Source organism: Streptomyces sp. NPDC044033 (genome assembly GCF_056434425.1).
In genome coordinates this window covers 46,897-102,683 of record NZ_JBWKFF010000014.1, presented here as the reverse complement: position 1 = coordinate 102,683, position 55,787 = coordinate 46,897, and the positions used below count along the sequence as shown (strand labels likewise).

General features: G+C 71.1%; 53 protein-coding genes, 1 pseudogene and 1 CRISPR repeat array (1 of these 55 running past the window's edge). Of the genes and pseudogenes, 26 read left to right on the top strand and 28 right to left on the bottom strand.

Annotated elements, in window-relative coordinates:
- The 3 genes from AC07AB_RS24165 to era form a co-directional block, all read left to right on the top strand.
- Positions 1-134 carry the end of a cytidine deaminase gene (locus AC07AB_RS24165; RefSeq protein WP_478570289.1) on the top strand. It extends 220 nt beyond the left edge of the window, so 134 of the gene's 354 nt are visible here — the last part of the coding sequence; its start codon lies beyond the left edge, outside the window; its stop codon occupies positions 132-134.
- Positions 135-139: 5 nt separating this feature from the next.
- Positions 140-562, top strand: coding sequence for a hypothetical protein (locus AC07AB_RS24160; RefSeq protein WP_478570287.1), 423 nt, complete (start codon positions 140-142; stop codon positions 560-562).
- Positions 563-698: 136 nt separating this feature from the next.
- Positions 699-1,640, top strand: a complete 942-nt coding sequence (gene era / locus AC07AB_RS24155) for a GTPase Era (RefSeq protein ID WP_478570284.1) — start codon at positions 699-701, stop codon at positions 1,638-1,640.
- Positions 1,641-1,850: 210 nt separating this feature from the next.
- Here the strand turns inward: era and AC07AB_RS24150 are convergent, their stop codons facing one another.
- From AC07AB_RS24150 to AC07AB_RS24130, 5 genes are all read right to left on the bottom strand, one after another.
- On the bottom strand, positions 1,851-3,125 hold the full coding sequence (locus AC07AB_RS24150) for a DUF418 domain-containing protein (RefSeq protein ID WP_478570282.1): 1,275 nt from the start codon (positions 3,123-3,125) through the stop codon (positions 1,851-1,853).
- Between the two features lie 499 nt (positions 3,126-3,624).
- Entirely contained in the window at positions 3,625-4,857 is a 1,233-nt protein-coding gene (locus tag AC07AB_RS24145) for an MFS transporter (protein WP_478570280.1), read from the bottom strand.
- On the bottom strand, positions 4,854-6,173 hold the full coding sequence (locus tag AC07AB_RS24140; RefSeq protein WP_478570277.1) for a GH1 family beta-glucosidase: 1,320 nt from the start codon (positions 6,171-6,173) through the stop codon (positions 4,854-4,856). The genes AC07AB_RS24145 and AC07AB_RS24140 overlap by 4 nt, the downstream gene beginning before the upstream one ends.
- A gap of 199 nt (positions 6,174-6,372) precedes the next feature.
- Entirely contained in the window at positions 6,373-6,639 is a 267-nt protein-coding gene (locus tag AC07AB_RS24135) for a protealysin inhibitor emfourin (RefSeq protein WP_478570274.1), read from the bottom strand.
- Between the two features lie 29 nt (positions 6,640-6,668).
- Positions 6,669-7,724, bottom strand: coding sequence for a M4 family metallopeptidase (locus AC07AB_RS24130; RefSeq protein ID WP_478570271.1), 1,056 nt, complete (start codon positions 7,722-7,724; stop codon positions 6,669-6,671).
- Between the two features lie 369 nt (positions 7,725-8,093).
- Between AC07AB_RS24130 and leuA the strand changes: the two genes are divergently transcribed.
- Positions 8,094-9,866: a 2-isopropylmalate synthase gene (gene leuA / locus AC07AB_RS24125; protein ID WP_478570268.1), complete on the top strand. Its 1,773-nt coding sequence runs from the start codon at positions 8,094-8,096 to the stop codon at positions 9,864-9,866.
- Between the two features lie 189 nt (positions 9,867-10,055).
- Entirely contained in the window at positions 10,056-10,766 is a 711-nt protein-coding gene (locus tag AC07AB_RS24120) for a TerB family tellurite resistance protein (RefSeq protein ID WP_478570266.1), read from the top strand.
- 4 nt (positions 10,767-10,770) lie between these two features.
- On the opposite strand, the pseudogene AC07AB_RS24115 reads toward AC07AB_RS24120, so the two are convergent.
- Positions 10,771-11,115 (bottom strand): annotated as a pseudogene (locus AC07AB_RS24115) (TetR-like C-terminal domain-containing protein); the annotation flags it as partial.
- A 46-nt stretch (positions 11,116-11,161) separates the two neighbouring features.
- The gene (locus tag AC07AB_RS24110; protein WP_478570263.1) at positions 11,162-11,581 is read right to left on the bottom strand and encodes an ATP-binding protein; all 420 of its coding nucleotides are present in this window, start codon (positions 11,579-11,581) and stop codon (positions 11,162-11,164) included.
- Between the two features lie 167 nt (positions 11,582-11,748).
- Here AC07AB_RS24110 and AC07AB_RS24105 point away from each other — a divergent pair, with 167 nt between their 5' ends.
- Genes AC07AB_RS24105 through AC07AB_RS24090 form a run of 4 tightly spaced genes read left to right on the top strand, consistent with a single transcriptional unit; the run spans position 11,749 to position 14,480 of the window.
- On the top strand, positions 11,749-12,600 hold the full coding sequence (locus AC07AB_RS24105; protein ID WP_478570260.1) for a helix-turn-helix domain-containing protein: 852 nt from the start codon (positions 11,749-11,751) through the stop codon (positions 12,598-12,600).
- A gap of 10 nt (positions 12,601-12,610) precedes the next feature.
- Complete coding sequence (locus tag AC07AB_RS24100) at positions 12,611-12,814, top strand: DUF397 domain-containing protein (RefSeq protein ID WP_478570258.1); 204 nt, start codon at positions 12,611-12,613, stop codon at positions 12,812-12,814.
- Between the two features lie 45 nt (positions 12,815-12,859).
- Positions 12,860-13,606, top strand: coding sequence for a DNA repair protein RecO (gene recO, locus AC07AB_RS24095; protein ID WP_478570255.1), 747 nt, complete (start codon positions 12,860-12,862; stop codon positions 13,604-13,606).
- A gap of 34 nt (positions 13,607-13,640) precedes the next feature.
- Positions 13,641-14,480 carry an isoprenyl transferase gene (locus AC07AB_RS24090; RefSeq protein WP_478570252.1) on the top strand — a complete coding sequence of 280 codons (840 nt, stop codon included), beginning with the start codon at positions 13,641-13,643 and terminating at the stop codon, positions 14,478-14,480.
- Positions 14,481-14,520: 40 nt separating this feature from the next.
- On the opposite strand, the gene AC07AB_RS24085 is transcribed toward AC07AB_RS24090, so the two are convergent.
- The 4 genes from AC07AB_RS24085 to AC07AB_RS24070 form a co-directional block, all read right to left on the bottom strand.
- Positions 14,521-14,928: a Fur family transcriptional regulator gene (locus tag AC07AB_RS24085; protein WP_363135812.1), complete on the bottom strand. Its 408-nt coding sequence runs from the start codon at positions 14,926-14,928 to the stop codon at positions 14,521-14,523.
- A 155-nt stretch (positions 14,929-15,083) separates the two neighbouring features.
- Positions 15,084-15,977: a metal ABC transporter permease gene (locus AC07AB_RS24080; RefSeq protein WP_478570249.1), complete on the bottom strand. Its 894-nt coding sequence runs from the start codon at positions 15,975-15,977 to the stop codon at positions 15,084-15,086.
- Positions 15,977-16,756, bottom strand: coding sequence for a metal ABC transporter ATP-binding protein (locus AC07AB_RS24075; protein ID WP_478570247.1), 780 nt, complete (start codon positions 16,754-16,756; stop codon positions 15,977-15,979). The genes AC07AB_RS24080 and AC07AB_RS24075 overlap by 1 nt, the downstream gene beginning before the upstream one ends.
- A gap of 26 nt (positions 16,757-16,782) precedes the next feature.
- The gene (locus tag AC07AB_RS24070) at positions 16,783-17,793 is read right to left on the bottom strand and encodes a metal ABC transporter substrate-binding protein (RefSeq protein ID WP_478570244.1); all 1,011 of its coding nucleotides are present in this window, start codon (positions 17,791-17,793) and stop codon (positions 16,783-16,785) included.
- A gap of 210 nt (positions 17,794-18,003) precedes the next feature.
- On the opposite strand from AC07AB_RS24070, the gene AC07AB_RS24065 reads away from it, so the two are divergent.
- The gene (locus tag AC07AB_RS24065) at positions 18,004-19,386 is read left to right on the top strand and encodes a glycine--tRNA ligase (protein WP_478570242.1); all 1,383 of its coding nucleotides are present in this window, start codon (positions 18,004-18,006) and stop codon (positions 19,384-19,386) included.
- Positions 19,387-19,618: 232 nt separating this feature from the next.
- Here AC07AB_RS24065 and AC07AB_RS24060 read toward each other — a convergent pair whose 3' ends face one another.
- A complete protein-coding gene (locus tag AC07AB_RS24060; protein WP_478570240.1) occupies positions 19,619-20,131 on the bottom strand; it encodes a hypothetical protein in 513 nt (170 codons plus the stop codon).
- A gap of 169 nt (positions 20,132-20,300) precedes the next feature.
- On the opposite strand from AC07AB_RS24060, the gene AC07AB_RS24055 reads away from it, so the two are divergent.
- Together AC07AB_RS24055 and AC07AB_RS24050 are read left to right on the top strand one after the other, a co-directional pair.
- Positions 20,301-21,575 carry a sensor histidine kinase gene (locus tag AC07AB_RS24055; RefSeq protein ID WP_478570238.1) on the top strand — a complete coding sequence of 425 codons (1,275 nt, stop codon included), beginning with the start codon at positions 20,301-20,303 and terminating at the stop codon, positions 21,573-21,575.
- Positions 21,563-22,207, top strand: coding sequence for a response regulator transcription factor (locus AC07AB_RS24050; protein WP_478570236.1), 645 nt, complete (start codon positions 21,563-21,565; stop codon positions 22,205-22,207). Before AC07AB_RS24055 ends, AC07AB_RS24050 begins: the two co-directional genes overlap by 13 nt.
- A 167-nt stretch (positions 22,208-22,374) precedes the next feature.
- Here AC07AB_RS24050 and AC07AB_RS24045 read toward each other — a convergent pair whose 3' ends face one another.
- Positions 22,375-23,859, bottom strand: a complete 1,485-nt coding sequence (locus tag AC07AB_RS24045) for an MFS transporter (RefSeq protein WP_478570234.1) — start codon at positions 23,857-23,859, stop codon at positions 22,375-22,377.
- Positions 23,860-23,960: 101 nt separating this feature from the next.
- Here AC07AB_RS24045 and AC07AB_RS24040 point away from each other — a divergent pair, with 101 nt between their 5' ends.
- Positions 23,961-24,917 (top strand): helix-turn-helix transcriptional regulator, encoded by a 957-nt coding sequence (locus AC07AB_RS24040; protein WP_478570231.1) that lies wholly within the window; start codon positions 23,961-23,963, stop codon positions 24,915-24,917.
- Here the strand turns inward: AC07AB_RS24040 and AC07AB_RS24035 are convergent.
- Complete coding sequence (locus AC07AB_RS24035; RefSeq protein WP_478570229.1) at positions 24,866-26,350, bottom strand: MFS transporter; 1,485 nt, start codon at positions 26,348-26,350, stop codon at positions 24,866-24,868. The two genes, AC07AB_RS24040 and AC07AB_RS24035, sit on opposite strands and share 52 nt — an antisense overlap.
- A gap of 264 nt (positions 26,351-26,614) precedes the next feature.
- On the opposite strand from AC07AB_RS24035, the gene dusB reads away from it, so the two are divergent.
- The 3 genes from dusB to AC07AB_RS24020 all read left to right on the top strand — a co-directional run bounded on the left by dusB (position 26,615) and on the right by AC07AB_RS24020 (position 32,265).
- The gene (dusB, locus tag AC07AB_RS24030) at positions 26,615-27,760 is read left to right on the top strand and encodes a tRNA dihydrouridine synthase DusB (protein WP_478570226.1); all 1,146 of its coding nucleotides are present in this window, start codon (positions 26,615-26,617) and stop codon (positions 27,758-27,760) included.
- Positions 27,761-28,153: 393 nt separating this feature from the next.
- Positions 28,154-30,883 carry a pyruvate, phosphate dikinase gene (gene ppdK / locus AC07AB_RS24025; RefSeq protein WP_478570223.1) on the top strand — a complete coding sequence of 910 codons (2,730 nt, stop codon included), beginning with the start codon at positions 28,154-28,156 and terminating at the stop codon, positions 30,881-30,883.
- Between the two features lie 377 nt (positions 30,884-31,260).
- Positions 31,261-32,265 (top strand): ArsR/SmtB family transcription factor, encoded by a 1,005-nt coding sequence (locus tag AC07AB_RS24020; RefSeq protein WP_478570574.1) that lies wholly within the window; start codon positions 31,261-31,263, stop codon positions 32,263-32,265.
- Here the strand turns inward: AC07AB_RS24020 and AC07AB_RS24015 are convergent.
- From AC07AB_RS24015 to AC07AB_RS24000, 4 genes are all read right to left on the bottom strand, one after another.
- The gene (locus AC07AB_RS24015; protein ID WP_478570220.1) at positions 32,223-33,107 is read right to left on the bottom strand and encodes a carbohydrate ABC transporter permease; all 885 of its coding nucleotides are present in this window, start codon (positions 33,105-33,107) and stop codon (positions 32,223-32,225) included. The genes AC07AB_RS24020 and AC07AB_RS24015 overlap by 43 nt on opposite strands.
- Before the next feature lie 5 nt (positions 33,108-33,112).
- Positions 33,113-34,042, bottom strand: coding sequence for a carbohydrate ABC transporter permease (locus AC07AB_RS24010; RefSeq protein WP_478570571.1), 930 nt, complete (start codon positions 34,040-34,042; stop codon positions 33,113-33,115).
- Between the two features lie 102 nt (positions 34,043-34,144).
- Complete coding sequence (locus AC07AB_RS24005) at positions 34,145-35,422, bottom strand: ABC transporter substrate-binding protein (RefSeq protein WP_478570218.1); 1,278 nt, start codon at positions 35,420-35,422, stop codon at positions 34,145-34,147.
- Between the two features lie 677 nt (positions 35,423-36,099).
- The gene (locus AC07AB_RS24000) at positions 36,100-37,290 is read right to left on the bottom strand and encodes a helix-turn-helix domain-containing protein (protein WP_478570216.1); all 1,191 of its coding nucleotides are present in this window, start codon (positions 37,288-37,290) and stop codon (positions 36,100-36,102) included.
- 267 nt (positions 37,291-37,557) lie between these two features.
- On the opposite strand from AC07AB_RS24000, the gene AC07AB_RS23995 reads away from it, so the two are divergent.
- The gene (locus AC07AB_RS23995) at positions 37,558-38,028 is read left to right on the top strand and encodes a DUF7848 domain-containing protein (protein WP_478570213.1); all 471 of its coding nucleotides are present in this window, start codon (positions 37,558-37,560) and stop codon (positions 38,026-38,028) included.
- An 82-nt stretch (positions 38,029-38,110) separates the two neighbouring features.
- On the top strand, positions 38,111-38,578 hold the full coding sequence (locus AC07AB_RS23990; RefSeq protein WP_478570211.1) for a DUF6255 family natural product biosynthesis protein: 468 nt from the start codon (positions 38,111-38,113) through the stop codon (positions 38,576-38,578).
- Between the two features lie 495 nt (positions 38,579-39,073).
- Here the strand turns inward: AC07AB_RS23990 and AC07AB_RS23985 are convergent, their stop codons facing one another.
- Entirely contained in the window at positions 39,074-39,544 is a 471-nt protein-coding gene (locus AC07AB_RS23985; protein ID WP_478570209.1) for an NUDIX hydrolase, read from the bottom strand.
- 4 nt (positions 39,545-39,548) lie between these two features.
- The gene (locus AC07AB_RS23980) at positions 39,549-40,289 is read right to left on the bottom strand and encodes a helix-turn-helix domain-containing protein (protein ID WP_478570207.1); all 741 of its coding nucleotides are present in this window, start codon (positions 40,287-40,289) and stop codon (positions 39,549-39,551) included.
- A gap of 311 nt (positions 40,290-40,600) precedes the next feature.
- Between AC07AB_RS23980 and AC07AB_RS23975 the strand changes: the two genes are divergently transcribed.
- From AC07AB_RS23975 to AC07AB_RS23965, 3 genes are all read left to right on the top strand, one after another.
- Positions 40,601-40,816 (top strand): hypothetical protein, encoded by a 216-nt coding sequence (locus AC07AB_RS23975; protein WP_478570204.1) that lies wholly within the window; start codon positions 40,601-40,603, stop codon positions 40,814-40,816.
- A gap of 249 nt (positions 40,817-41,065) precedes the next feature.
- Complete coding sequence (locus tag AC07AB_RS23970) at positions 41,066-41,332, top strand: hypothetical protein (RefSeq protein WP_478570201.1); 267 nt, start codon at positions 41,066-41,068, stop codon at positions 41,330-41,332.
- 145 nt (positions 41,333-41,477) lie between these two features.
- Positions 41,478-41,933: direct repeats of the CRISPR family, unit length 29 nt; unit sequence GTGGTCCCCGCGCACGCGGGGGTGGCCCC.
- Between the two features lie 25 nt (positions 41,934-41,958).
- Positions 41,959-42,396 carry a pyridoxamine 5'-phosphate oxidase family protein gene (locus tag AC07AB_RS23965; RefSeq protein WP_478570199.1) on the top strand — a complete coding sequence of 146 codons (438 nt, stop codon included), beginning with the start codon at positions 41,959-41,961 and terminating at the stop codon, positions 42,394-42,396.
- Positions 42,397-42,464: 68 nt separating this feature from the next.
- Here AC07AB_RS23965 and AC07AB_RS23960 read toward each other — a convergent pair whose 3' ends face one another.
- Complete coding sequence (locus tag AC07AB_RS23960) at positions 42,465-44,321, bottom strand: APC family permease (protein ID WP_478570196.1); 1,857 nt, start codon at positions 44,319-44,321, stop codon at positions 42,465-42,467.
- 224 nt (positions 44,322-44,545) lie between these two features.
- Here AC07AB_RS23960 and AC07AB_RS23955 point away from each other — a divergent pair, with 224 nt between their 5' ends.
- On the top strand, positions 44,546-45,127 hold the full coding sequence (locus AC07AB_RS23955) for a hypothetical protein (RefSeq protein ID WP_478570193.1): 582 nt from the start codon (positions 44,546-44,548) through the stop codon (positions 45,125-45,127).
- 16 nt (positions 45,128-45,143) lie between these two features.
- On the opposite strand, the gene AC07AB_RS23950 is transcribed toward AC07AB_RS23955, so the two are convergent.
- From AC07AB_RS23950 to AC07AB_RS23920, 7 genes are all read right to left on the bottom strand, one after another.
- The gene (locus tag AC07AB_RS23950) at positions 45,144-46,082 is read right to left on the bottom strand and encodes an oxidoreductase (RefSeq protein ID WP_478570190.1); all 939 of its coding nucleotides are present in this window, start codon (positions 46,080-46,082) and stop codon (positions 45,144-45,146) included.
- Positions 46,083-46,154: 72 nt separating this feature from the next.
- Positions 46,155-47,387 (bottom strand): cytochrome P450 family protein, encoded by a 1,233-nt coding sequence (locus AC07AB_RS23945; protein ID WP_478570187.1) that lies wholly within the window; start codon positions 47,385-47,387, stop codon positions 46,155-46,157.
- Entirely contained in the window at positions 47,384-48,619 is a 1,236-nt protein-coding gene (locus tag AC07AB_RS23940; RefSeq protein ID WP_478570185.1) for a cytochrome P450, read from the bottom strand. The genes AC07AB_RS23945 and AC07AB_RS23940 overlap by 4 nt, the downstream gene beginning before the upstream one ends.
- Entirely contained in the window at positions 48,616-49,407 is a 792-nt protein-coding gene (locus tag AC07AB_RS23935) for a GTP-binding protein (RefSeq protein WP_478570183.1), read from the bottom strand. Before AC07AB_RS23935 ends, AC07AB_RS23940 begins: the two co-directional genes overlap by 4 nt.
- 28 nt (positions 49,408-49,435) lie before the next feature.
- Positions 49,436-49,795, bottom strand: a complete 360-nt coding sequence (locus tag AC07AB_RS23930; protein ID WP_478570180.1) for a DUF742 domain-containing protein — start codon at positions 49,793-49,795, stop codon at positions 49,436-49,438.
- Positions 49,792-50,238 carry a roadblock/LC7 domain-containing protein gene (locus tag AC07AB_RS23925; protein ID WP_478570178.1) on the bottom strand — a complete coding sequence of 149 codons (447 nt, stop codon included), beginning with the start codon at positions 50,236-50,238 and terminating at the stop codon, positions 49,792-49,794. The genes AC07AB_RS23930 and AC07AB_RS23925 overlap by 4 nt, the downstream gene beginning before the upstream one ends.
- Positions 50,238-51,521: an ATP-binding protein gene (locus tag AC07AB_RS23920; RefSeq protein WP_478570175.1), complete on the bottom strand. Its 1,284-nt coding sequence runs from the start codon at positions 51,519-51,521 to the stop codon at positions 50,238-50,240. The genes AC07AB_RS23925 and AC07AB_RS23920 overlap by 1 nt, the downstream gene beginning before the upstream one ends.
- A gap of 279 nt (positions 51,522-51,800) precedes the next feature.
- Here AC07AB_RS23920 and AC07AB_RS23915 point away from each other — a divergent pair, with 279 nt between their 5' ends.
- From AC07AB_RS23915 to AC07AB_RS23900, 4 genes are all read left to right on the top strand, one after another.
- The gene (locus AC07AB_RS23915; RefSeq protein ID WP_478570172.1) at positions 51,801-52,580 is read left to right on the top strand and encodes a sulfite exporter TauE/SafE family protein; all 780 of its coding nucleotides are present in this window, start codon (positions 51,801-51,803) and stop codon (positions 52,578-52,580) included.
- 364 nt (positions 52,581-52,944) lie between these two features.
- Positions 52,945-53,868 carry a trypsin-like serine peptidase gene (locus AC07AB_RS23910; protein WP_478570169.1) on the top strand — a complete coding sequence of 308 codons (924 nt, stop codon included), beginning with the start codon at positions 52,945-52,947 and terminating at the stop codon, positions 53,866-53,868.
- Between the two features lie 2 nt (positions 53,869-53,870).
- Positions 53,871-54,227 (top strand): divalent-cation tolerance protein CutA, encoded by a 357-nt coding sequence (cutA, locus tag AC07AB_RS23905; protein WP_478570166.1) that lies wholly within the window; start codon positions 53,871-53,873, stop codon positions 54,225-54,227.
- A 138-nt stretch (positions 54,228-54,365) separates the two neighbouring features.
- The gene (locus AC07AB_RS23900) at positions 54,366-55,346 is read left to right on the top strand and encodes an adenosine deaminase (RefSeq protein WP_478570164.1); all 981 of its coding nucleotides are present in this window, start codon (positions 54,366-54,368) and stop codon (positions 55,344-55,346) included.
- Positions 55,347-55,787: the final 441 nt, after the last annotated feature.

The window sequence follows — 55,787 nt, the reverse complement described above, 5'->3', positions numbered from 1 at the left end:
CGGCCGTGGTCACCGCCGCCGACGCCGTGCCCGACGCGGACCGCGCGGCCGTACGGGACCTCGGCGGCCCCGCCACGCCGGTCGTGCTCGCGGCCGTCGACGGCACGCCGCGGCTGACCGTACCGGCCGGGTGAGCGCCGTGGACTCGCGAGCGAAGGCCAACTGGTCGCTGATGGCGGGCTGGGGGCTCATCGTCTGCGGCACGATCCTGACCGTGGGCGTCTTCGTCGACCTGGCGCTGGGCGACGGCTTCGCCTGGTGGACGCTGGCCTGGATGGCTGTGCTGCTCCCCGAGGGCGTGCGCTACGTGGCCGCCGAGCGCGGCGCGGAGCGGATCGCCGCGCGCGTCCAGTCGCTGTTGCCCGTTCGGCTCGCGGTGGCCGCGGTGATCCTTTGGGCCGGGCTGATCACGGACTGGGCGCGCGGCCGTGACGCCGACTGGCTCATCCTCGCCGCCGCCGTCCTGGTCCTGGTGACCACGGCCGTCACGGCTTTCACGCACGTCACCGAGGTGGCCCGCCGCCGCAGGGCGCGCGCGGGGGGCGCGGACGCGCTCGGCTGAGCCGCTGCCGCCGCCCCGCACGCGCTGCTTCCGCCGCCTCACGGACAGTCGCCGCGTACGCACAGCGCAGTACCCCGGCCGCCCCCGCCTGCCGCGCTGGTCGGCGGCGGCCGGGGGATCGGGGAGAATATCCCCTATGGATAACGCCTCCGCCCCGACCCAGGCCCCCCATCGCGCGGGCTTCGCGTGCTTCGTCGGCCGCCCCAACGCGGGCAAGTCGACCCTGACCAACGCACTGGTGGGGACGAAGGTCGCGATTACCTCCAGCCGCCCGCAGACCACCCGGCACACCGTCCGCGGCATCGTGCACCGGCCCGACGCCCAGCTCGTCCTCGTCGACACCCCCGGTCTGCACAAGCCGCGCACGCTCCTCGGCGAGCGGCTCAACGACGTCGTGCGGACCACGTGGGCCGAGGTCGACGTGATCGGGTTCTGCCTGCCCGCCGACCAGAAGCTCGGCCCCGGGGACCGGTTCATCGTCGCCGAACTGGCCAAGATCAAGAAGACCCCGAAGGTCGCGATCGTCACCAAGACCGACCTCGTCGAGTCCAAGGCGCTCGCCGAGCAGCTGCTCGCCGTCGACCGGATCGGCCAGGAGCTCGGCATCGAGTGGGCGGAGATCATCCCGGTTTCGGCCGTGGGCGACCAGCAGGTGTCGCTCCTGTCCGACCTCCTCGTCCCGCTGCTCCCCGAGAGCCCGCCGCTCTACCCGGAGGGCGACCTCACCGACGAGCCCGAGCAGGTCATGGTCGCCGAGCTGATCCGGGAGGCCGCGCTGGAGGGCGTACGGGACGAGCTGCCGCACTCCATCGCCGTCGTGGTCGAGGAGATGATCCCGCGCGAGGACCGCCCCGAGAACAAGCCGCTGCTCGACATCCACGCCAACGTCTACATCGAGCGGCCCAGCCAGAAGGGCATCATCATCGGCCCCAAGGGCGCCCGCCTCAAGGACGTCGGCATGAGGTCGCGCAAGCACATCGAGGCGCTGCTCGGCACCCCGGTCTTCCTCGACCTGCATGTGAAGGTGGCCAAGGACTGGCAGCGGGACCCGAAGCAGCTGCGCAAGCTCGGCTTCTGAGCCGGGGGAGCCGACAGGCCGACCCGGCCCGGAGCCGACGTGATCGGCCTGGGCCCCGGGAAGGCCGGACAGTTCGCCGAGGCCGCCGCCGAACGCTTCGCGCCGCCGCCCGGCTTCGCCGCGTCCGTCGTGGCCGGCCTGCGGCGGCAGCCTGCCCGCCACCTCCTTCGGGCCGTGCGGCCTTCCGGCCCGCCGCGACGGCCGGCCCTTTCACCGATAGCTGGAAGCCACGCGGTGGCGTTTGTCTCTGCCCGGTACCGCGATGGTGACGGCTTGGTGCACCAGCCATTCCAGGGGGCCGCGGCGCAGCCATGTGCGCCACAGCAGGGACGCGGTGAGCGAGACCGCGACGAAGAGAGCGAAGGACAGAACGGAACGGCTGGTCGGCCCGCCTGCGCCCGCGCTGATCGGCGCGAGGTGCTGGAGCCAGAGGAAGTGACCGAAGTACCAGGTCAGAGCCATGCTGCCGAAGGCAGTCACGGGGCGGAGCAGCCGCTGCCCCAGCCGCTTGTCCATCAGGGTGAGGAGGCCGCCGAGCAGTGCGGTGATCGTGCCGAGCATGAAGGCGCTCTCGGCGGCGCTGAATTGCTTGTCGGCAGGGCCGGGGTGGCCCATCGTGACGAGCGACTCCCAGGGCGCCTTGGGCATGCTGGGAGGTGCGGACGACGCACCCCCGGGCGCAGCCGTCGCGGCGGCCGGCGGATTCTTGTACGCAGTGACCTTGTCCATGGCGCCCAGCGGATACATCGAGACCAGCGACAGCAGGAGTGCGGCCGCGGCCGTTCCCGCGCCGGCCACCGTCATCCGTCGCCGTATCGCGGCTTTGCGCAGGTCCAGCTTGCCCAGCGCGAGCCCGAGCACCAGGAACGGAAGCGCGGAGATGGTGTCCTGGCCGACGTTTCCCAGACCGAAGACGACTTCTTGGAGGGTGGGCAGCCATTCGCCCGGCGTGATGAGCAGGACGAATCCGCCCACCGACTCCTTCGGGACCAGGCCCGGCCCCATGCCGGGCACGAAGCCCCAACTCGCCCCCGCGTGATCGACGGCAATTTTGAGTGCCGGGCAGACCGCCGCCAGCACGCCGACGATGATCAGCAGGGTTCTGACCCGCAGCACTGACAACGGAAGCAGGAGCAGCAGCCACAGGGCGTAGTAGTGCAGGATCTGGACGTCCCACGCGCCGAGCTCGCCCAGCACCATCGCCAGTACGAACAGCATTCCCGCACGGACCGCTACCCGCTTCCAGGCGATGACCCGTTCCCGGCCGCGGCGTACCGACTTACCACCGGTCAGCAACGCGACCGTCACCCCTGCCAGCAGGAAGAAGATCTCCCGCGAGCGGCTGCTGAGCAGCCCCTGGACCCAGGCCAGTGTGGCATCGGCGGGTTTTCCGGCCGGCGCAGGGCTCCCCCAACCGGTCAGTCCGAAATGCAGCCAGACCATGCCGAGGATTGCGAACGCACGCAGTACGTCGAGCCCTGACATCCGCCCTTTCGAGGCCGTCCGGTCTGTCGCGTCCTCACCGTGGGCGTGCGCTTCTCGGGGACCGCGCGCCTGGGCCTCTGGGCCGACCATGAGATTTCCTGCCTTTCTTCATGGGGTGATCCGGTCATTGGCAAGACCGGGCCACACAGGGATGCCGGGTGTGGCTGACGGGCTCTGCCCGTTGGCGGCTTGAGAGGGTCGGCTGACGAGGCGGTGAGTGGCGCGAGTCATGCTGGTGCGTTCGGGAACGCTTTGAGCATCGGGCACCCGCAGACGCCGAGGGGGCCGGAGACCACGCCGGCGGGGGGAGGGACAGGCACGGCTGGTATGAGGTGATTCCCTTGTGCATGCCCCGCAGGCAATCACTCGCCGAGGCCGGTCAGCTGCGCGGTCATCATCCGGTCACACAGCGGTCAAACGACAGTCGCACAGGTGGCAGTGGTGCTCCGCCGGCCAACCGCTCCGTGAGAACCGGGCCGGCCGACCCGCCTCCGAGTGCTCAGTCCACCCCGCGGATGCGGTGCACCCCCGCCGCGCCCGCCAGCACCACCGCCGCCGCCAGGAAGTACAGCGTCCGGTAGCCGCCGAGGTGGGCGACGACCGGTGCGGCCAGGACGGGGGCGAGGACCTGGGGCAGGGAGTTGGCGATGTTGACCACGCCGAGGTCCTTGCCGCGGTCCGCGGCGGCCGGCAGCACGTCGGTGATCAGCGCGAAGTCGACCGAGGTGAACACCCCGAAGCCGACGCCCAGCAGGGCCGCCGCGACCAGTGCGCCGGGCCACGTCTGCCAGCAGGCCAGCAGCACGGCGGAGCCGGCGATGAGCACTCCGGACCAGGTCACGTACGGCTTGCGGCGGCCCGTACGGTCGGAGCGGACGCCCGCGGCCACGACCGTCGCGAGCAGCGCCGCGCTGTTGACGGCGGTGAGGATCAGCACGCCGTCCGCGGCGTCGCCCGCGTAGTGCACGACATCCCGCAGGTAGTACAGGAGATAGAGCAGGGCGATGGAGTTGCCCAGGTTGATCAGGAACCGGGTCAGCCACGCCCACGCCAGGTCCGGGTGGGCGCGCGGGCTGAGCCGGAACCCCGCGGCGAACTCCCGCAGGGCGAAAGGCGGGCGCAGCTCCCGGGGCAGCACCGGGTCGCGGTGGCGCAGCAGGTACGGGAGGGTGCCGAGGACGGTGCAGGCCGCGCAGGCCAGATAGCCGGCGGAGCCGCCGCCCGCGGCCGTCGCCAGCCCCGTGCCGGCCAGTACGCCGAGGATCTGGGCGGCCCCGAGCCAGCCGCCGACCGTGCCCCGCTGCCGGCGCGGCACCCGGTCCGGGACGGCGGCGGTGAGCGCGGCGAACGCGGCGTTCAGGGCGAGCTGGACCAGGCACCAGCCCGCGATCATGACGGCGAGAGTGGTGGCCGCGGAGAGCACGGCGAGCCCCAGGGCGCCGCCGAGCACGCCGACGGCGATCCAGGGAGTCCGGCGGCCGTAGCGCGAGGTGGTGCGGTCGGAGAGCGCGCCGAAGAGCGGGTTGGCGACGACCGAGACGGCCGCCCCGGCGCCAGTCACCCAGGCGAGTGCCGCCGCCTTGTGGCCGGGGGAGACCTCCGCGGCCTGGAGGGCGAGCAGCACCTGGATCGGCCCGAACCAGCCCGCCCAGACGGCCCCGTTGGCGAGCGAGAGCGAGGCCGTCCAGCCGCGGCCGACCTCGTGTACGGGCGCGGCGAGCGCGTCCGTCAACCGCTCGCCCGCGCGTTCGCCCGTATCGCGTCCCGCAGCCAGTGGTACGAGTCCTTGGGGGTACGGGCCTGGGTGGCGTAGTCGACATGGACGAGGCCGAAGCGCTGTTCGTACCCCTGCGCCCACTCGAAGTTGTCCAGCAGCGACCAGACGAAGTAGCCGCGGACGTCGACGCCCGCCTCCATCGCCCGGTGCAGCGCCCGCAGGTGGCCGTCCAGGTAGTCGATACGGGCCTGGTCGGCGATGCCGTCGTACGAGCAGCCGTTCTCGGTGATGTACACGGGCGGCAGGCGGTCGCCATAGCGGTCGCGGAAGGCGGTCAGCAGCTCGGTGAGCCCTTCGGGGACCACGGGCCAGCCGAAGGCGGTGCGCGGGCGGCCCTCGATCTCCTTGAGGGAGAAGGGGAGTTCGGCCGGGAGTGCGATGCCCGAGTAGTCGCGCTCGCCGTCCGCCGCGGGGTCGGGCGCGCCGACGAGGGTGGGCTGGTAGTAGTTGACGCCGTACCAGTCCAGCGGCTGGGAGATGATCCCCAGGTCCTCCTCGACCGGACCGGGCATGGCGTCGGCGATCCCCTGGTCGGGGTAGCGGCCGAGCAGGACCGGCTCGGCGAACAGCCGGTTCAGGAGCAGGTCGTAGAGGCCGGCGGCGTCGCGGTCGGCCGCCGCGTCGGAAGCGGCCCAGGTGGGGCCGTGCGAGTTGGCGATTCCGATGGAGCGGGCCCCGCGCGCCCGTAGCGCCTGTACGGCCAGGCCGTGCCCGAGCAGCTGGTGGTGGGCGGCGGGCAGCGCGTCGAAGAGCAGCTTCCTGCCGGGGGCGTGCTCGCCCAGCCCGTAGCCGAGCAGGGTGAGTTCGGCGGGCTCGTTGATGGTGATCCACATGTCGACGCGGTCCCCGAGCCGCTCGGCGACCGCGTCGGCGTACGCGGCGAAGCGGTGCGCGGTGTCCCGTACGAGCCAGCCGCCGCGCTCCTCCAGGGCCAGCGGCGTGTCCCAGTGGAAGAGCGTCGGCACGGGCCGTACGCCCGCCGCGCACAGCTCGTCGACGAGCCGGTCGTAGAAGTCCAGGCCGGCCTTGTTGACGGGGCCGCGGCCGTCGGGGTGCACCCGGGACCAGGCGATGGAGAAGCGGTACGCGCCGACGCCGAGCCCCGCCAGCAGGGCGACGTCCTCGCGGTAGCGGTGGTAGTGGTCGCAGGCGACCGAGGCGTCGCGGCCGTCCTTGATCCGGCCGGCCTCGGCGGCGAAGACGTCCCAGGTGGAGGGCGTCCGCCCGTCCTCGCGCAGCGCGCCCTCGATCTGGTGCGCGGAGGTGGACACGCCCCAGAGGAAGTCCCGCGGGAGGTCCGGAAGCGGCCGCGGAGAAGATGCTGACACCGGTGATGCCCCCTGCCGATCGGAGATCGCGATCGTCTTGGGCGCGCGGGCAGGTGTCAAGAGCCGAGGGCGGTTCTTCCTTCCGGGCTTCCCGCCGGTCTTGCCTCCGGTCTGCTCTCCGGCCGCTCCGGCGCGGCGGCCGCTAGGCGCCTTCCTTCAACACGCTCCGGATGAGCTCCCGTTGGTGCTCGGTGAGGTGCGGGTCCGCGCAGTGGGCCGTACGGCCGTCGACGGTGATCTCGTAGTGGAAACCGTCGGGCACGCCGCGCGAGGGGCCGTCGGAGGGCCCGCTCAGGGCCTGGTGGGCCAGGGCTTGCAAATGGTCCGCGTCGGGCCGGCCGGTGGTGTCCAGCTCGGCCCGGCGCTCGATGCCGGCGAATCCGCCGGTTCGGGTGATGGCAATCCGCATGGGGCCATCCTGTCCCGGATCGTCCGCCACTACGAGGCGGGGATCCCGACCTGGGACCACGCCTTGAGAACGGCCTGAATCTCGTCGCCGTCCCCGAAGAGGGTGCGAGTGCTCGCGGCGGTCAGCCGGGCGAAGTCCGCGAACTGGGCCTCGGTGGACAGCTCCCCGCCGGTCAGCGTGGCGTACCAGATCTTCCCGGCCTTCTCCCAGGCGTTGCCGCCGAGCGCCTGGGCCAGCAGGTAGAAGGCGTGGTTGGGGATGCCGGAGTTGATGTGCACCCCGCCGTTGTCGCGCGAGGTGTTGACGTAGTCGTCCATCGTCGCGGGCTGCGGGTCCTTGCCGAGCTTGTCGTCGTCGTACGCCGTGCCCGGGGCCTTCATGGAGCGCAGCGCGTCGCCCTGGACGTCCGGGCCCAGCAGCCCCGCGCCGATCAGCCAGTCGGCCTGGGAGGTGGACTGACCGAGCGCGTACTGCTTGATCAGCGAGCCGAAGACGTCCGAGATCGACTCGTTGAGCGCCCCGGACTGGCCCCAGTACTCCAGGTTGGCGGTGTGCTGGGTGACGCCGTGGGTCAGCTCGTGGCCGATGACGTCCACGGGGATGGTGAAGTCGAGGAACAGGTCCCCGTCGCCGTCGCCGAAGACCATGCGACTGCCGTCCCAGAAGGCGTTGTCGTACTTCTCGCCGTAATGGACGGTGGCGTTCAGCGGCAGCCCGGAGTCGTCGATGGAGTGCCGCCCGTACGCCTTGAGGTACAGGTCGAAGGTCGCGCCGAGCCCGGCGTGTGCGCGGTTGACGGTCGCGTCCTTCGAGGGCTTGTCGCTCTCGGAGTGCACCTTCCGGCCGGGCAGCGTCTCCTGCTGCTTGGCGTCGTAGATGGTGCGCTGCGGCTTGTCGGAGGCGGTGTCCGCCACGGCCGCCGCGGCGCGGACCGTGGTGATCCGGCGGCGGGTGCGCTGGAGGGCGTCGTGCTCGATGGTGCGCGCGGCCCGGTCGGCCCGCGTGGGGTCCTCGCCTCGTGCGAGCTTGTCGAGGACGTGGGGCGGCACGATGGTGCAGAAGACGGGATTGCGTGTGGCGTCCATGCGAGGAATGTGGCACTGGGTCATCAGATTGTCACTGCTTGGCGTCATGATTAGTGAAATCGAGTGGTTGGCCTCCCCTTGTCCGTCGGAGGGGGGTTGCTTGTGCTGCGTCGCCGGGGGGGCTGGGCGGGCCGTCCGGGCGGCCCCGGGCTTCCTGCGGCGAATACCCCGTCCCGCATACTGATACGGGACCGCCGGTTCCCGGACCCCTCGGTTAGGGTGCTGAGCATTATGCGTTTCGGGCTGCTTCTCCTTAGCTGCCGCGGCGAGGGCCTGTAGTCGTAGGCCGACCCCCTCCCCGCGGAGTTCGGTGTTGCGGTGAACCCACCCGTCGGCCGTCCCAGTGGACACACGAGGAGCCCTACGCAGATGTCTGTTTCCGACAACGCCATCGGCCGTCCGACGCCGATCACCGCCGCCACCGTCAAGCAGCGGCCCTCCGGCATGCCGGCGCACCGCTACGGCCGGTACGAGGCCGTCGAGATCCCCGACCGCACCTGGCCCGAGAACCGCATCACCGCGGCGCCGCGGTGGCTCTCGACGGACCTGCGGGACGGCAACCAGGCGCTGATCGACCCGATGTCCCCGGCCCGCAAGCGGGAGATGTTCGACCTGCTGGTCCGCATGGGCTACAAGGAGATCGAGGTGGGCTTCCCCTCCTCGGGCTCCACCGACTTCGACTTCGTCCGCTCGATCATCGAGGAGGGGGCGATCCCGGAGGACGTCACCATCTCCGTGCTGACGCAGGCCCGCGAGGAGCTGATCGAGCGGACCGTGGAGTCGCTGCGCGGCGCGCACCGGGCCACCGTCCACCTGTACAACGCCACCGCCCCCGTCTTCCGCCGGGTCGTCTTCCGGGGCTCCCGCGAGCAGGTCAAGCAGATCGCCGTGGACGGCACCCGGCTGGTCGTGGAGTACGCCGAGAAGATCCTGGGCGACGAGACGGCGTTCGGCTACCAGTACAGCCCCGAGATCTTCACCGACACCGAGCTGGACTTCGCGCTGGAGGTCTGCGAGGGCGTCATGGACGTCTGGCAGCCCGAGGCCGGCCGCGAGATCATCCTGAACCTGCCGGCCACCGTGGAGCGCTCGACGCCCTCCACGCACGCCGACCGCTTCGAGTGGATGTCGCGCAACCTGACGCGCCGCGAGCACGTATGCCTGTCCGTGCACCCGCACAACGACCGGGGGACCGCGGTCGCCGCGGCCGAGCTGGCGATCATGGCCGGGGCGGACCGCATCGAGGGCTGCCTGTTCGGGCAGGGCGAGCGGACCGGCAATGTGGACCTGGTCACGCTGGGCATGAACCTCTTCTCCCAGGGCGTCGACCCGCAGATCGACTTCTCGCAGATCGACGAGGTCCGCCGCACCGCCGAGTACTGCAACCAGATGGAGATCCACCCGCGCCACCCGTACGCGGGCGATCTGGTCTACACCGCCTTCTCCGGCTCCCACCAGGACGCCATCAAGAAGGGCTTCGAGGCGATGGACGCGCAGGCCGCGGAGCAGGGCAAGAGCGTGGGCGAGCTGGAGTGGGCGGTTCCGTACCTGCCCATCGACCCGAAGGACGTCGGCCGCTCGTACGAGGCCGTCATCCGCGTCAACTCGCAGTCCGGCAAGGGCGGCATCGCCTACGTCCTGAAGAACGACCACAAGCTGGACCTGCCGCGCCGGATGCAGATCGAGTTCTCCCGGATCATCCAGAACAAGACCGACGCCGAGGGCGGCGAGGTCACCCCGGCCGCGATCTGGACCACCTTCCAGGACGAGTACCTGCCCACCCCCGACAACAACCCCTGGGGCCGCATCACGCTGCGCGCCGCCCAGACGTCCACGACCAGCGAGGGCACCGACGCGCTGACGGTGGAGGCCGTGGTCGACGGCGCGGACACGGTGCTGACCGGCAGCGGCAACGGCCCGATCTCCGCGTTCTTCGACGCGCTGGCCGGCGCCGGCGTCGACGCCCGGCTGCTGGACTACCAGGAGCACACGATGAGCGAGGGGGCCAGCGCCCAGGCCGCGTCGTACATCGAGTGCGCCATCGACGGCCAGGTGCTGTGGGGAATCGGCATCGACCCCAACACCACCCGCGCCTCCCTGAAGGCCGTCGTCTCCGCGGTGAACCGGGCCTACCGCCGCTGACCTGCGGCCCGTCGTACGTACGCGGCGAGCGCACACCGCCCCGCACCCCTCCGAGCGGGGGTGCGGGGCGGTGTGTTCGGCCCGTTGCCGTGCTCCGGGTGCGTACGAGGTGCTGACGCGGCATCATCGATGTGGCTAACATCACGTCAACGCGGCGACGGTGCCGTGGCGTTATGGAGGTGCGGCGTGATGTACACGCAAGACCGACACGAGCGGAACCGTTGTCTTGTCGGCGTACGCACCGTATGGCGCACCGTCGGCGACGGCGAGTTCTTCTGCTCCGGCTGCGGCGGAGACCGCAACTACCACCGGCGCACCGGCAACCGCCGCCTCTTCGCCTTCGGCGTCCCGCTGCTGCCGCGCGGCCCCGTCGGCCCGGTCGCCGAGTGCACCGACTGCCACTCCCGGTACTCGCTGGACGCCCTGGACCACCCGACCACCACCCGCTTCTCGGCGATGCTGCGCGACGCCGTGCACACCGTCGCCCTGGCCGTGCTCGCCGCGGGCGGCACCGAGGCCCGCGGCGTCCGCCAGGCCGCCGTCGGCACGGTACGGGCCGCCGGGTACGTCGACTGCAACGAGGAGCAGCTGCTCACCCTGATCGAGGCGCTCGCCGCCGATACGGGCCGCCTCCCCGGCGCGTACACCGACGACCGCGACGGCTTCGACCCCTGCGGCACCGCCCTGGCCATCGAGCTCCACGAGGCCCTGGAGCCCCTCGCCCCGCACCTGGCCCCGGCCGGCCGGGAGTCGATCCTGCTCCAGGGCGCCAGGATCGCCCTGGCCGACGGCCCGTACCGGCCGGCGGAGCGGGAGGTGCTGTCGACGGTGGGGCGGGCGCTGCTGCTGCGGCCGGAGGACACGGACCGCTTGCTGGCGGCGGCTCGTACGCCGTCCTGACCGTTCATGTTCCCGTGACCAAGGGCATGAAGACCGTGTCGACGGTCTCCTCGATGTCCGGGGTCGGCATCGGCCGCAGGTTCATGAGTACGTCGTGCCGGAGCAGATCGTAGGGGAGCCGTGTGATGCGCGGGAGCTTCGCGCCGTCGATCTCGCCGCGCTCGGCGGCGCGGCGTGTCACGGACTCGATCAGCGACCACCGCTCGTCGATCAGGGACGTCCGCAGCTCGGCGGGGGTCGTCCCGGTCTCCTCGAAGAAGGCGGCGAGCTGCGCGGTCATGGCCGCCGCGAACATCGTGAACGCTCCGTTGAGCTGTTCCAGTAGCGCGACGGTGTCGTCGCGCAGGGACCCGGTGTCCGGGGCGGTGAGCTCGAACTGATCGCTGGCGGGCCTTTTACGCGGGGTCGCGCAACTCGAACCAGACCCGCTTCCCCGACGGCTGGAGCCCGCCTGTCCAGGTGATCCCCCAAGCGGATGCGAGTTCCTGTACGAGGAGGAGCCCGCGCCCCGACTCCTCATCGGGGCGCGCTGCGTGCAGCCGGGGGCGGCTGTCGGGATCGTCGTCGTGGACCGTCACGAGCACGCTGTCGCGGCCCACGGTGGTCTCGATGTGGATGGTGGGGGTGGCGGTATGGAGGTTGATGTTCGTAACGGCCCCCGACACCAGCAGCTTGGCCACATCCACCAGGTCGGGACGGTCGTTGGCGAAGAGAACGGCCGCCACGGTGTCACGGCAGAACTTCGGGCTGGTGGGGGAGTTGGGGGCGCTGAGTCCGTAGGACTTGGTGGGTTCGGCGATGAGTGTGGGGCTCATGTTCGGGTCTCCCTACGCTGCGTTGCGTAACCGACCGAATGCGGTGCGCTAGGGTGACTGTAGAGCATCGAGGGGAACTAGTTCGACGGATTGGCTGAACTAGTAACCCTCATGGACGTGTGGCAGGGTCGCACAGGACACTGTGTGGCGAAGTGAGGGGGAGGCGCATGCCAACCAGAGCGGCCCCGACCGCGAGGCAGCGACGCCTTGGCGCAGAACTGCGAAAGATGCGCGAACACGCCGGGATGAACGTGGCTTACGCCGCCGAGCAGTTGGGTGTGAACCGGACGCGGATCAGCAACATGGAAGCTGGCCGATTCGGCGTAAGCGAGGAGCGTGTGCGCTCCCTCGCCGCGATCTACTCATGTGGTGACCAGGCGTACGTCGATCAGCTCGTGGCCATCGCTGTGGAGCGCGGTCACGGATGGTGGGAGGACTACCGGGGGAAGCTGGCGGCCAACGCCCTTGACCTCGCCGAACTCGAACATCACGCGGCGGGACTGCGCCTGGTGCAGATCATGCACATTCCCGGGCTTCTCCAGACCGAGGACTACGCAAAGGCCGTGTTCCGCACCGCCGAGCCCGAGCCCACCCCGGTCCAGCTCCGGACCAGGCTGTCGCACCGGTTGAAGCGTCGGGACGTGCTGGACCGGGAAAGTCCACCGCAGTGCGTATTCCTCATCCATGAAGCCGCGCTCAGACTGCACTTCGGCGGACCGAAAGTGGCCCGACGGCAGTTGGAGTACGTGCTCGAAGCGTCGGAACGGGACAATGTGACCGTGCGCGTCATCCCGTTCTCCGTGGGCGGGTTTCCGAACGCGGGAAGTTCCACCACGTATGTCTCCGGGCCGGTGCCGCAGCTGGATACGGTGCAACTCGATGCGCCGACCGGTAGCGCGCTCCTGGACTCGGAGACGCATCTCGCCAACTACCGGCGAGTCCTGGACCGGACGGAAGAGGGGGCGATGACCCCCGAGAACACACGCGAATTCATGCACGTCATCGCACGTCAACTCTGAAGGTATGGGGATGTCCGAAATACAGTGGCAGAAGTCTTCCTACTCGGCTGATGCCGAAGGCAACGCCTGCGTGGAACTCGCTCGGAGCGCTGACGCGGTCCTCCTGCGGGAGAGCGACGAACCGGGAGCCATTGTCGCCACCACGCCCGCCCGCCTGCGAGCCCTCCTCCAGCACGTGAAAGCCGGAGCGCTCGGTCACCACCAAGGGCTCTGAGTCGGCCCGCGCACGGCGGGCCCCGGCGTGCGGGACAATGAGCGTATGAGTCTGTTCCGCGACGACGGCATTGTGCTGCGCACCCAGAAGCTCGGGGAAGCGGACCGGATCATCACGCTGCTCACGCGCGGGCACGGGCGGGTGCGGGCCGTGGCGCGGGGGGTGCGGCGGACGAAGTCGAAGTTCGGGGCGCGGCTGGAGCCGTTCTCCCACGTTGACGTGCAGTTCTTCGCCCGGGGCGGGGAGCTGCTCGGGCGGGGGCTGCCGCTGTGTACGCAGAGCGAGACCATCGCTCCGTACGGTGGGCCGATCGTCACCGACTACGCCCGTTACACCGCCGGCACGGCCATGCTGGAGACCGCCGAGCGGTTCACCGACCATGAGGGCGAGCCGGCGGTGCAGCAGTATCTGCTGCTCGTCGGGGGGCTGCGGACCCTGGCCGGGGGGGAGCACGAGCCGCATCTGATCCTCGACGCGTTTCTGCTGCGCTCGCTGGCCGTCAACGGTTACGCGCCCAGCTTCGAGGCGTGCGCGAAGTGTGGAATGCCCGGTCCCAACCGGTTCTTCTCGGTCGCCGCGGGGGGCGTGATCTGCGGGGAGTGCCGGGTGCCCGGAAGCGTCGTACCCTCCTCTGAGTCGATCGCGCTGCTCGGCGCGCTGCTGACGGGGGACTGGGGGACGGCCGACGCCTGCGAGGCGCGGCATGCCAGGGAGGGCAGCGGGCTGGTGGCGGCGTATCTGCACTGGCATCTGGAGCGGGGTCTGCGCTCGCTCCGGTATGTCGAGAAGTAGCAGCAGCAGCTCGAACCTAGGAGAAGTGGCACGCATGGCACGACGCGGGATTCTGGGCCGTTCCCGACGCGAATACCTGACGCCGGAACCGCACCCCTCCGGGGCCCGGCCGCCGAAGATCCCCGGTGAGCTGGTGCCGAACCACGTGGCGGTCGTCATGGACGGCAACGGCAGGTGGGCCAAGGAGCGCGGGCTGCCGCGTACGGAGGGCCACAAGGTCGGCGAGGGCGTCGTCCTCGACGTGCTCAAGGGCTGCCTGGAGATGGGCGTCAAGAACCTCTCCCTCTACGCCTTCTCCACCGAGAACTGGAAGCGCTCGCCCGAAGAGGTGCGCTTTCTGATGAACTTCAACCGCGATGTCATCCGCCGCCGCCGCGACGAGATGGACGAGATGGGCATCCGGGTGCGCTGGACCGGGCGGATGCCGAAGCTGTGGAAGTCCGTCGTCCAGGAGCTCCAGGTCGCACAGGAGCAGACGAAGGACAACGACGCCATGACGATGTACTTCTGCGTCAACTACGGCGGCCGGGCGGAGATCGCGGACGCGGCGGCGGCGATGGCCGCGGACGTCAAGGCGGGGCGGCTCGACCCGTCGAAGGTCAATGAGAAGACCTTCGCCAAGTACATGTACTACCCGGACATGCCGGACGTGGATCTCTTCGTGCGCCCCTCCGGCGAGCAGCGCACCTCGAACTACCTGATCTGGCAGAGCGCCTACGCCGAGATGGTCTTCCAGGACGTGCTCTGGCCCGACTTCGACCGCCGTGACCTGTGGCGCGCCTGCCTCGAATACGCGCAGCGCGACCGCCGGTTCGGCGCCGCGGAGCCCGTGGCGGAGGCGGACGACGCGGAGAAGCCGGCCTCGGCCGGCTGACCCGGCGCCCGTCCGGCGCCGGGTGCGAACGGTCCTGCGGCTACTGCTTCGAGCAGTCGTCGCAGGTGCCGAAGATCTCGACGGTGTGCGCGACGTCCACGAAGCCGTGCTCGGTGGCGATCGAGTCCGCCCACTTCTCGACGGCGGGGCCCTCGACCTCGACCGCCTTGCCGCAGACCCGGCACACCAGATGGTGATGGTGGCCGCTGGAGCAGCGGCGGTAGACCGCCTCGCCCTCGCTGGTGCGCAGCACGTCGACCTCGCCGGCGTCGGCGAGGGACTGGAGGGTGCGGTAGACGGTGGTCAGGCCGACCGAGTCGCCGCGGTGTTTGAGCATGTCGTGGAGTTCTTGCGCACTGCGGAACTCGTCCACCTGGTCGAGCGCCGCCGAGACGGCGGCTCGCTGCCTGGTGGACCGGCCGCGCACCGGTGGACCAGCGGTCACCACAGTTGCCTCCTCCTGCTCGCCTGCATGCCCGTCGTCACAAGTGACCCGGCCAATTGTGCCAGGTGCGGCAGCGCCCCGGGGGATATCCCCAGGGCGCTCGACAGGGTCCGGGGACCGGCGCGTCCCCCCTTGTGCCGTAATGGGCGGCGTACGGACTAGACCCGTACGTCGTCCGTCGGCGTGCGCGCCCCGGGCACCTCCAGCGTGCACCGCTCCTCGGCCGCCGAGGTGTGCTTCGCCCGTTTCCTCGCCAGCGGTGCGGCGAGCGCGGTGAAGACGACGAACAGCACGATCGCGATCAGCACGATGGTCGCGCCGGCCGGCACGTCCGCGTAGTACGAGGTGGCGGTGCCGCCGAGGGAGACCAGGACGCCGAGGGAGACGGCCATCGCGAAGGTGGTCGCGAAGCTGCGCGCGATCTGCTGGGCGGCGGCGACCGGGATCACCATCAGGGCGCTGACCAGCAGCAGGCCGACGGCGCGCATCGCGACGGTGACGGTGACCGCGGCGGTGACGGCGATCAGCAGGTTCAGCAGCCGCACCGGCAGCCCGGTGACGCGGGCGAACTCCTCGTCCTGGCAGACCGCGAACAGCTGCCGCCGCAGCCCGAGCGTGACCAGCACGACGAACGCGGCCAGTACGCACATCGTGGTGATGTCGGAGGGCGAGACCGTGACGATCGAGCCGAAGAGGTACGTCATGAGGTTGGCGTTGGAGCCGTTGGCGGAGAGGCTCATCAGCATCACGCCGCCCGCCATGCCCCCGTAGAAGAGCATCGCGAGCGCGAGGTCGCCGCGGGTCCTGCCGAACCAGCGGATCAGCTCCATCGCGACCGCGCCCGCCACCGAGACGGCGGTGGCCACCCACACCGGGCTGGTGTTGAGCAGGAAGCCGAGGCCGACGCCGGTCAGGGCGACATGGCCGATGCCGTCGCCCATCAGCGCCTGGCGGCGCTGCACGAGGTAGATGCCGATGGCGGGGGCGGTGACGCCGACCAGGAGGGCGGCGAGCAGCGCGCGCTGCATGAAGGCGAGGTCGAGGATTTCCATCAGGTCAGCAGCCCTGTCCGGATCGGTTCGGCAGCCGGGTCGGCGTGCGGGTGTACGTGGTCGTGGCCGGGGAGCGCGTGCTGGCCCACGGCCTCGGGCGGCGGGCCGTCGTGCACGACGCAGCCGTCGCGCAGTACGACGGCGCGGTCGATCAGCGGCTCCAGCGGGCCGAGTTCGTGCAGGACGAGCAGGACGGTGGTGCCGGCGGCGACCTGTTCGCGTACGGCGTCCGCGAGGACGGCCTGGCTGGCGAGGTCGACGCCGGCCATCGGCTCGTCCATGATCAGCAGCTCGGGCTCGGCGGCCAGCGCGCGGGCTATCAGCACCCGCTGGTGCTGTCCGCCGGAGAGCGCCGCCACCGGGTCCTTGATCCGGTCGGCCATGCCGACCAGCTCCAGGGCCCGTACGACGGCCTCCCGGTCGGCCCGGCGCGGCCGGCCCAGCTTGGTGCGGGCCAGCCGGCCGGCCGAGACGACCTCCCGTACGGTCGCGGGCACCCCGCTCGCGGCGGTGGTGCGCTGCGGTACGTACCCGATCCGCGCCCAGTCCTTGAAGGCGCGCTGCGGCGTGCCGAAGAGCTTCAGCTCTCCGGCGGAGAGCGGGACCTGGCCCACGACGGACCGTACGGCGGTGGACTTGCCGGAGCCGTTGGCGCCGAGCAGGGCCACCACCTCGCCGCGCCGCACGGTCAGGTCGACGCCGCGCAGCACGGGGCGCGAGCCCAGCGAGGCGGTGGCGCCGCGCAGCGAGATGACCGGTTCGAGCGGTTGCGGTTCCATGGTTTCCTCCGTCGCGTGGGCCTGGCTCACTTGGTGCCGAGCGCCTTCTGCAGGGCCTTGAGGTTGGACGTCATGACCTCGAAGTAGTCGTGGCCCTTGGACTTGTCCGTGATGCCTTCGAGCGGGTCGAGCACATCGGTCTTCAGCTTCAGGTCGCCGGCCAGCGTCTTGGCGGTGGCGGGGCTGGCGAGGGTCTCGAAGAAGACGGTGCTCACGTCGTGGTCCTTGGCGAGTTTATGCAGGTCCTTGACGCGGGCGGCGCTGGGCTCGGCCTCGGGGTCGATGCCGCCGATGGCCTCTTCGACGAGCCCGTACCGCTCGGCGAGGTAGCCGAAGGCGGCGTGGGTGGTGATGAAGGTGTCGGAGCCGCGGCTCTTCAGCCCGCTGCGGTACGACTCGTCGAGGGCACCGAGCTTCTTGACGAGGGCGTCGGTGTTCTTCTGGAAGTCGGCCTTGTGGTCGGGGTCGGCCTCGGCGAGGGTCTTGTTCACGCCCTTGGCGACCTCGGCGTACTTCACGGGGTCGAGCCAGATGTGCGGGTCGCCGGCGGCGCTGTGGCCGTGTTCATGGCCGTGCTCGTGCTCGTCGCCGCCGTCGTGGGAGGCGCCGTTGTCCTTGGTGGTGTGGTGGCGCCCGTCGACCTCGGTGCCGTGCTCTTCGAGGTGGGTGAGGGAGGCGGCGTCGGCGACGTGCTTCACGCCGGACTGCTTGACGGCGTCGTCGACGGCGGGCTGGAGGCCCTTGAGGTAGACGACCGCGCCGGATTCGCCGAGAGCGGCGGTCTGCTTCGGGGTGAGCTCCAGATCGTGCGGCTCGACGCCCGGCTTGGTCAGGTCCGTGACGCTGACGTGGTCCCCGCCGATCTGCCGGGCGAGGAATTCCAGCGGGTAGAACGACGCCGTGACGTTCAGTTTGCCGTCCTTGCTCTTGGCCGCGCCGTCCGAGGAGCAGGCGGAGAGCGCGAGGAGGCCGGCCGCGGCGACGGCGGCGACGGTGACAGTGGGTATTCGGGTGAAGCCGGTGCGGCGTACGTTCATGACACTCATTTTCAACAAAATTGGAAACGATTGTCAACAACGGAGAGTGTGAGCCAGGTCGCGGCAGGTGGTCGCGGAACCGATTTGATTAGGGGGGTGGAGCCGCCGGTAACCTGAAGCATTCGCCCGCCCGTCTCCCGACCACCACCCCCCAACGAGGCGCTACGCGCCGCCCCATCCGACATCCGTCGTCGCAATGAAGAGAGCACCGTGGCCGCCGACAAGATCGACACCATCGTCAGCCTGAGCAAGCGCCGTGGCTTCGTGTACCCGTGCAGTGAGATCTACGGCGGTCAGCGCGCCGCCTGGGATTACGGCCCCCTCGGCGTCGAGCTCAAGGAGAACATCAAGCGCCAGTGGTGGCGCTCCATGGTCACCTCGCGCGACGACGTCGTCGGTCTCGACTCGTCGGTGATCCTGGCCCGTGAGGTCTGGGAGGCCTCGGGCCACGTCGCCACGTTCACCGACCCGCTCACCGAGTGCACCTCCTGCCACAAGCGGTTCCGCGCGGACCACTTGGAGGAGGCGTACGAGGCCAAGCACGGCAAGTCGCCCGCCAACGGGCTGGCCGACATCAACTGCCCGCACTGCGGGAACAAGGGCAGCTTCACCGAGCCCAAGCAGTTCTCCGGCCTGCTGGCCACCCACCTCGGCCCGACCCAGGACTCCGGGGCCGTCACCTTCCTGCGCCCCGAGACCGCCCAGGGCATCTTCACCAACTTCGCGCAGGTGCAGCAGACTTCCCGCAAGAAGCCGCCGTTCGGCATCGCGCAGACCGGCAAGTCGTTCCGCAACGAGATCACGCCGGGCAACTTCATCTTCCGCACCCGCGAGTTCGAGCAGATGGAGATGGAGTTCTTCGTCAAGCCCGGCGAGGACGAGCAGTGGCACGAGTACTGGATGGAGCAGCGCTGGAGCTGGTACACCGGCCTCGGCCTGCGCGAGGAGAACATGCGGTGGTACGAGCACGCCGCCGAGAAGCTCTCCCACTACTCCAAGCGCACCGTTGACATCGAGTACCGCTTCAACTTCGGCGGCACCGAGTACTCCGAGCTCGAAGGCGTGGCCAACCGCACCGACTTCGACCTCAAGGCGCACTCCAAGGGCTCCGGCCAGGACCTGTCGTTCTTCGACCAGGAGGCCGGCGAGCGCTGGTTCCCGTACGTCATCGAGCCGGCGGCCGGCCTCAACCGCGCCATGCTCGCCTTCATGCTCGACGCGTACAACGAGGACGAGGCGCCCAACGCCAAGGGCGTCATGGAGAAGCGCACCGTGATGCGGCTCGACCCGCGCCTCGCGCCGGTCAAGGTCGCCGTCCTGCCGCTGTCGCGCAACCCGCAGCTCTCCCCGAAGGCCAAGGGGCTGGCGACGGACCTGCGCCGCAACTGGAACATCGAGTTCGACGACGCGGGCGCCATCGGCCGCCGCTACCGTCGCCAGGACGAGATCGGCACGCCGTTCTGCGTGACGGTCGACTTCGACACCCTGGACGACAACGCGGTGACGGTGCGCGAGCGCGACACCATGAAGCAGGAGCGGGTGTCGCTCGACCAGATCGAGGCGTACCTGGGGAGTCGGCTGCTCGGCTGCTAGTTCGCAGGCTGCTGCCCCTGCTGCCGGCTTGCGCCGGCGCCTCTGCCCTCAATCGCCGGGCGGGCTTGATGTGACGTGGCTCGGGCCGGTGGTTGCGGCCTTGGCCGCTTCGCCCTCAATCGCCGGGCGGGCTCTTCAGAGCCCGCCCGGCGATTGTTGTTGTCGGCCTCGCCCTATCAAGCCCGTCCGGCGATTGAGGACACCGCCCGGCGGTCCGGGGGAAGCGCGCCCCTTAAGCCCGTACGGCGTTCGAGGACTCCCGTACGGCGAGGACGACGCACAGCGCCGCCAGTGGCAGTTCCACGATCAGGGCCATGGCCAGGGCGGTGGCGAAGTCCGCGCCCGGTGCGGCCGTCATCACGTCGAACCACGCGTCCACCACCAGCAGCATCGCCGTGGCGCCGGCGGCCACGGACCGGTTGCGGTCGCGGCGTACGGCCAGCACGCCCGTACCGATGAGGGCGAGCGCCTCCAGCGCGTCGAGGCCCACCCAGGCCGCGGACCAGTGCGCGGCGGTCGTCGAGGTCGGGAGGCCGATGGCGAGCACGAAGAGCCAGGGGAGCAGCGCCAGACCGCACCCCACGAGGACGTAGCCGAGCCGGCGGGCGCGGCGGACGCGCGGATCGGGCTCCGCGGGGAACGCGGGTGCGTCGCCCCACAACTCGATGACCTCGGCGGGAGCGGCATCGGCATCGGCAGCGGCTTCCACCGACTCGGCGCGGGACCGCAGCTCAAGTACGTTCACGGGGACGGGCTCCTCATCGGCCGGTGGCTTCTGCACGGTCACCAGCCTCCACCGCCGGGGCGCCGCGGTCAGTAGCGTGGCTGTCCGTTCGGGGGTGGTGCCAGCTATACCCCCGGAACGGGCGGCAGTGACATGGTTCCGCCCTGGTCAGGGCGCTTACCGTGCTTGCATGCGCATCCCCACCGTCTGGCGGCGGCACTTCAAGGGCACTCGCGGTGCCACCGCGTTCGCCGTCGCGGGCATCCTGAACCAGTACGTCTTCGTATGCGTCATGGCCGTGCCGTGGCTCGTCTACGTGCCGTCCTCGATGGTGGACATCCTCCTGGCGGTCGCCCTCCCGCTGCCCTTCGTCGCGATCGCGTCACCCGCGCTCACCGCCGGACAGCGCAGCCGCTTCCGGCGCATGCGCGGCGTGGACATCCCGCGGCTGCCCCCGCGCGAGCGCGCCCCCGAAGGCGACGGGCGCGGGGCAGGGCGGCGGCGTGCTCTCTGGTGGCTGCGGTCCCGGGCGACCGCGCGGGAGCTGCGCTACCACCTGCTGCTGGGCCCGGCCGTCGCCTTCGGCGGACTGCTGACCCTCCTCACGGGCATCACGTCGGCGGTGGCCGCCACGATCTACCTCTGGATCTGGGCACTGCCGTTGCACTGGCGGCTCAGCTGGCACGGCTACTCGACGCATGCCGCGTACATCACCGCCATCGGCGTCGCCGCGCTCTACGGCTCGGCCTGGCTGACCGGCGCCCTCGCCCGGCTCGACACCCGCAACGCCATCGCCCTGCTCGGCCCCAGCCGGGAGGAGAAGCTCGCCCGCCGGGTCGAGGACCTCACCGAGAGCCGCGCGGGCGTCGTGGACGCGGCGGACGACGAACGCCGGCGCATCGAACGGGACCTGCACGACGGCGCGCAGCAGCGCCTCGTCTCCATGGCGGTCAACCTGGGCCTGGCCAGGGCCACGCTCGGCGACGAACTGTCCGACCAGGCCCGCGCGGTGATCGACGAAGCGCACCGGGAGGCGAAGGAGGCGATCGCCGAGCTGAGCGACCTCGTACGGGGGCTGCACCCGGCCGTGCTGGAGGACCGGGGCCTGGACGCCGCGCTCTCCGGCATCGCGGCGCGGGCCCCGCTGCCCGTACGGCTGACGGTGGACCTGCCCACGCGGCCCTCCGCCACGATCGAGGCGGTCGCCTACTTCGTCGTCTCCGAGGCGCTCGCCAATGTGGTCAAGCACGCCCAGGCGTCGGAGGCGGCGGTCACCGTCGAACGGTTCGGTGGGACACTGCTGGTGGTCATCGCCGACGACGGCGTGGGGGGCGCGGACCCGGCCGCGGGCACCGGGCTCGCCGGGCTCGCCAAGCGCGTCGCGTCGGTCGACGGCACGTTCTCTGTCAGCAGCCCCGCCGGGGGTCCGACCATCGTCACCGTGGAGCTGCCGTGCGCGCTGTGATCGCCGAGGATTCCGTCCTGCTCAGGATCGGCCTGGTGAAGGTCCTGGAAGCGGCCGGATTCGAGGTGGTCGCGGAGGTGGGGGACGCGGAGGGGCTGCTGGCGGCCGTGGAGGAGCACCGGCCGGACATCGCCGTCGTGGACGTCCGCATGCCGCCGGGCTTCACCGACGAGGGCGTACGGGCCGCCCTGGTCATCCGGCGGCAGTGGCCGGACGTGGCGGTGCTGCTGCTCTCGCAGTACGTCGAGGAGCGGTACGCCGCCGATCTGCTCTCCGCCAACACCAACGGCGTCGGCTACCTCCTCAAGCAACGGGTCGCCGACGTCGAGGAGTTCATCGACGCGCTGCGCCGCGTCGCGGCCGGCGGCACGGCCCTCGACCCGGAGGTGGTGTCGCAGCTGCTCGTACGCCGCCACAGCGACCCCTTGGACCGGCTCACCCGGCGCGAGCGCGAGGTCCTGGAGCTGATGGCGGGCGGGCGTTCCAACGCCGGGATCGCGGGACAGCTCGTGGTGAGCGAGAGCGCGGTCGCCAAGCACATCAACAGCATCCTCGCCAAGCTCGACCTCCCCAAGGCGGACGCGGACCACCGCCGGGTACTGGCGGTGCTCCGCTTCCTGGGCGTGGCCTGAGGGAGCCGGTCCGCGCCGGGTCGGTCCGGGTCGGTCCGGGCCGGGCGGGGGTCCAGCGCCGGGCCCCCGCCCGGACCGCGCCGCGCGCCTTGCCTGCGCCGCGCGCCGCGCGCCGCACCCGTCACCGCCCCGCCCGCCCCGCCCCGGCACCGGCGCCCGCCGAACCGTCATCGCACCGTCCGCGGCAGCCGCAGGCTCAGGGCGACCGTCACCGCCACCGCCACGAGTTGCGCGGCCAGCGTCACCACCAGCGCGTCGCGCATACCCATCGACGGGGCCAGGGACAGGAAGAGCGTGCCGAGCGTGGCCACGCCCAGGGCCATGAAGGACTGCTGCGTCGTGACGAGCACGCCGCCGCCGACCCCGGCCTGGGCGACCGGGACCTCGCTCAGCACGATCCGTATCGTCAGCGGCAGCAGCAGGCCCTGTCCCAGGCCGAGGACGGCCAGTGCCGGGGCGGGGCCCACGGCGCCGAGGCCGTCCCAGCCCCAGTAGAAGGTGGCCAGGAGCGATATCAGTCCCGTCGCCTGGACCAGGGCGCCCGCCGTCACCGCACGGCTGCCGAACCGGCCCACCAGCCGGGGGCCGACCAGCGTGCCGATGAAGAACGTCACGCACAGCGGCAACAGCGCCAGCCCCGCCGCCATCGGGCCGAGCCGCAGCCCGTCCTGCAGCGCCACCGCGATGACGAACATGAAGCCGCCCCAGCCGAGGGAGAACGGCACCAGCATCGAGAGCCCGCTGCGCATCGACTGGACCCGCAGCAGCGACGGCGGCACCAGCGGCGTGCGGCCCGAACGCTCCGCCCGGCGCTCGACGACGACGAACGCCGCCGCCGCGAACGGGAAGACGGCCAGCAGCACCCACGACCACACCGGCCACCCCGCCGCGCGGCCCTCCGTCAGCGGCAGCAGCAGCGAGACCAGCGTGAGCGACAGCAGCGCCGTGCCGGGGCCGTCCACCCGGGTCGGGTGCGCGGAGCGGGTCTCGGGGACCGTACGTACCGCGAGCAGCAGCGCGACGACCGCGACCGGCGCGTTGACCAGGAATATCGAGCGCCAGCCGGTCCCGGCGAGGTCGATGGAGACCAGCACTCCGCCGAGCACCTGGCCGACCGCGCTGGCCACCCCCGCCGTGCCGCTGTACATGCTCAGCGCCTTGCCGCGGCGCTGCCCGCTGGTGGTGGCCTGGATGGTCGCCAGCACCTGCGGCAGCATCAGCGCGGAGGCCGCGCCCTGCGCCACCCGGGCCGCCACCAGCGTCCAGGCGTCGGGCGCCAGACCGCACGCCACCGAGGTCACGCCGAACGCCACCGTGCCCCACAGGAACAGCCGCCGCCGGCCGATCATGTCGCCGAGCCGCCCGCCGAGCACCAGCAGCACGGCGTACGCGACGCCGTACCCGCCGACGACCATTTCCAGCATCGCGGGGCCCGCGTGCAGATCGCGGTCGATCGTGGGCAGCGCCACATTGACGATAAAGAAGTCGATCATCGGCAGCGCCGCGCCGATCAGCACGGTCACGAGGCCGAGCGTGGTCAGGGCGGGGGAGGCGGCGGCAGAAGGGTCGGCAGGGTGGGCAGGATCGGCAGGGACGGAGGGAGCGGAAGGAGCGGATGCGGGGGTCTTTGCCCGTGAGGTCGCGGTGGTCACCGGACGAGCATCGCCGGACTCTCAGCCAGGTACCAGTGTCTGCTTATCCTGGTACTGGCAGTACCTGGCAACCCCCTGCGCCCTCCGGCATCCTTGACCCCATGACCACCATGGCGCAAGAGTCCGGCCGCACGGCAAGGGGCGTGGCAGGGGCCGCGGCGCGGCCCACGACCGAGCCCACGACCCCCCGCGGCACCGGCGCCGACGTCCGCCGCAGCGAGCTCGCCGCCTTCCTCCGCAGCCGCCGCGAGCGAATAACCCCCGAGCAGGCCGGCCTCGCCCGCGGCCAGCGCCGCCGCACCCCCGGCCTGCGCCGGGAGGAGGTCGCCCACCTCGCCGCCGTCGGCGTCACCTGGTACACGTGGCTGGAGCAGGCCCGCGACATAAAGGTCTCGGCGCAGGTGCTGGACTCCCTGGCCCGCGCCCTGATGCTCGACCACAGCGAGCGCTTCCACCTCTTCGCCCTCGCCGGGACCGCCGACCCGCACCCCAACGCCGAGTGCGCGGGGGTCTCCGAGTCGCTTCGTACGATGCTCCGCCAGCTGGAGCCCTTCCCGGCCTGCGTGCAGAACAGCCGCTACGACATCCTCGCCCACAACCGCACGTACGGGCAGCTGATGTGCGACCTCGACGCGCTCCCGCAGGAGGACCGCAACTGCATGCTGCTGGCCTTCACCAACGCCGCCTGGTCGGCCAGCCTGGTCAACCGCGACGAGGTGGTCCGTTCGATGGCCGCCAAGTTCCGCGCCTCCATGGCCGAGCACCTCGCCGAGCCCGCCTGGAAGGCGATGCTCAAGCGGTTGCAGGACGAGTCGCCGGAGTTCCGCGACCTCTGGGCACGGCACGAGGTCGTACGGGCCACCACGCGCACCTGGATCTTCCGGCAGTCACGCGTCGGCCTGCTGCGCATGCAGTACACCGCCCTATGGACCGGCCCGAACTCCGGCCCCCGGCTGCTGACCTACACCCCCGGGGACGAGGAGACCCGCGAGCGGCTGCACCGGCTTCACGAACTGGTGCTGGCGGGCCCGTCCTCGCGGTCGGCCGGGGAGGTCTGACCCGGGCGCGGCGGTTCCTCGAAGAGGACGGCCGCGTGGCGCGCCGTCCCCTTCGCCCAGCGTCCGGTGGTCAGCGCGCCCAGCAGCAGGACGGCCGCGCCGCACCCGGTGATGATCCACCAGGCCGGGCGGCTCGCGTCCGTGAAGCCGGCCAGGCTGTAGTGGCCGCCCCGCACGCCCGACGCCAGCACCGCGCCGATCACCGCTACGCCCAGCGAGCCGCCGACCTGCCGGCTGGTGGAGGCGACGGCGGCGGCCACGCCCGCCTGGCTGCGCGGCATGCCGGACACGGCGGTGTTGGTGATCGGGGCGTTGACCAGCCCGAAGCCGATGCCAAACAGTACGTACCCGGCGAACAGCAGCGGCACGTGCGACTCCCCTTCGAAGGCGGCGAACACCACCCCGCTGGCCGCCATCGCGGTCCCCGCGCACACCAGGGACAGCCGTGGGCCGCGGCTGCCGACGAGCCGCCCGGACAGCGGCGCGAAGATGAGCGTCATGGCCGCCATCGGCAGCATCCACAGCCCGGCGTGCAGGGCCGAGAGCCCGCGCACGTTCTGGAGGTAGAGGGTGTTGAGGAATAGGAAGCCGCTGAGCGAGGCGAAGGCGCAGATCGCTATGACCGTGGCGCCGCTGAACGGCGCGCTGCGGAAGAAGCGCAGGTCGATCAGTGGCTGTGCGCGCCGCCGCTCGTAGTAAAGCAGCCCGGCGAGCGAGGCGGCGGCGACCGCCGCGAAGCCGAGGATCAGCGGGGAGGTCCAGCCCGCGCCGGGGGCCTCGATGATCGCGTACGTAAGGGCGCCGAGCACCCCGATGACCAGCAGCTGGCCGATCGGGTCGGGGCGGCGCGGCTCGGGGGCGCGCGACTCCGGCACGTACCGGATGGTCAGCAGGAGCGCGGCCACCCCGACCGGAAGGTTGATCCAGAAGATCGAGCGCCAGCCGACCGTCTGCACGAGCAGCCCGCCGACCACGGGACCCGCGGCCATGCTGATGCCGACCACGCCGCCCCACACCCCGATGGCGCGGGCCCGCTCCTTCGGTTCCGTGAAGGTGTTGGTGATGATCGACATCGCCACGGGGTTGAGCATCGAGCCGCCGACGGCCTGGAGCATCCGGAAGGCGATCAGCCAGGGCAGGCTGGGCGCCATGCTGCACAGGGCCGAGGAGACGGTGAAGAGCACGAGGCCGGCCTTGAAGACGCGGCGGCGGCCGATGCGGTCGGCGGTCGAGCCCGCGAGCATCAGCAGCGCGGCGAGGACCAGGGTGTAGGCGTCGATCGTCCACTGCATGCCGGAGACGCTGGCGCCCAGCTCCTTCTGCATGGAGGGCAGGGCGACATTGAGCACGGTGTTGTCGAGGCTGACGATCAGCAGGCTCATACAGCAGATCGCCAGGACGAGCATCCGCCGACGATGGTTCAGCTCGGACATGTTCGAACGCTACAACGATCAGTTCGACGCGACTCCGGTGCCTCCCTCCGTTTACGGGGCGCGGGCGCTCGACAGAGGTCCGCGCCCCGTAAACGGAGGCGCGGGACAGCGGCCGGCCCTGGCCGAAGGCGCGGGCCGCCCGTCCCCGCCGGAAGCGTGGGGGCGGGCGCGAGCCCCTGCCGGAAGCGGGACAGACGCGAGCCCTCGCCGGGTGTGCGGGACAATGGGAGGTCCGGCCAGTTCCCCCGCGCAAGGAAGCCCTCGATGACGCAGCTGAAGATCGGTCCCCACTCGGTGCAGCCGCCGGTGGTCCTCGCGCCGATGGCGGGGATCACCAACGCCCCCTTCCGCACGCTGTGCCGTGAGTTCTCGGGCGGCAAGGGGCTGTTCGTGAGCGAGATGATCACGACGCGGGCGCTGGTCGAGCGGGACGCCAAGACGATGCGGCTGATCCACTTCGACGGGAGCGAGCGGCCGCGCTCGATCCAGCTGTACGGGGTGGACCCGGCCACCGTCGGCAAGGCCGTACGGATGATCGTGGACGAGGACCTGGCCGACCACATCGACCTCAATTTCGGCTGCCCGGTGCCCAAGGTGACCCGCAAGGGCGGCGGTTCGGCGCTGCCGTACAAGCGCAATCTGCTGCGCTCGATCCTGCGCGAGGCCGTCACGGGCGCGGGCGGGCTGCCGGTCACGATGAAGATGCGCAAGGGCATCGACGACGACCACATCACCTATCTCGACGCCGGCCGCATCGCCGTGGACGAGGGTGTCACGGCCATCGCGCTGCACGGGCGGACGGCGGCGCAGCACTACGGCGGCACGGCGGACTGGGAGTCCATCGCGCGCCTCAAGGAGAGCGTCCCCGAGATCCCGGTGCTCGGAAATGGCGATATCTGGTCGGCGGACGACGCCCTGCGCATGGTGCGCGAGACCGGCTGCGACGGCGTCGTGGTCGGCCGGGGCTGCCTGGGGCGGCCCTGGCTCTTCGGCGATCTGGTGGCCGCCTTCGAGGGCGCGGGTACGGGCGGTACGGGTGTGGCGTACGCGGCGCCGACGCTGGGCGAGGTCTCCAAGGTCATGCTGCGCCACGCGGAGCTGCTGGCCCGGTGGCTGGAGAGCGAGGAGCGGGGCGTCATCGACTTCCGCAAGCATGTGGCCTGGTACACCAAGGGTTTCTCGGTCGGCTCCGAGATGCGCAAGCGGCTCGCCATCACCTCGTCCCTGGACGAGCTGGGCGCTCTGATGAGCGAGCTGGATCTCGACCAGGCGTGGCCGGCGGGCGCCGATGGGCCGCGCGGACGCACCTCGGGCCGCAACCGGGTGGTCCTGCCGGACGGCTGGCTGAACGACCCGTACGACCGCGCGGAGGTGGGCGCCGAGGCGGAGTTGGACACGTCGGGCGGCTGACACCGCGCGACCGGGCCCGTAGGTCCGGATAGCGGAACGCGGGCGCGTGCGACGGCGTGATTCTCGCCACCTCTGATAAGGGTTCTGCTCAGATGAGCGAATTCGAGCGGAGTGCACTTCCCAAAGGGTGGCACTGGGTGCCACCCTTCTTGGGTTCGGATGATCAAGGAAACGGTCACCGAGCGTCAGCCTGGCGGAGGGGTGAGTGGCTGGACGGAGTCATCCCTTCGACATGTGAAGGCGGTGGAGCCGTGCGGTGTCGGGCCTGGTCCTTTCGATCTCGCGGCAGCAGAGTGGTTACGCCCGTATGACGGCCAAGTGGACGTACCCAGACGCCTTCGATCTGGGTATGTTCCTCGCCGTCAGGGCAGCCGTCCGCGAGGAGACAGTCCCGTGCCGGAACAAGAAGATCGCCAGAAGTTCGTTTACGACTTCACCGAGGGCAACAAGGACCTGAAGGATCTGCTCGGCGGGAAGGGGGCCAACCTCGCCGAGATGACCAACCTCGGTCTGCCCGTCCCTCCGGGCTTCACCATCACCACCGAGGCGTGCAAGGTCTACCTCGACAGCGGCAGCGAGCCGGGGGCGCTGCGGGCCGAGGTGAGTGCGCACCTCGACGCCCTGGAGCGGCGGATGGGCAAGCGGCTCGGCCAGGCCGACGACCCGCTGCTGGTCTCGGTGCGCTCCGGCGCCAAGTTCTCCATGCCCGGGATGATGGACACCGTCCTGAACATCGGGCTCTCCGACGAGTCCGTGGCCGGGCTCGCGGCGCAGGCCGGTGACGAGCGGTTCGCGTGGGACTCCTACCGCCGCCTCATCCAGATGTTCGGCAAGACCGTGCTCGACGTCGACGGGGACCTCTTCGAGGGCGCGCTGGAGGACGCCAAGCACGCCAAGGGCGCCGCCACGGACGTCGACCTCGACGCCGGCGACCTCGAACAGCTCGTCACGCGGTTCAAGGAGATCGTCGCCAAGGAGACCGGCCGCGACTTCCCGCAGGAGCCCCGCGAGCAGATGGACCTCGCCGTACGGGCCGTCTTCGACTCCTGGAACACCGAACGGGCCAAGCTCTACCGCCGCCAGGAGCGCATCCCCGGCGACCTCGGCACCGCCGTCACCATCTGCTCCATGGTCTTCGGCAACCTCGGCCCCGACTCGGGCACCGGCGTCGCCTTCACCCGCGACCCGGCCAGCGGCCAGCAGGGCGTCTACGGCGACTACCTCCAGAACGCGCAGGGCGAGGACGTCGTCGCGGGCATCCGCAACACCGTGCCGCTCGCGGACCTGGAGACCGTCGACAAGGCGTCGTACGACCGGCTGATGCAGATCATGGAGACGCTGGAGACGCACTACAAGGACCTGTGCGACATCGAGTTCACCATCGAGCGCGGCCGGCTGTGGATGCTCCAGACGCGGGTCGGCAAGCGCACCGCGGGCGCCGCCTTCCGGATCGCGACCCAACTCGTCGACCAGGGGCTCATCGACGAGGCCGAGGCGCTCCAGCGGGTCAACGGCGCACAGCTCGCGCAGCTGATGTTCCCGCGCTTCGACGACGAGGAGGCCGACGGCGGGAGGGGCGCGCGGCTGCTGGGCCGGGGCATCGCCGCCTCGCCGGGCGCGGCCGTCGGCAAGGCCGTCTTCGACTCGTACACGGCCGTCAAATGGTCCCGGTCCGGCGAGAAGGTCATCCTCATCCGCCGCGAGACCAACCCCGACGACCTCAACGGCATGATCGCCGCCGAGGCCATCCTGACCTCGCGCGGCGGCAAGACCTCGCACGCGGCCGTCGTCGCCCGCGGCATGGGCAAGACCTGTGTGTGCGGCGCCGAGGAGCTCGAAGTCGACACCAAGCGGCGGCGGATGACGACCCCGGGCGGGACCGTCGTCGAGGAGGGCGACACCGTCTCCATCGACGGTTCCTCCGGCAAGGTCTACCTCGGCGAGGTCCCCGTCGTGCCGTCCCCGGTCGTCGAGTACTTCGAGGGCCGGATGCACGCGGGCGCGGACGACGCCGACGAGCTGGTCAAGGCCGTGCACCGGATCATGGCGTACGCGGACCGGATGCGCCGGCTGCGGGTACGGGCCAACGCCGACAACGCCGAAGACGCCTCGCGCGCCCGGCGGTTCGGCGCACAGGGCATCGGTCTGTGCCGCACCGAGCACATGTTCCTCGGCGAGCGCCGGGAACTCGTCGAGCACCTCATCCTCGCCGACACCGAGGCCGAGCGCGAGGAGGCACTGGGTGCCTTGCTGCCGCTCCAGAAGGCCGACTTCATCGAGCTGTTCGAGTCGATGGACGGGCTGCCGGTGACCGTACGGCTGCTGGACCCGCCGCTGCACGAGTTCCTGCCCGACATCACCGAGCTGTCCGTACGGGTCGCGCTCGCCGAGTCCCGCGAGGACCACAACGAGAACGATCTGCGGCTGCTCCAGGCCGTGCACAAGCTGCACGAGCAGAACCCGATGCTGGGGCTGCGCGGCGTCCGCCTCGGCCTGGTCATCCCGGGTCTGTTCACCATGCAGGTACGGGCCATCGCCGAGGCCGTGGCGGCCCGGATCGAGGCCAAGGGCGACCCGCGCGCGGAGATCATGATCCCGCTGGTGGGCACCGTCCAGGAGCTGGAGATCGTCCGCGAGGACGCCGAGCGGGTCCTGGCCGAGGTCCGGCAGGCCACCGGGGTGGAGCTGAAGCTCGCGCTCGGCACCATGATCGAGCTGCCCCGCGCCGCCCTGACAGCCGGTCAGATCGCCGAGGCCGCCGAGTTCTTCTCCTTCGGCACCAACGACCTCACCCAGACCGTGTGGGGCTTCTCCCGCGACGACGTGGAGGCGAGCTTCTTCACGGCATACCTGGAGAAGGGCATCTTCGGGGTCAGCCCGTTCGAGACCATCGACCAGGACGGCGTCGGCGCGCTCGTACGGCACGCCGTCAAGGCCGGCCGCGCCACCCGCCCCGACCTCAAACTGGGCGTCTGCGGCGAGCACGGCGGCGACCCGGAGTCGGTGCACTTCTTCCACGAGGTGGGCCTGGACTACGTCTCCTGCTCGCCGTTCCGCATCCCGGTCGCGCGCCTGGAGGCGGGCCGGGCGGCCGCGCGGTCGAAGGGCAGCGACAGCAGGTAACGAGGGGAGCGCGAGAGCGCGAGAGCAGACCACCGAAGCCGCCACCGGGCATCCCGACCCTCGTTCCGGGGGGGGCTTCGCTTCCCATGAAGGGGCGGCGTCCGTGCGGGGACGCCGCCCCTTCTGTCTCCCCCCACCGGGAGTTGTCGCAGCCCGCATCGGCTCGGGCCGCGACGCGCGTACTCGGTGGCCGCCTATTACTCGTCACCCCCCACGGGAACGAGCTGGGGCGGCCCCGGTCGCAGGAATAGAATTTCGCTTCCGAGATGTTCGCCGCGAGTCCTTTCAACTGTGGCTAAAAGGGCATGGTGACCGCCTGTGTCGGCGTGCATACTCAGGGAGCCGGGGGTGGTTCGCATGTCTCACGTGGGGGTTTGGTGTTACGTGTCCACTTCACTGGACTCGATCTGGCCCGGTTACGCCTGGCGGGCGGGCCGGACGCGCTGTGGGAAACCGTTTTAAGCCTGCACAGACTTCGGGACAAACAAGGCGAGTCGATCTTCGGGGATTGGCGCTCGGAAACCCGCACCCGGTTGAATGGTGAAACGAGGTTACTTGGACCGCTCGTTCCCTCGCGCGGCTATTTCCCGGACTTTCTGACGCCGCCCGAAGGCGTTCTCGGGCTCGAATCCGGGATGGCGGCGGTGCGCGCGACCCCGCCCGAGCGGGTGCACGGCGAACTGGGCCGCCTCACCACCGCCCGCACCCTGCCTGGCTGGATACGGTCCATGGCCGAGGGCGAGGCACCGGCGTTCCATAAACTGATCGGCGCGCTCGACGCCTACCACTCCGCCGCCGTCGCCCCCTACTGGACGCACGTACAGGCCCGCATCGAGGCGGACCGGGCCGTGCGCGGGCGGGCGCTGCTGGCGGGCGGCGCGGACGCGCTGCTCTCCTCGCTGCCGCCGATGCTGCGCTGGCGGGCCCCCGTTCTGGAGGCCGACTACCCGGTGGACCGCGATCTCCACCTGAACGGCCGGGGGCTGCTGCTCCTGCCCTCGTTCTTCTGCCGCCGCACCCCGGTGACCTTCCAGAACCCGCAGCTGACGCCCGTACTCGTCTATCCGGTCCGGCATCCGACGCAGGCCACGCCCGTCGACGCCGCCGCCCCGCGCTCGCTGGGCAAGCTGGTCGGCCAGACCCGCTCCGCCGTACTCGGCTCGATCGGCGGCGGCTGCACCACCAGCGAACTCGCCCGCCGCGCCGGGGTGTCGGCGGCCTCGGCCAGCCAGCACGCCGGTGTGCTGCGCGAGGCCGGCCTCGTCCTCACCCTGCGGCAGGGCAGCGCCGTCCTGCACACCCTGACGCCGCTGGGCGCGGCCCTGCTGCGCGGCTCCGGTCAGTCGTCGATGCCGGAGCGCTCGACGCCCGCGACGATGTAGCGCTGGAGCAGGACGAAGACGAGCAGCAGCGGAACGACCGAGACGGCGGCGGCGACGAACAGCTCATGGATGTTGACGGTCTGCGAGGTCAGGAACGTCGACAGGGCGACCTGGACGGTCCAGGCGCTCTTGTCCTGCCCGATGACCAGCGGCCACAGGAAGGAGTTCCAGGCGCCGATGAAGACGATCGTGCCGACGGCGGCGAAGACCGGGCGCGAGTTGGGCACCACGATGCGCCAGTACGTGCGCCAGTGGCCGAGCCCGTCGATGTGGGCCGCGTCCTCCAACTCCTTGGGGAAGCCCAGGAAGTACTGGCGGAAGATGAAGCACGCGAAGGCGGAGAACAGCGTCGGCACGATCAGGCCGCGCAGCGAGGAGACCCAGCCCAGCGAGGAGACCAGCACGAACGTCGGCACGAAGGTGACGGCGGCCGGGACCATCAGGGTGCCCAGGATCGCGTAGAAGACGGCGTCGGCGAAGCGGTACGGGATGCGGGCCAGACCGTAGCCCGCGAGCGAGGCCAGCAGCAGGGTGCCGACCGTCGTGGCGACGGCGATCAGCGTGGAGTTGAGCAGCGCGTGCGCCATCGGCACGGCCGGGTCGTCGAACAGCTCCCGCAGGTTCGACCACCTCAGCTCGGAGGGGAAGAAGGTCCAGTCGGCCGACGTGATGTCCTGTTCGCTGGAGAGGCCGTTGCGCAGGAGCAGATAGAACGGGATCAGGAAGAGAGCGGCGAGGGCGATCAGCAGGACCAGGCGCAGGGCGCGCCCGGCGCGGGTGAGGGCGTCTTCGTTGGCTCGTGGGCCTTTTACGGACTTCACGTGACTCTTCACGGACTTCACGTGGCTCACGCCTCCTTCCGGCCGAGCCTGAACCAGCGGGCCTGCACGACGGTCACCACGGCGACGATCAGCGCGAGGATGACGGCGCCGGCGCTGCCGAGCCCGAGGTTCTGCCCCTGGCCGAGCGCCGTGTAGTAGAGGTAGACCAGCGGCGGCCGGGCGTACGGGGGATAGCCGCGGGAGTCCGAGAGCAGGTTGTAGAACTCGTCGAACGCCTGGAAGGCGTTGATGACCAGCAGCAGGACGACCGCGACGGACGTGGCGCGCAGGGCGGGGAAGGTGATGTGCCGGAACGTCTGCCAGCCGGCGCGGGCGCCGTCCACGGCGGCGGCCTCGTACAGCTGCGCTGGGACGCGCTGGAGCCCGGCGAGGAAGAGGATCATGTAGAAACCCGCCTGGAGCCAGAGCCGCACGGTCACGATGACCAGCCAGTACCAGGGCGGATGGGTGGTCGACAGCCAGGCCGTCTGGTCGCCGCCGAACCAGCCCAGGACGGTGTTGGCCAGCCCGAACCGCACCCCGTTGAAGATCGACAGCTTCCAGACCAGGGCCGCCACGACGTACGAGCAGGCGGCCGGCAGGAAGAAGACCGAGCGGAAGAACGCCTGCGCGAAGCGGAGCCGGTTGACCGCGAGCGCCAGCCCCAGGGCCAGCGCGTAGGTCGCCGGGACGATGAAGAGCGTGAAGACGACGAAGGTCAACAGGCTGCTGGTGAAGGCGGAGTCGCCCAGCATCGAGATGTAGTTGTCGAGGCCGGTGAAGTGGGTGGGGGAGACGGTGTTGTGGGCGTCGAAGAAGCTGAGGTAGACGCTCCAGGCGAGTGGCACGTACGTGAAGAGGGCCAGGCCGATCGCGAACGGGCCGACGAAGACCCAGAACCACAGGTTCCGGTTCTGCGGCCCGAGCAGCTTCGCGCGCAGCGAGCGCCGCTCCATACGGGCGCCGCGGACGTCCGGCGCGGGGCCGGGCCTCTCCGCGGCGGGCCGGCCCGGCCGGCGGCGCGGGAAGCCCGCGCGGTTACGCGTGGAGGGCGTCACTCAGGCCGACTTCCGTACGCGCCGCAGCTCGGCATCGGTCTTGCGGACCACCGCCCGCAGCTCGCTCTCCGGGTTCGCGCCGTCCTTGATGATCCGGCTCAGCGCGTCCTGGTAGGCCACCTTGGCCGCGGGCGTCCACAGCAGCGGCTCCGCATAGCCGTAGTCGGTCGCCAGCCGCACCGCGTCGGCCGCCGCGCCCTCCCTGAGCCGCGCCGCCTTCTTGGCGAGCGAGGTACGGGCCGGGATGTGGAAGCCGTACGACAGCGCGAAGTCCTCCTGGTAGTCGGTCCGCTCGACCCAGAGCCACTTGGCGTACGCCTTGGCCGCTTTTCTGTCTTTGCTACGGGCGCTCACGGCCGAGGCGTACGCGCCGACCGGCACGGCGGGCTTGCCGTCAGGGCCGTCCCCGGGGAACGGCAGCACCCCGAAGTCGTCGCCGAGCGCCTTCTTGATCTGCGGCAGCGCCCACAGCCCGGACCACTGCATCGCGGTCAGCCCCTGGATGAAGGCGGATGGGTCCGACCAGTCGGCGGGTGCGCCGAGCAGCAGCGACTTCTCCGCGTACAGCTGATGCACCTTGCCGAGCGCGCGGGCGGCGGCCGGGTCGTCGAAACCGGTCTTCCCGTCGTCGGTGATGAGCGACAGCCCGGCCGCGAAGAGCGGCGTCCCGCCGAGCACCCCCACGCCGCCGTCGTTGCCGAGGAAGAGCCCCTTGGTCCTCTTGTCCTTCAGCTTGTCGGTCAGCTTCTTCGCGGCGTCGACGAGCGCGTCGAGCGTGCGCGGCGGCTCGACCCCGGCCGAGGAGAGCAGGCTCTTGCGGTAGTAGAGGAGCTGGGTGTCTATGGCCTGCGGGATGCCCCAGATCTTGCCGTCGTAGGTCTTGGGGGCCAGTACGGTGGGGTTGAAGTCGCTCCGCGCGTCTGCGATGAGGTCGGTGAGATCGAGGACTTGGCCGCCCCGGATCTGGTCCAGGGTGGGCCCGTTGGCCTCGAAGACATCGGGCCCGGAGTCGGTCAGCAGGGACGCGGCGGTCTGCTGGTCGTAGTTGCCGGGCCGCCACTGAACGCTGACCTTCGCCTTGCGGTACGCGGCGGCGTACCGCTTCACGGCCTGCTCGGCGCCGGGCTCGCCGTACTGGTGGTACCACTGGGAGAGGGCGGGCGTGTTGCCCGACCCCCCGCCCTCGCGGCCGGTGTTGGAACCACACGCGGCGGCGAGGCCACCGGTCAGGGCGAGACTTCCGCCGGTTGTCAGGAGTCGTCTGCGGCTGATCGGCATGGCACGTATCCCCTCGTTTTCACACGTTCCGTTCGATTCCCCATGTTCCGTTGACCGCCTTGACCACCTGCGATCGTATGGCTCAACGATCAACGATGAAGGGGGTTTGTGATAGGGGGATTGCGGGCGTGTGTCGGGGGGCGGGGTGGGGACAGGCTCGGGGCGGGGACGGGGAGTGGCGGGGGCGGTCGGCGCTTTGGCCGCTTCGTCAGGTCCATCAGCTTTGACAGGTTCGACAGGTTCGACAGGTGCGACAGGTCCGTTCGGGGCAGGCGGCCGATTGCGGCATTGGGGTGCGGGGTGGCCTCGGGGGTTGTTGGGGTTGCGGAGGCTTGGGCTCGGGGTGGCCGTTTCCTGTCGTATGCCGGAGTCTGGGCAGGTGGGTGAAAACCTGGGTCTGCCGGGGTGAAGGAGCAGGTCACGGCCTATGGTCCCCGCGCATGCGGGGGGGCCTACCCCTTTTCGGCATGCATAACTGCACCCCGGTGCTGGCCTGTTTGCGCCGGGGAGAGGCGTGCTTGTGCTGCTGGGAGGTCAGACATCGGACGCGGTGGGCGAAGTCGACGGGGGTCGACCGCGTGCCCGGGATGACCGTGAGTATTGGCCCCGCGGTGGGCTGCGGAAGAGCTCTGGCGGTGGCCTGAGGGGTATTGAGGGAGCGGCGAGGGCGTAGAGGTCTACAGCTCTGGCGTGAGTCCTGAGCGGCGGGCGAGGTTTATCAGGTCGGGCCTGCTCCGCTGGTGCAGGATGAACAGGACGCGGAGCACTTCGCGGGCCATGGGGTGGATCTCTGCCATCTGCGGTGCGATCTCGTGTGCGCGCTTGAGCGCTTCTTCTGCGCCTCGAATGTCGTTGAGGTCGAGGCGGGCCCGCGCTGTGTCGATACAGAGTCGCCCGACGCGGTTCATGCCGAGTCCGGGCGGCGGGTTGTCCATGAGAGGCTGCGCCATTTCCGATGCGCGGTCGGGACGGGCCAGCTCGACGTGCGCGGCCAACTCGTACAGCGCCTGATTGCCCGGCCCGAATGTGAGGTTGTGCCGCAATACGTCACGCGGGAACCGCGCGGCAAGGGCTCTGGCATGTTCGTTGTGGGCCGCCCACGCGTTCCGGTCCTTCGCCCTGCTGGCGAGCACGACGCCCCGAAGGTGAAGCGAGCCCAGCGATATGGCAGCTTCGGGGGTGTCCGTCGCGTGTGCTTGCTCGTACTGGACGATGGCCCGGTCGACGATGATGAGCCCGTCGCCGTACTCGCCTGCGCTCTGGTACGTCCCGGCTTCGTTCCACGCGGCCCCGGCCACGGCGTCCGGATTCCACGTCTGCATGGCAGCCCACTGCTGGCGGGACACGATCATGTCGGCCAGACCTGCTTGCGAGAGCCGGTGAGCGACGGCGTACGCGCACCCGTAAAGGTCGGCGAGCTGCCCCCATGCCTGCGCGTCCCCACCCGCTGTGAGTGCGACGGCCGTTGCTTGATCAAGGAGCTTGGGCAGCTTTCGGAGGAGTTCCAGATACCGGGTGTCGGCGCGGAGTTGGTTTGCTTCGCACAGGCCGGCGGCCAGCTCGGCGAGGGGCGGAACATCTTCTCTGGGAAGGGTGTGCCGACGTACGGTCGTCCGCAATTCATCCAGTAGGACACGCTGTTCGCTCGGGTCGCTGAACGGCGTCCCATAGATGCGGGCCGTCGTGATCTTCATGGCCCTGGCCGCCGCGGCGATCGTGGGAGGTGTGGCGGTGCGCGTACCGTCCTCCACCTTGCGGAGCAGCGACGCCGAGATGCCCATCCGGCGGGCCAGCTGCCCCTGGCCCCACCCGAGGGCCTTTCGCAGGACCGCGATGTTCTGACCTGCGGTGGGTGTCGAATCGCTCATGCAGGCCACTTTTCCATGGTTGCAGGGGGCAGTCAGCTCAACTGCCTTTGGCGGGAGGGGAACTGTGTCACTTCTGTGTTAACTGATCTTGATCGCGACGCGTTGACTGATGCATGTACTGGTCGATGAGTCAAGGGGCGCCGTGGCCGTTGAGGCGGAGGTCGCCGAATCCGAGTCACGACCGGTTCTGTGCGGTGAGCGCACCTCTCTCCGAGGGCGCGAGCGTCAGACGCGAACAGAGTTGGGGCGGATGAGGTGGCTGCACTCATGAGGAGTACGGGGCGGGCGGAGCTGTCCCGGCTCATGGCCGAGCGGGGTGTCGACGGGGTGCTCGTCATCCCCAAGTCCCCAGTCTCGGAACCCGGATTGCTGGAACCCCCTCGCCTCTCGGGGCGAACGGATCACGAGGAGACGACAGCGTTGAGCCGTATCTACCGGTACGTGCCGTGGACGATCGTGCAGGACCCGGCGACGCACCCCGAATACCGCGCCGACTGTGTCACCGGCGAGGACAAGGACTGTGGCGAGATGATCCGAGCCGGGAGCCCCGACTGGATCGAGGAGTGGATGCGCCGCCATACGCAGGACACCGGGCACAGGGACTACCGCCGCACGGTCACCGACTACGCACTCCTCGAACCGCCCGAGGGGTTCCGTGGGCGGTTGGTCCTCGGCGAGACGGCTTCGTCGCCGCGTTCGGCGCTGCCTTCCGGGCCTCTGGGGCGGGACGACGGGTGAGCCGGGCGTGCGCATTCGCCGTGACCGGGGCGTCGTTCGTGAGCGTGCTGGCACTGGCGCTGGCCGCCGTCATCCGCCCCTGATGAGGCTGATGAGGTTCCTGCCCCTTCGCTGGCGAGTGCCTCTCCGCCCCGGCGGAGAGGCACAGGGCCACGCCCGTCTCGGGCTCCCCTGGCGGGAGGCGGGAGAGACGACGCGGGCCGGTGCTCCCGGGGGCCTTCAAGCTCGGCTGCCGGGAGCTTCCCACAGTCCACGGTTCCCTTCTGAGATACGCAGGACCGCAGTGACCCTGACCGGCCGTTCGTACAGGGCAGTTGGCCACGCGCCCCCTCGATGCGGGCATGAGGGGCCGTGGATCAGAGGCGCAGGGATGCGACGCTGCTCGGTGTGCGGTACCGAGCGGGCCACGGCGTACGAGGCGTTGCGGTTCCCGCTCGAAACGGCAGTTTCATGGGCAGCCTCGACGCCGCCCGCGCGGCCGGCGTGCGCTCCGCTGACCACGAACAGCGCCTCGACGGCCGGGAACGTGGGGGCTGGTCACTACCCTTGAGGCCCCATGCCTCCTGGGTGATGTTGCGGGCACTTTGGTTGGGCTGCTTGCGTTGTCTCAGCGGTATGTCGTCGGGCTGGGGGTGGGTGTTTTGTATCGTATGCCGGAGTCTGTGCAAGTGGGTAAAAACCTGGGTCGGCCGATCTGAAACAGCAGGTCACGGCCTATGGTCCCCGCGTACGCGGGGGTGGTCCCACATGGGAACTCAGTCCGCAGAGCTCGCTACCATGGTCCCCGCGTACGCGGGGGTGGTCCCCGGCTGTTGTCATGCGACAGATCCTGTGTCGTATGGTCCCCGCGTACGCGGGGGTGGTCCCGAGCAGTACGTGGAGGTGCACCGGGCACAGGGATGGTCCACGCGCACGCGGGGGTGGTCCCAGGGCGGGCTGGCCCTGGGCGTCGTCGCCGAAATGGTCCCCGCGCACGCGGGGCTCAGTGCGGGGCGGGGCACTCAGCAGCGCCATTCGCGTACGGGACGGAGGTGCTCTTCACTGCCTATCCGAGGTACGGCTCTGCGCGGCGATCCAGAAAGTGTTGGAGTCGCAGGCGTTGCGTGTGGTGCATGGGAAGTGTGTCGAGTTCCGTCGGCTCCACGAAGCGGAGTTCCGTGCTCTCGTCCGAGATGGCTGGAGTCCCGCCCACGATGCGCGCCGTGAAGCACACGTTGAACTGCCGCCGTACCTCTCCGTCGCTGTACGCGATGGTGTGCCGGGGGTCGGTGTACGTGCCGACGAGCCCTGTGATCTCCACATCCAGGCCCGTCTCTTCCTTGACCTCCCGCACGGCTGCACCGGGCAAGGAGTCGTCCATGTCCATTCCGCCCCCGGGCAGTGCCCACAAGCCGTTGTCACGGCGTTTCTGGAGCAGGATGCGGCCCTTGTCGTCGGTGACGACGGCAGAGGCGGCAACGGCCAGGCTGTTGGGCTTCGGGGCGCTCGGGTCGTCGTAGTACTCGGTGCGTGCCATCGGCTCACCCTTCCACGGGCCGGGCTGTCTCCCACACTGCGTTGAAGCTCTCCACGTAGGTGCCGAACAAGCTACCGTCGGCGCTGCGTCGAAGGTGCCACAAGGGCGTGCCGTATGCGTTGACGCCCCAGGTGTGGGCGTTCACCAACACCTGATCGTCCGCTCGGTACAGGCTGTTGTAGAGCGTCGTGCCGTGAGTCCGCAGTTCGATGCCGGGGGCGCCGGCCAGCGGGAGGTAGTGCATGAGCGCGAGGCGGCACCGGGACTCGATACCGTGCCCGAACTGTTCTTCCTCACCCCGCTGATGGATGTTGGCACTGCTCGCGTCGCCTACAGCGATCCTGACCGCGCATCCCTCAGCAGCCCGCTCGCGCAGCAAAGTATTGAGTCGCGGGTACGCCTCGTGCAGGAATACCGCCGCGTAGACCAACACATCAATTCGTTGGCGGGCTTGGGCGAACAGATCCACAAAGACCGACACCGGCATGTCCGCCCGCTGGTCGTACAGTGCGACCAGTTCGGGGCTGACGGCCCGCGCTGCTCGTGTCTGCCGGAGCTGCGGCCATAGTGCGTGCACGTCCTCCCCTAGCGTCTCAGCGGCTTCAAGTGCCGTCGCGGGTCGGGGTGTGCGCCCCAGATTGACCCACCGCTCGACGGTCTTGGGGTCGACGCGGACCCTTCTGGCCAGGTCTGAGTGAGTCCACCCTCTGGACAGCATGACGGCGCGCAGGCGCTCGTTCGGCATACCAGTGTCTCCCTGCTCGCGGGACGTCGCCAGGGACGTTCTACTTGCCGTGGGACGTCCCGGAGTGGGAAACGCACGAGGTTCCACCGTCCCGGTGAGCGGCACCATGATTCCCGCATGAGCGAGCCACGACGTTATTGCGGACAGCCGGTTGAGCTGCCGCTTCGGACGTACCTGGAGCCGGCCCCGGTCGAGGGCTGTGCGGGGTGTGCCGAGCTGGCGAAGGTGCGCGATCGCGCCCGAGGTGTCGGAGACGTGACCACCGTGTCCGACTGCAATGTCCTCATGCGGAGACATCCCGAGGGGCACTGATGGTCACGGAATCCGACATCGGCCATCGTGTGGAAGATGCGGCGGGACGGGCCGGCATCCTCCGCGATGTGATCCCGGACTATGTGGACCCTTGCGACCCGCCGACCGCGCGTCGCAAGCGGCCTATGGCCTTCCTATGGCCTGAAGGGGGAGGCGAAGAGTGGTCGGTCCCGCCGAGCGAAGTGATCTGCCTGGAGGTCTCCGGCCCGCGCTGATAGCGGTTCCGTCGCCCGACCGTGCGGCGGTGTTCAAGTTCCTGCTTCCACCGCCGGAGGCTCCCCTCAGTCCACAGTCCCCTTCTGATGCACTGTTCGGTGTGCGGCACCGAGCGGGCCACGACGTACGAGGTGTCGCGGTTCCCGCTCGACACGCCGCAGCCCATGACCGCCGGTTGAAGCGCGGTACCTGCCGGTGGGGCCCGCGAGCCCCTGTCCTGACCTTGTTCACCCGGACATGGGGGAACCATGTCCGGTCCCACACGCGAACTGATCGCGAGTCCGTTTCTCGACAAGTGCCTCGTCGTACGGCCGGGACGTGAGAGCGGCGAGCAGATCCTGTTCGTCCGCCACCTCGAAATCAGCAAGGCGGCAAGCACTGTTGGCGCTGCTACGCAGTGGCTCGCGGACGTTGCCTGCCAGGCGCGGACGCTCGCCCTCGACGCTTGCCGCCCTCTCGCCAGCGCTGCACTCGTCCGCGCTCCCTCTCCGTACGGCACGTGGCGACTGGACTGACGTTGCGGGCACTTTGGTTGGGCTGCTTGCGTTGTCTCAGCGGTATGTCGTAGGGCTAGGGGTGGGGGTTTTGTGTCGTATGCCGGAGTCTGCACAAGTGGGTAAAAACCTGGGTCTGCCGATCTAAAACAGCAGGTCGCGGCCTGTGGTCCCCGCGCACGCGGGGGTGGCCCTGGCGTTCCGGCTGGGACGCTCCAGAAGATGACGTGGTCCCCGCGCACGCGGGGGTGGCCCCTCCCAGGTGTCGCGGTGGCACACCACGGAGGCGTGGTCCCCGCGCACGCGGGGGTGGCCCCATGTCGCCCCGCACCATGGCCAAGACCACCGAGTGGTCCCCGCGCACGCGGGGGTGGCCCCCTCTACTACACCCAGGACCAGCCACGACCGACGTGGTCCCCGCGCACGCGGGGGTGGCCCCCCCCGAACCGGCCGCTGTGATCTTGGCGGACCGTGGTCCCCGCGCACGCGGGGGTGGCCCCTCCCCACTGCAAGGCCGGAGCTCGATCCGGTGGTGGTCCCCGCGCACGCGGGGGTGGCCCCATTTCGATGCGCGCTTGATCTCAGGAAACGCCGTGGTCCCCGCGCACGCGGGGTACTCCCGACGAAAGCCAACTACGCTGTCGGATATGCGTCCGATGACCCGACAGGAACGAGAGACCTTCCTCGCGGAACCGTATGTCGGAGTCCTGAGCGTCACGGCCGAACCGGAACGTGCCCCGCTCACCACCCCGATCTGGTACGAGTACCAGCCGGGCGGGTTCGTCAAGGTGATTACGGCGCCCGGCGTGCGCAAGGCCCGGCTCATCGAGGAGGCGGGCCGGTTCGCGTTGTGCGCGCAGGTGGCCGAAATCGAGGACTACCGGTACGTGTCGGTGGAAGGTCCGGTGACCGAGATCAGGCCGACCTCGAAGCAGGAGCGTTTCGACATGGCCGCGCGGTATATGGGCGACGCCGCCACCGACTACGTGAACGCGACGATGGAGGCCGCGGCCGGCAACATCGCGATCCACATGCGGCCCGAACGGTGGAACACCTTCGACTTCCGGAGGATGCTCGACCACTGATCTCGTCGGCGGCGTCAATCGACCCGACGAGCAGCCAAGCCCCCATCCCATCCCATCTCACCCCGCCCTCACCCCAACCGGAACCGCAGCCGGCAGATCACCGCGTCCGTATCCCGCCGCACCGCATGCGCCATGACCGCGCCCCGCTGGTTCTGGAGCAGGCGCTGCCATACGTGCGCGGGCTCGACCTCGGGGATCAGTACCGTGACCCGGTTCGAGGGGTGCCGGTCGGTCATGGTCCGTACGTACTCGACGATGGGGCGGCCCAGCGACCGGCTGGGCGCGGGCAGTTCGACCAGGTCCACGCCCGGTTGCCACAGTTCCCAGTCGCGGCGCAGCGACTCGGCCGCCCGCCGCCCCTCCTCGTCCGGCTGGGTCACCGTGACCGCCCGTACCTCGTCGCCCAGCGACACGGCGGCGGTCAGCGCCTCGCTGGTGAGCCGGGACAGTTGGGAGACCGGCACGATCACCACCGAGTGGCAGCGGTGCGGCGGTTCCGGGACGCGGCCCAGCCCGAGCCGCTCGCCGATCCGCCCGTACGCCCGGTGGACCGTCTCGAAGGCCAGGACCAGCACCGGCAGCATCAGGACGATCAGCCAGGCGCCGTCACGGAACTTGGTGGCCGTCACCACGACCGCCGAGACGCCGGTGAGCAGCGCGCCGAAGCCGTTCAGCAGGGCCTTGCCGCGCCACGCGGCGGAACGTTCTTGCCGCCAGTGGCGCACCATGCCCACCTGGCAGATGGTGAAGCCCACGAACACGCCGATCGCGAAGAGCGGCACCAGCGTGTTGGTGTCGCCGCCGGAGAAGACCAGCAGGGCGGCGGAGACCGCGGCGAGCGCCAGTACCCCGTGCCGGTGGACCTGGCGGTCCGCCTTGAGGCCGAAGACGTGCGGCAGGTAGTTGTCCCGGGCCAGCAGCCCCATCAGGACCGGCAGGCCGCCGAAGGAGGTGTTCGCCGCGAGGGCCAGCAGTACCACGGTCGCGAACTGCACCACGTAGAAAGCCCAGTTGTGGCCGAGTGAGGCGTCCGCGAGCTGTGCCAGTACCGTCACGCCCTCGGCCGGCTGGAGGTGGAAGCGCCCGATGAGCACCGACAGGCCGATCAGCATGACGCCCAGCAGGGCGCCCAGGGCGATCTCCGTGCGCTGTGCGCGCCGGGCCGCCGGAGCACGGAAACTGGGCACCGCGTTGGCGACCGCCTCGACCCCCGTCAGCGCCGAACAGCCGGAGGCGAAAGCTTTCAGCAACAGCAGCGCGCCGACGCCCGTGGCGCTGTGGCCCAGCACCGAGGCGTGTCCCGTGGACGCGGCCGTACTCGCGGGGGAGGAGCGGAAGAGGCCCACCACGATGATCGTCAGGATCGAGCCGACGAAGACCGCGGTCGGCACGATGAACGCCTTCGCCGAGTCGACGATCCCGCGCAGGTTGACGGCCGTGACCAGGGCGAGCACGCCCAGGCAGAGCCACACCCGGTCCCCGTACAGGGCGGGGAAGGCGGAGGTGAGGGCCGCGACGCCGGCCGTGGTCGACACGGCCACGTTCAGCACGTAGTCCAGCACCAGGGAGGCCGCCGTGACCAGGCTGGTGCGGCGGCCCAGGTGGCGCTTGGCGACCGCGTACGAGCCGCCGCCGTCCGGGAAGGCCGCGATGACCTGCCGGTACGAGGCGACCAGCACCGCGAGCAGGGTGGCTATCGCCAGTGTCACCGGCAGCGTGAAGCCGAGGCCGTGCGCCCCGGCCGCCGCCAGTACCAGGACGATGGCCTCCGGCCCGTACGCCACCGACGCCATCGCGTCCAGCGACAGGGCCGCGAGACCCTGAGTCGCCGTCAGCCGGTGCCGGTCCTCCGCCGCGGGCCCAGGGTCCGGGGGGTGCTCGCCGGTCCCGGCGGCCGGTCGCTGGTTCTTGGCCGACGTGGACATCTCTCTCGCATACCTCCGTGAAGTGGGAGGACCAGCGTGAACGCGATCAGACGGCCGAGCGCCGCGCCTTGGCGGCCTCTTGGCGCGCCGCGCCGAGATCTTCACGCGCCCTTGACGCGGTCGCGCGACGGCGGTGTCAGAACGGCGTCAAGCTCTCCGGCGCGCACGTCAGCGAAGCGTCAACACCGCCGCTCGCGCCGGAGCGGCGGATCTACCGTCCCGCCATGGGACAGCGACGAGAGCTCGGTTCGACACGGCAGCACCGGGGGCGCGGGCAGCGCGCCACACCCCCGGGCCGGTCCGGCCGCGCCCTCGTCGCGGACCGGCGCTGGGCGAGTGACCTGCGCGCCGCCGTGTACTGCTCCGGCTCGCTCGGGGCGCTGCTGATCCTCATCGACCTCGGCCGGGGCGGCCTCGACGCGCCGCGCTCGGGCTGCTGGGCGGGGATCGCGCTGCTGCTCTTCGTCGTCCTCTTCCCGCCGCGCGTGCGCGCGGGCGACGGCTGGCTGGCCGTGCGCGGCCTGCTGCGGGAGCGGTGTGTACGGACCGACGTGCTGACCCTCGTACGGTCCGCCGACGGCATGGCACCGCGGCTGATCCTGCGCGACGCGGGCGGTCGGCGCGTTGAACTGGACCCGAGGGTGCTGGCGTCCAACCCGCTCCTGTGGCACCTCCTGGACACCGGCGCCCGCCGCTCGGCGGCGCACGGCTTCCTCCGCGAGGGCGCCGCGGAACTGCGCGCCCTGACCGACCGGATCGACGGCGAGGGCGCCAGGCGATTGCTCCAGGCGGCCGGGGTGGAGTAAGCCCCACGGGGCCGGATCAGCCCCCCAACGCCTCGTAAGCGACCCCCGTCAGCCGCTCCGACACCGCCCACAACCCCGCGCTCGTCGTGTCGTTGAGCGTCCACCGCGCCCGCAGCGAGCGGCCCGGGGCGCCGCGCAGCTGGTTGCGGGGCCCGTAGAAGCCATCCTGGACGACGCCGGGGGCGGTGGCCGCGTACAGGGTGGGCAGGGCGCCGTCCTCGGGGCTCTGGCCCACGACGCGGTTGGCGACTTCGACCATCCGCTCGGCTGTGGCACGGCCCTCCATCCGCACCCCGGCCGTCTGGAGGTTCGTCGCCGCGTAGCCGGGGTGCGCGGCGGCCGCCACCACGTGCGAGCCGCCCGCCGTGAGCCGCCGCGCCAGCTCGTGGGTGAAGAGCAGATTGGCGCTCTTGGACCGGCCGTACGCGATCCAGCGCCGGTAGCGGTGCTCCATGTCGAGGTCGCGCGGGTCCACGCTGCCCAGGAAGTGGAAGCCGCTGGAGAGGGTGACCACGCGCGCGCCCGCGCGCGTGGCCAGCAGCCTCGGCAGCAGCAGGCCGGTCAGCGCGAAGTGCCCCAGGTGGTTGGTGCCGAACTGCATCTCGAAGCCGTCGACCGTCTTGCGCTGCGGCAGCGCCATCACGCCCGCGTTGTTGATCAGCAGATCCAGCCGGTCGCCGTCGGCGTGGTCCGGGAAGGACGCCGCGAAGGCCCGTACGGACGCGAGGTTCGCGAGGTCCAGCGGCGCGAACCGGACGTCCGCGCCCGGCACGCGGTCCCGGATGCGCTGCTCGGCGCGCTTGCCGCGCGCCTCGCTGCGGCAGGCCAGCACGACCTTGGCGCCGTGCCGCGCGAGTTCGCGGGCGGTCACCTCGCCGATGCCGCTGTTGGACCCGGTCACCACCGCCGTGCGGCCGCTCTGGTCGGGGATGTCGTGCGCGGTCCAGCCCGTCACGTGCTCTCCTCACCTCGCTGTCCCGGCCAGGCTAACCAGCCGGGGCGCGCGGTGCCCATGGGACGGCGGCGTTCAGGGGGTGAGCCGCACCGGCAGGGTCTGCGTGCTGTTGCCGACGAAACTCGGCAGCGGTGCCAGCTCCGCGTCGGGGACGGCCTGCTCCAGCCCGGGGTAGCGGGCGAAGAGCCGGTCGAGGGCGACGGTCGCCTCCAGCCGGGCCAGCGGCGCCCCGAGGCAGAAGTGCGGGCCGTGGCCGAAGGAGAGGTGGCGGCCGGCGAGGCGGGTCACGTCGAAGCGGTCCGCGTCCGGCCCGTACGTGCGCGGGTCGCGCCCGGCGGCGGAGTACGAGGCGAGCACGGGCGTGCCCTCGGGGATCACCGCGCCGCCCACCTCCAGATCGGCGGTGGGGTAGCGGAACGGGAAGTGGCTGACGGGGCTGTCGTAGCGCAGGGTCTCCTCGACGACGGCGGCCCAGGAGGCCGCGCCGCTCCGTACGAGCTCCAGCTGGTCGCGGTGCGCGCACAGCGCCCGTACCGCGTTGTTGATCAGGTTCAGGGTGGTCTCATGCCCCGCGATGATCATCAGAAGGAGGGTGCCGACGAGCTCGCGCTCGCTGAGCCGGTCGCCGTCCTCCTCGCGGGCGGCGATCAGCGCGCTGGTCAGGTCGTCGCCCGGGGCCGCGCGGCGGACCTCGGCCACATGGGTGAGGATCGCGACCATCTCGCGGTTGGCCGACAGCACCTGGGCCGGCTCGACGACGGTGCTGACGATCAGGTTGGACAGCTCGTGCAGCCGGTCGTGCAGCTCGGCGTCCACGCCGAGGAGTTCGCAGATGACGCTCATCGGCAGCGGGTAGGCGAAGTGCTGCCGCAGGTCCACCACGCCGCTCGCGTCCACCGCGCCGGGCAGCCGGTCGAGGAGGTCCTCGGTCAGCTTCTCGATACGGGGGCGCAGCGCCTCGACGCGGCGCGCCGTGAACGCCTTGGTGACCAGGGAGCGCAGCCGCCGGTGGTCGGCCCCGTCGGCGGTGGTCATGCCGTCGACGGTGGCGAAGGTGGCGAGCGGCCAGCCCGGCGGGATCTCGCCCGCCCGCATCGCCGCGAAGTGGCAGGCGTTCTTGGCGACGCCGGGGTGGCCGAGGAACTCCTTCAGCTCCTCGTGGCCGGTGACGGCGAAGGCGGCGACGCCGCCGGGGAGCGTCACGGGCACCGCCGCGCCCTGGGCGCGCAGCCGCTCGTTGACGGTGTGCTGACCGGCCCCGGTGGGGTCGAGGAGGTGGGGTGCGGGTGCGGCGGGAACGGTCATCTCGGGCCTCCAAGGGCCGTGGCGGCAAGGGCGGGCCGGGTGAACCGTACGGGCAGGGCGGCCAGCTCCTTCGTCCATGGTGACGCGGCCCACGTCAACGCGGACTCCTCGACGGCGAGTTCGAGGTCGGGCAGCCGGTGCCGCAGGGTGTCCACGGCCGTACGGGCGATCAACCGGGCCGGGTCCTGGGCCGGGCAGGTGTGCGGGCCCGCGCCGAAGGCGAGGTGCGAGCGGTTGCCGACGACCGGCCGGCCGCCGGGGGGCAGCACCTCGGGGTCGGCGTTGGCGCCCGCGAGCCCGAGGACGAGCATGTCGCCGGCGCGCACGTCCTGGCCGCCGAAGGACAGGTCGCGGGTGGCGTAGCGGGCGGGGAAGTTCTGGGTCGGCGGGAAGCGCCACAGGACCAGGTCGAGCGCGTCGTCGACGGTGAGGTGGCCGCGGGAGAGGGAGGAGCGGAAGGCCGGGTCGGTGAGGAGGATCAGCAGGGTGGTGGCGATCCAGTTCCCGGTGGTCCGGTTGCCCGCGACGATGGTCACCACGATGTTGTGCAGCAGCTCGTCGTCGTTGAGCCCGGCGGAGTGCCCGAGCAGCCAGGAGACCAGGTCGTCGCCGGGCGCGCGGCGCTTCTCCTCGATCAGGTCACGCAGCATGGCGGACATCCGGCGGCTGGCCTCGGCGGACTCGGCGGTGGCGGCGACGGTGGTGGTGATCGCCTCGACCAGCGGCGGCCCGGCCTCCGCCCCGATGCCCAGCAGCCCGGTGACCACGTGCAGCGGCAGGGCTCGGGCGTACTGGCCGACCAGCTCGGCCTCCGTGCCGTGGGCGGCGAACTCGCCGATGAGCCGCTCGGCGGTGGCCCGTACGGACCGGATCAGCTCGTGTCCGTTGACGCGGGCCAGCGCGTCGGCGACGGCCCCGCGCATCCGCCGGTGCTGCTGCCCGTCCGCGTACAGCAGGGCGGGCCGCCAGCCGACCATGGGCAGTACGGGCGAGTCGCGCGGCACCCGGCCCTCGCGCAGCGGCGTCCAGCGGCGCGGGTCGTGCGAGAAGTACTGCTCGTCGCGGGTGAGGTGGAGCAGTTCCCGGTGGCCGAGCACCAGCCAGGCGTTCAGCCCGGGGGCGAGGGAGACGGGCACGACCGGGCCGTGTTCCGCGCGCATCCGCTCGTACAGCGCCGCCGCGTCCCCGTCCATCGTCGGCCCGTACAGGGGTATCGGGGCGGTGCTGGTCATGACGGCTCCGGGGCGAGCGGCGCCGCGGTCGCGGCGGGGGCGGTGTTGAGCGCGATGAGGTGGGTGACCAGCGAGATCAGCGCCTTGAGCGACGACCCGTGCTCACGGGCGTCGCAGATCACCAGGGGGGTGCGGGGGAGCAGGTCGAGGGCGGTGCGCAGCTCGCCCTCGTCGTGCAGGGCGCTGTCGGGGAAGGCGTTGACGGCGACCGTGAAGGGCACGTCGAGGTCCTCCAGGTGGCCGATGGCGTCGAAGGAGGCCGACAGGTCGCGGGTGTCGACGAGGGCGAGCGCGCCGAGCGCGCCGCGCGCCAGGTCCTTCCAGGCGGGCAGGAAGCGGTGCTGTCCGGGGGTGCCGAAGAGGTAGAGCACCAGTTCGCCGCCGAGGGTGATGCGGCCGAAGTCGAGGGCGACGGTCGTGGTGGTCTTGGCGGAGGGCGGCGCGGTGTCCACGCGGGCGCCCGCCTGGGTCATGGTCGCCTCGGTGGAGAGCGGCTTGATCTCCGAGACCGTGCTGATCAGCGTGGTCTTGCCGACGCCCATCGGGCCGACGACCAGGATCTTGGCCGCGCCGGAGACGCTGGGGCTCACGTAGACGTCGGAGGTGCCGGCGGTTTCCGTGGCGTCGGGCGTCTCTGTCGCGCGGGCTGCGTCCGTGGCGTCGGGCGTCTCCATCGTGCCGGCCGCTTCCGCCGCGTCAGCCGTCTCCGTCGCGCCGCTCTCGCCCTTGGCGCCGGCTCCGTCCCCCTCGGCCCCGTCCGACGTGCCGGTGGTCGCCGCATCGCTCACTGTCGTCCCACCCGCCACTCTCACCACGTCAGAGTTTCGCTTCGAGCCCATCAAGCACCTTTCTCAGCACGTCCATATCGGTGCGCTCGGCGACCGGCACGGGCGGCCTCGCCCGGATATGGCCCCAGTCGATGAGGTCCGCGAGCAACACCCGCACCACGGCCGGCGACTGTCCCAGATGGGCGGCGACCTCCGCCACCGACAGCAGCCCCTGGCAGCGTTCCACGATCCGCCGGTACTCGGGTTGGAGGGACGGGTCGGGGGCGCTCCCCGAAGCGTGTACGAGCGTCTCCAGCGGCAGCGCCTCCCGCGAGGAACCCGCCCGGCCGCCCGTGATCACATAGGGCCGCACCGCGTCGGTGGTCCGCTCCTCCCCGGGCCCGGTCATGACTCGGGGTTCACCGGTTCCCGTGGCTGACTGCTCAGGTGCGCCCCGATCTTGGCCACCAGCAGCTGCATCTGCTGGGCGACCAGGCCGACATCGGCGTCGGCCTCGGTGGCCACCCCGAGGGACGCGCTCAGCCCGGCCGAGGTGAAGAGGATGAACCCGCTCTCCGACTCGACCATCAACTGCCGTACGCCCGCGCTCTCCCCGAACAGCAGGGCCGCCGCGCTCCGGCTGGTCACCGTCATCGCCGCACAGGCGGCGGCCAGCGACTCGGCCTCGTCCAGCCCCAGCCGCGGTACGTCGCCGGAGAGCCCGTCGGCCGATTCGTGGCCCATCCGCAGGCCGTCCTCGGAGACGACGACGGCGTGCCGTACGCCCGGTATCGCCGTCAAGGGGCGGAGCATCCAGCCCACATCGGGGAGTTTGGAAATGGTGCCGGCCATCAGCGGCCTCCTTCTTCCTCGTCGGTGGGGGAGTCGGCGCCGGGGGCGGCGACCTCGCCGAGCTGCGCGCGGCCGAGCCGGGTGCCCTGGACCACGCTGGCCACGGACGCGCCGGCCGCCTCGGGGGACCACGGCCGTCCGTCGGCGGGCGGCGAGGGCGGCATCGGCGCCGTCCGCGGTGCCGGGGCGGGCGCCGCGCCGGAAGGGCGGCGGCGGCTGCGGCGCTGGGGGAGGGCGCCCGGGGCCGGCTGGGAGGCGCCGGGCGCCTCGTCGAACAGGGGCGCGCCGGCGGGCGCGGGCACCGCCGCCGGGCGCGGCGGCGCGATGACCGGAATCGGCTCCTCCAACGTGGGCTCGGTCAGCAGCCGGTGCGGTATGAACACGACCACGCGCGTCCCTCCGTACGCGGACGCCGCCGACAGCTCCACCCCGAACCCCAGCTCCCGCGACCAGCGACCCACACACGCGAGCCCCAGCCGCGGCACCGCGCCCAACTGCGTCAGGTCCAGCTCGTCGCGGAGCTGCGCGGTGGCCTGGCGCAGCACGTCCGGCGGCATGCCGAGCCCCGCGTCGTCGATCTCGATGACGGCCCCGGCGGCCACCTCCCGTACGGAGACGGCGACCTGGGTGCGGGAGGGCGAGAAGACCGTGGCGTTCTCCAGCAGTTCGGCCACGGCGTGCATCAGCCCCTCGACGGCGGGCGCCATCGCGTACAGCGACTGCCCGCCGTGCACGTCCACCCGCCCGAACTCCACGATCCGCGACTGCGCGCCGCGCACGCAGTCGAAGAGCGTGACGGGCCGGGTCTCGCGCCGGGCCGGCCAGATCCCGCACATCACCAGGAGCGTCTGGGCCTTGCGGGTCATCTGGGCGGCGGCGTGGTCGGCCGCCATGACCTGGGCCATCAGCGGGGCGTCGGAGACCTCGCGGCCGAGACCGTCCAGCACCTGCTGCTGCACCGTCGCCATCGCGTGCACATTCCTGGCCACCGACTCGAACGACGCCTGGACCGAGTCGCGCAGCGACCGCTCCCTGCGGGCCGCCTCGTCGAAGTCGGCCCGTACGGCCGCGAGCCGGGCCGCCTCGGCGGCGTGCCCGGCCGCCACCTCCGTCAGGCGCGCGGTGTCGGCGGTGAGGCGCGCGCGGTCGGCGCGGGCCACCCGCAGCGCGCCGCGCAGCCGCAGCGCCCAGGCCGTGGTGAGCGCCGCGCAGATCACCAGCAGGGCCGCGACGGCGACGACGGTCACGGCGGCGGCACCGGTTACCGAGAACGCTTGGGTCATGGGTTTCCTCGAACGGTGTACGGCGGAGGCAGCCAGGAGCCCGGGGGCGCGACCGTGGATCAGGGGGATGAGAGGGATCAAGGCCGGCAAAATACTACTGATCAAGTGGGCAAAATCGAGGGGCTGTCGGACAACTACCGATGAAAACCAGCCATAATTCTTCCACTTGGGGTCGGCGCGGGGTCGCGGCCGGGGTCGGCGTCCGGCCGTTATCGGGGGCGGGATCGGCCGGTATCGGGCCCGGCGTCGGATTCATCGGCAGCCCGTACGATCACGCCGGTGATCCATGACATATCCGCGACAACGCTGCTCCTGCTCTGCCTGGCCGCCGCCGCGGCCGGATGGATCGACGCCGTCGTAGGCGGCGGGGGCCTCCTCCAACTCCCGGCGCTGCTCGTCGGCCTCCCCCATGTCGCCCCCGCGTACGTGCTGGGCACCAACAAGGCCGTGTCGATCGTCGGCACGACCGCCGCGGCCATCACCTTCACCCGCAAGGCGCCACTGGACGTACGGACCGCGGTGCGCATCGGGCTCGCGGCGGCGGGCGGCTCACTGGCCGGGGCCTTCTTCGCGGCCGGCATCGACAGTGCGGTGCTGCGGCCGCTGATCATGGTCATCCTGCTGGCGGTCCTCGCCTTCGTACTGCTGCGGCCCGCCTTCGGCACGGCCCCGGCGGGGCCCGTGACCCGACGCCGGGTGCTGACCGCCATCCTCGTCGCGGGCCTGGGCATCGGCTTCTACGACGGGCTGGTCGGACCCGGCACCGGCACCTTCCTGGTCCTGGCGCTCGTCGCGATCCTGCACATGGACCTGGTGACGGCCTCCGCGACCGCCAAGGTCGTCAACGTCTGCACCAATGTGGGCGCCCTGATCACCTTCTCCGCGCAGGGCACGGTGCTGTGGCAGCTCGCCGCGCCCATGGCCCTGTTCAACCTCATCGGCGGCGCGACGGGCGCGCGGATGGCGCTGAAGCGGGGGAGCGGGTTCGTCCGGTGGGTGCTGGTCGTGGTCGTCGTCGGGCTGGTCGCCAAGCTCGGCTATGACCAGTGGGGCGGATGAGGCCGGGGCTCCGCCCGGGGAAACGGTGATGAAGCCCGCGTTCCGCTCGGGGGGCTGCGATGGCGCCCGGGCCCTTTCGGGAGTGCGATGACGCCCGGGCCCCGGTCGGGGGGCTGCGATGACACCCGGGCCCTTTCGGGGGTGCGATGGCGCCCGGGCCCCGCTCAGGGGACTGTTCCGCAGTCGTTCGCCGATTGTTGGGACGCAATCCGCCGGACGGGGCATGTACGAAAAGACGGTGAGGAAATCGTTTTGGTACGAGAGTGAACCAGGTGCCTACGGCTAGCCTGTCGGTGACCTTCCAGAAGCGGCGGGGGTGTTCGTGCGTCTTTCCCGATGGAGCCGGGCCCGGTGGGGCCGGGCCGTGCTCGCGGGACTCTATGTCGTCACCCTCGCCGCGGCCGTGCCCAGACCGGACGGCGACGACCGGGACGCCGACTGGACGAGCGCGAAGGCCCAGCGGTTCTGGGGGCCCTCGCGGATGTCGGCCGCCACCCCGCCGCAGGAGGGGCCGGACGACGCCAAGAGCGACGCGGAGGCAGGGGCAGCGGCGAGCGCCGACGACCCGGCCCAGCGCATCACGGGCAGCGCCCGCCACTTCGACGGGATCCCCACCGTCGGAGTCCTCTTCTACGTCGGCGACGACATGAAGAACCACCACTGCACGGCCAGCGTCGTGCACAGCCCCAAGGGCGACCTGCTGGTCACCGCCGGACACTGCTCCCTCGGCGACCAGGCCGCGTTCGTACCCGACTACCAGAAGGGCGCGGACCGCCAGCCGTACGGGGTGTGGGCCGTGGACCGCACCTTCACCGACCCGCGCCGGGACGACTACGGCGACGGCTCCGACCTCGACTTCGCCTTCGCCACCGTCAAGCGCAACGCCGAGGGCAAGCAGATCGAGTCGGTCACCGGAGCCAACGTCCTCACCCGCACACCCGGTTACGACAACCGCGTCACCGTCATCGGCTACCCCGACTCCGACGACGACCCGGCCGACCGCGCCATCCGCTGCACGGCCATGACCAGCCGCCTCACGGACTACCGGCAGCTGCGCATGGTCTGCGACGGCTTCTATTCGGGCACTTCGGGCAGCCCCTGGCTGGCACACTTCAACGAGAAGACGAAGACCGGCGAGCTGATCGGCGTGCTCGGCGGCCTCAACGGCGGCGGCCCGGACGGCGACGACGCCTCCAAGGTCTCCTACAGCCCGATCGACGACGACGAGATCTTCAAGCTCTACGACGACGCGGTGCACGACCGCGACCCCGACCGAGGGAGCGACTGACGGTGTCCGACCCCGTTCCCGGCCTCCGGTTCCTGGCCGTCCTGACCACCACCGACAGCGAGGCCGCGGCCCAGTCCCTGGCCCGCGGCGCCGTCGAGGCCAGGCTCGCGGCCTGCGCGCAGATCAGCTCGCCCATCGCCTCCGTGTACCGCTGGGAGGGCCGGGTCGAGACCGCCCGCGAATGGCAGGTCCTGCTGAAGACGACGGCCGCGCGGTACGAGGCCCTCGCGGCCCACATCCGCACCGCGCACGGCTACGACACCCCGGAGATCATCGCGACGCCGATCACGCACGGCGACGAGGAGTACCTGGCGTGGGTGGCGGCGGAGGTCGAGCCGGCCGGGGCGCCGGGGGCGTAGCCCCGGATTCCGGGCGGCCCGGGGGCTCTGGTTACCCTGGGGGATTCCCCGCAGCCGCGACGCGACCGCGGCCGTGACCGAGGTCACAGCTGCCGCTCCGCCCTCGCGCAGACCCGCAGAACAGGTGTGATCCTCCCCGTGCCCCCGATACCCAAAGCAGAGCTGCACCTCCACATAGAGGGCACGCTGGAACCGGAACTGGCCTTCGCGCTGGCCGCGCGCAACGGCGTCGAGCTGCCCTACCTCTCCGAGGCCGAGCTGCGCGCCGCGTACTCCTTCAGCGACCTCCAGTCCTTCCTGGACCTCTATTACGCGCTGATGGCCGTGCTCCGTACCGAGGACGACTTCGCGGACCTCGCCGACGCCTACCTGGCCCGCGCCCGCGAGCAGGGCGTCCGGCACGCGGAGATCTTCTTCGACCCGCAGGCGCACACCGCCCGCGGCCTGGAGATCGGCACCGTCATCGAGGGCCTGGCCCGCGCGCTCGACGCCGCCCAGGAGACGCACGGCATCTCCACCCGCCTGATCATGTGCTTCCTGCGGGACGAGAGCGCGGAGTCGGCGCTGGCGACGTTCGAGGCCGCCCGCCCGTACCTGCACCGGATAGCCGCCGTCGGCCTCGACTCCGCCGAGGTCGGCAACCCGCCCTCGAAGTTCCGCGAGGTGTACGCGCTCGCCCGCGAGGCCGGTCTCAAGTGCGTCGCGCACGCGGGGGAAGAGGGGCCGCCCGCGTACGTATGGGAGGCGCTGGACATCCTCGGAGTGGACCGCGTCGACCACGGGGTGCGCTGCATGGAGGACGACGCGCTCGTCGCCCGGCTCGCCGCCGAGCGGACGCCGCTGACGCTGTGCCCGCTGTCGAACGTACGGCTGCGCGTCATCGACAGGCTGGCCGACCACCCGCTGCCCGCCATGCTCGACGCGGGACTCCTGGTGACGGTCAACTCCGACGACCCCGCCTACTTCGGGGGCTACGCCGACGACAACTTCACCGGCGTACGGGACGCGCTCGGCCTCGACGACGAGACGCTGCGCACCCTGGCCCGCAACTCCTTCCACGCCTCGTTCCTGGACGAGGAGACCCGCGCGAGGTACCTCAAGGAGGTCGACGCGCACTGAGTCGACGCGCACTGAGGGGCCGGCCTGCCGAACGGCTGTCGAAGGGCTGTCGAAGGGCTGGGCCTGTTGAAGAGCGGGGCGGGCGAAGGCGTGGGGCGGGTGGCTCGGGGGTCGGCCGTGCGCCGGCGCCCGCCTGACCCCCGGCTCGCTCGCCCCAGGAAGCGCGGGTCGGGCCGCGCCGCCGCCTCCAGCACGGGAATCCGCCTGATCGCCTGATCCGCCTGATCCGCATTGGTTCACGCGAAGACGGCCTGCGCGGTTCCCCGGGCCGCGGGCTGCGGGCCGCCGGCCGGGCAGGGTCAGAATCCGGTCGTCATCCCCGCCGGTCCGCCACCGGGGCGGCGCGGGGGCCCAGCGCCCACAGCGGAGAAAAACCCAAGCAAACCCAAAGGGAGAAGGGAAACCCACCGAAAAAAACAACCAAACGCCACAGACCGCCCC

Bases quoted from the DNA above. Each gene is read 5' to 3' on its own strand.
- era (WP_478570284.1), top strand. From the start codon at position 699: ATGGATAACGCCTCCGCCCCGACCCAGGCCCCCCATCGCGCGGGCTTC.
- AC07AB_RS24150 (WP_478570282.1), bottom strand. From the start codon at position 3,125: ATGTCAGGGCTCGACGTACTGCGTGCGTTCGCAATCCTCGGCATGGTC.
- AC07AB_RS24135 (WP_478570274.1), bottom strand. From the start codon at position 6,639: ATGCGGATTGCCATCACCCGAACCGGCGGATTCGCCGGCATCGAGCGC.
- AC07AB_RS24130 (WP_478570271.1), bottom strand. From the start codon at position 7,724: ATGGACGCCACACGCAATCCCGTCTTCTGCACCATCGTGCCGCCCCAC.
- leuA (WP_478570268.1), top strand. From the start codon at position 8,094: ATGTCTGTTTCCGACAACGCCATCGGCCGTCCGACGCCGATCACCGCC.
- AC07AB_RS24120 (WP_478570266.1), top strand. From the start codon at position 10,056: ATGTACACGCAAGACCGACACGAGCGGAACCGTTGTCTTGTCGGCGTA.
- AC07AB_RS24110 (WP_478570263.1), bottom strand. From the start codon at position 11,581: ATGAGCCCCACACTCATCGCCGAACCCACCAAGTCCTACGGACTCAGC.
- AC07AB_RS24105 (WP_478570260.1), top strand. From the start codon at position 11,749: ATGCCAACCAGAGCGGCCCCGACCGCGAGGCAGCGACGCCTTGGCGCA.
- AC07AB_RS24100 (WP_478570258.1), top strand. From the start codon at position 12,611: ATGTCCGAAATACAGTGGCAGAAGTCTTCCTACTCGGCTGATGCCGAA.
- recO (WP_478570255.1), top strand. From the start codon at position 12,860: ATGAGTCTGTTCCGCGACGACGGCATTGTGCTGCGCACCCAGAAGCTC.
- AC07AB_RS24090 (WP_478570252.1), top strand. From the start codon at position 13,641: ATGGCACGACGCGGGATTCTGGGCCGTTCCCGACGCGAATACCTGACG.
- AC07AB_RS24080 (WP_478570249.1), bottom strand. From the start codon at position 15,977: ATGGAAATCCTCGACCTCGCCTTCATGCAGCGCGCGCTGCTCGCCGCC.
- AC07AB_RS24075 (WP_478570247.1), bottom strand. From the start codon at position 16,756: ATGGAACCGCAACCGCTCGAACCGGTCATCTCGCTGCGCGGCGCCACC.
- AC07AB_RS24070 (WP_478570244.1), bottom strand. From the start codon at position 17,793: ATGAACGTACGCCGCACCGGCTTCACCCGAATACCCACTGTCACCGTC.
- AC07AB_RS24055 (WP_478570238.1), top strand. From the start codon at position 20,301: ATGCGCATCCCCACCGTCTGGCGGCGGCACTTCAAGGGCACTCGCGGT.
- AC07AB_RS24040 (WP_478570231.1), top strand. From the start codon at position 23,961: ATGACCACCATGGCGCAAGAGTCCGGCCGCACGGCAAGGGGCGTGGCA.
- AC07AB_RS24035 (WP_478570229.1), bottom strand. From the start codon at position 26,350: ATGTCCGAGCTGAACCATCGTCGGCGGATGCTCGTCCTGGCGATCTGC.
- dusB (WP_478570226.1), top strand. From the start codon at position 26,615: ATGACGCAGCTGAAGATCGGTCCCCACTCGGTGCAGCCGCCGGTGGTC.
- AC07AB_RS24010 (WP_478570571.1), bottom strand. From the start codon at position 34,042: ATGGAGCGGCGCTCGCTGCGCGCGAAGCTGCTCGGGCCGCAGAACCGG.
- AC07AB_RS24005 (WP_478570218.1), bottom strand. From the start codon at position 35,422: ATGCCGATCAGCCGCAGACGACTCCTGACAACCGGCGGAAGTCTCGCC.
- AC07AB_RS24000 (WP_478570216.1), bottom strand. From the start codon at position 37,290: ATGAGCGATTCGACACCCACCGCAGGTCAGAACATCGCGGTCCTGCGA.
- AC07AB_RS23995 (WP_478570213.1), top strand. From the start codon at position 37,558: ATGAGGAGTACGGGGCGGGCGGAGCTGTCCCGGCTCATGGCCGAGCGG.
- AC07AB_RS23990 (WP_478570211.1), top strand. From the start codon at position 38,111: ATGAGGCTGATGAGGTTCCTGCCCCTTCGCTGGCGAGTGCCTCTCCGC.
- AC07AB_RS23985 (WP_478570209.1), bottom strand. From the start codon at position 39,544: ATGGCACGCACCGAGTACTACGACGACCCGAGCGCCCCGAAGCCCAAC.
- AC07AB_RS23980 (WP_478570207.1), bottom strand. From the start codon at position 40,289: ATGCCGAACGAGCGCCTGCGCGCCGTCATGCTGTCCAGAGGGTGGACT.
- AC07AB_RS23975 (WP_478570204.1), top strand. From the start codon at position 40,601: ATGGTCACGGAATCCGACATCGGCCATCGTGTGGAAGATGCGGCGGGA.
- AC07AB_RS23970 (WP_478570201.1), top strand. From the start codon at position 41,066: ATGTCCGGTCCCACACGCGAACTGATCGCGAGTCCGTTTCTCGACAAG.
- AC07AB_RS23965 (WP_478570199.1), top strand. From the start codon at position 41,959: ATGCGTCCGATGACCCGACAGGAACGAGAGACCTTCCTCGCGGAACCG.
- AC07AB_RS23960 (WP_478570196.1), bottom strand. From the start codon at position 44,321: ATGTCCACGTCGGCCAAGAACCAGCGACCGGCCGCCGGGACCGGCGAG.
- AC07AB_RS23955 (WP_478570193.1), top strand. From the start codon at position 44,546: ATGGGACAGCGACGAGAGCTCGGTTCGACACGGCAGCACCGGGGGCGC.
- AC07AB_RS23945 (WP_478570187.1), bottom strand. From the start codon at position 47,387: ATGACCGTTCCCGCCGCACCCGCACCCCACCTCCTCGACCCCACCGGG.
- AC07AB_RS23940 (WP_478570185.1), bottom strand. From the start codon at position 48,619: ATGACCAGCACCGCCCCGATACCCCTGTACGGGCCGACGATGGACGGG.
- AC07AB_RS23930 (WP_478570180.1), bottom strand. From the start codon at position 49,795: ATGACCGGGCCCGGGGAGGAGCGGACCACCGACGCGGTGCGGCCCTAT.
- AC07AB_RS23925 (WP_478570178.1), bottom strand. From the start codon at position 50,238: ATGGCCGGCACCATTTCCAAACTCCCCGATGTGGGCTGGATGCTCCGC.
- AC07AB_RS23920 (WP_478570175.1), bottom strand. From the start codon at position 51,521: ATGACCCAAGCGTTCTCGGTAACCGGTGCCGCCGCCGTGACCGTCGTC.